Origin of the sequence: Candidatus Rickettsia tasmaniensis (assembly GCF_036857515.1) — a bacterium.
In the GTDB taxonomy this organism is placed as follows: domain Bacteria; phylum Pseudomonadota; class Alphaproteobacteria; order Rickettsiales; family Rickettsiaceae; genus Rickettsia; species Rickettsia rickettsii.
This window is the reverse complement of the sequence record NZ_JAQCNX010000006.1, coordinates 1-57,671: the sequence shown is the minus strand read 5'-3', so window position 1 is coordinate 57,671 and position 57,671 is coordinate 1. Positions and strand designations below refer to the sequence as shown.

Sequence of the window (57,671 nt, the reverse complement as noted above, 5' to 3'; positions counted from 1 at the left end):
TATCATTAAATGATTCATATATAGGCAAACTATAATTAGGTAACATTTTTACTTTATTAAGATAAGCAATAAAATCTGATGCTGATTCTATAAAAATCTCAAGATTAACCGAAGAACCGTAAAGTTTATTTATTAAATTTATAGCTTTTTCCGTCTCTCTGTGGATAATACATTCGACAAATTCTATTATAATCGAACTATCGACAAGCCCAAGCATTTGATTAATTACTTGAGGACTAATTATATTGTCAGATTTCGCCGACATACTAGCTGCTTGATCTAAAATAGAGACTGCATCACGTGCCGACCCTTCCGATTTGTAAGCTATAATTCTTAGTGCTTCTATATCGGTTTTTAAATTTTCTTGCTTAGTTATATATTCAAGTAGCTTAAAAATCTCTTCAAAACTCAACCGCCTTAAATCATAACGTTGACATCTTGAGATAATAGTTGCAGGTATCTTTTGTACTTCTGTCGTTGCAAAGATAAATATTATATGAGGTGGCGGTTCTTCCAGTGTCTTAAGAAGTGCATTAAATGCCCCTTTAGAGAGCATATGCACCTCATCAATAATGAAGATTTTATGCTTACCTTGTAGGGGCTTATACTCGGCGGATTCTATAATTCTACGTATGTCATCTACGCTAGTTTTACTTGCCGCATCAATTTCGATTATATCAGGGTGATTATGATTATTAAAGCTGATGCAATTCGTGCATTCCTCGCATGTTTTAATAGTCGTATTTTCGGTAATTAAAGCAGAACAGTTTACGGCTTTAGCAATAATTCGGGCGGAAGTAGTTTTACCGACTCCTCTAATACCTGTTAAAAGATAGCCTCCGGCAAGCCTATCGTTTAAAATAGTATAGCTTAAAACTTTGACTAATACCTCTTGCCCCTGAAGCTCGGCAAAGTTACTAGGACGATATTTCCTTGCAAAAGGAATATATTGATTTGATGAATTTATATCTAGCACGATAGTTATAAGACTTTTTATGTCATTTTAGCAGAAAACTGGCTTTATTGCATGGTTCTCTATGTCATTCCCGCGAAAGCAGGAATCTAGAGAAAATAACCTTAATATTGCTACAAAATACGTATTTTATATGTTTTACTGAATTCCTGCTTTCGCGGGAATGACATAAAACGAGCCGCCTTGCTGTAGAAATGATATCAAAATTAGAATAATGCTAGTAATGACCCATCGCATCCCACTCTGGCTGCTTCCTTTCAGACCTGACCGACTAAACAGGTACAATGCCCACTACTAGCGTAATTAACATAACCTGTTTATTTTCAAGAAACAATATATTTTTTTTCTATTTCTGATTTTGTTAATCTTTCAGGAGGACCGAATATTTCAGGGTTTTTTAATTTAAACAAATCATCGGAAAATTTTTGTACTTTAGCTATTTTATCAAAAGTAATAGTGACTATATTATTATCTTCAAATATTTTTAATGCTTCAATTTGTTGAGTAGCTTTATTAAAAGTAATTTCGCTACGTTTTTCCGTTAGAGTATGATAGATAGTAATTTTAGAAATATTTCTTTCGTTAATTGCCGATTCAAAAACAAAATCCTTGTAAAAATGCTCATTATCTTCTAATAAAAAATTAAATGTATTTTCGCTTCTATTAATACGGCTTACTTGCTCCATATCATAATCATACATCGATACGAAATTTTTAGTACCTATTATAACTAAAGGGAAAGGAGGATAATAATTACATCTAAAATTATAAGGTTTACGGATCAGTAATTTTCCTTTGACTATTTTACCGTACGAATCTTCTTGAGTAAAATCTATCGCAACTGATTTTATCGTACGTAGATAAGTTTTTAGCTCCGAAATAGCTGTTTTATCATCTGCCCCAAATGCTAAGCTTGAATTCACAAAAAGATAAATAATGATTAGAAAAAATATTTTTTTCATTTTCGTTGTTTTATATTTTAAATTATGTTTAAAATACCTTATATATTCAGTTAATGCAAAATATAATTAGTATTTATGAAAATCGTTGCTTTAAAAGAAAAAGCCAAGCATGAAACACGAGCCGTTATAACGCCTGAAGTAGCAGGATTGCTAGTCAAAAAAGGCTATGCGGTTATGGTAGAAAAAGATATAGGGCTTCATGCCGGTTTTCTTGATGAAGAATATGTTGCTCTAGGTGCTAAAATATCTTCGGTACCACTCGAAATTATTTCTGATGCTGATATTATATTAAAGGTGCAGGTGCAACCTTCATCTGTTACGGATAAATATAGTGAGCTTGAATTTGCAAAAAAAGGAGCAATTATTGTAGGATTATTATCGCCTTATTTAAATCATGAATATATAAAAGCGGCAGCTAAAAAAAAACTTACGACTTTTGCTATGGAGTTTGTGCCGAGAATTACTAAAGCTCAAAATATGGACGCTTTATCTTCTCAAAGTAACTTAGTAGGCTATAGAGCGGTAATTGAAGCAAGCTATCATTATACAAGGGCTTTTCCTATGATGATGACGGCAGCAGGGACGATTTCACCGTGTAAAACTTTAGTGCTTGGTATCGGTGTTGCCGGTCTTCAAGCTATTGCAACGGCAAAAAGGCTTGGTAGCATTGTTGCAGGATATGATGTAAGAGCTGCTACCAAAGAGCAGGTAGAAAGCTTAGGAGCTAAGTTTGTTTCACCGGAATTACAGGAGGATTTACAAGATAAATCAGGCTATGCTCACGAGAGTTCAGAAGATTATAAAGCTAAACAAGAAGAGTTTTTAGCAAAAATTATTAAAGGATATGATATAGTTATTACTACTGCACAAATTCCGGGAAAAAAAGCACCTCTGCTTGTTACGGAAAAAATGCTAGAATCTATGAAGCGCGGCTCAGTGATTGTTGATATAGCGACTAGTACAGGCGGGAACGTGGAAGGTTCAGAACCGGATAAGATTGTTACTAAGCACGGAGTTACCATAATAGGTTTATCAAACCTTGCTACTAAAATTGCTACCGACAGCTCAAAATTATATGCTAAGAATTTGTATAATTTTCTAACCTATGCATTGCAAGACGGTAAGTTTAATATGGATGATGCGTTAGTACGTGAGATGTTGATTACTAAAGACGGAAAAATTGTGAGTGAGAAATTAAATATATGAATCAATTACCGACGATGGCTAAACAGGCTGCTGAAATTGCCCATAATACCCAAGAATTATCAGATAAATTAAAAGATTTGGTAATAGATACTAGTTGGCAAACAAACACAAGTACTATAGACCCGCTAGTATTTGCTATAACTATTTTTGCATTAGCTTCTTTTGTGGGCTATTATGTTGTGTGGAAAGTAACGCCTGCACTCCATACTCCGCTTATGTCTATTACTAACGCTATTTCAGGTATTATAGTTCTTAGTTCTATGATTGCTGCAAGTAGCTCTGCTTTTGGGTTTCCCAGTCTACTAGGGTATTTTGCAACGCTGCTTGCTTCTATAAATATCTTCGGTGGATTTATAGTAACAAAAAGAATGCTCGAGATGTTTAAGAAGAAGTAATTAATAATGTCATACCTGCGTTGTCGATACCCAAATCGTCATTGCGAGGAGCAGGGGTTGTTGCATGGATCGAAAAACCTACTCGATGTCGTTCCCGCGTAGGCGGGAATGACATAACAAGCCATACGGTTAACGTTTATAGTGACAAAAAAATCAAGTTAAAGTTCTAGTTCTTTATATTCAACGGTAACTACTTCGTATGATTTAGATCCTTTCGGTGTTGTAACTTCTACAAAATCACCTACCGATTTCCCAATCAAAGCTTTTGCTATAGGAGAAGCGATTGAAACTCTTTTTCTAGTTATATCGGCTTCATATTCTCCTACAATAATATATGTTACTTCTTCTTCAGTATCGTCGTCGATCAAAGTAACCGTAGCCCCGAATTTTATGTTATCTCCCGATAATTTACCAATATCAATAATTTCCGCTCTTGCCGTCATATCTTCAAGCTCTTTAATACGCCCTTCTATAAATGCTTGTTTCTCACGTGCCGCTTCATATTCCGCATTCTCGGATAAATCGCCGTGTTCTCGTGCTTCGGCTATATCTTCACTAATTTTTTTACGTTCTACATGTTTTAAATGTTTAAGCTCGTGTTCTAATTTTTCAAAACCTTTAGCGGTGATAGGAAATTTTGTATTCATAATTATATTGTATAGATTTAGTAATTTTAGTATACTATTTTCAATAATATAGATTTCAGCAAGTATATTTGTAATAGTGAAATTTGTCAAATAAGCCTTTTTAATTATTTGGCATTGCCTAAATATCGTCATTGCAAGTGGTCCTAATCTAAGCGGATTCTGTTATGTCATTCCTGCGAAAGCAGGAATGACATCGAATACTGCTCGCAATGATGTTGGCATTATTTCTCATATAACAATAGCAACAAATTAGTAATCTTATGGAAATTAAAGATTTTGACTTTGAGACAAAGCGTAAAATTTTCCACCTATCGGCTATAATATTTCCGCTGCTTTATTTATTTATTCCAAGAACCGCTATTATGTTATTATTATTTATAATAACGGCCGTTACATTATATTTAGATGTATCACGTCATAATAATGCAAAAATTAGCGAATTTGTAACTAGATTTTTTTCAAAAGTTATAAGGCTTGAAGAAAATAGCGGTTCTTTTGCTTTAAGCGGCCTTAGCTTTATGATGCTCGGTTTTTTCTTAACTGCTCTTCTTTTTCCTAAAAATTTAGTGATTTGTTCGTGGTTGATTTTAATTATTTCAGATTGTTTAGCGGCTCTTGTCGGCGTTAAAATAGGAAATAGCTTAGGTAACGGTAAATCTATAGCCGGTTCTATTACCTTTTTAGCTTCTGCAATTTTTATAAGTATATTAGTGTATTTCTATTTAGGATATAATACAAGTTTTATTATTATTATTATAAGCTGCATAGGGGCTACAGTAGCTGAATTTTATTCAAAAGATTTAAGAATTAACGATAATTTGTCTATACCGTTTTCTTATTGTCTTTCTACAGCTATTCTTTCTTACATATTGTAATATTAATGAGAGTTGCACCGGAATTTTATGAGTTCTTAAGAAACCGTATTAACATATCGGATGTAGTGCGGCAAAAAGTAGCTTTAACTAGAAAATCCGGTAACTATGTAGGTTTATGTCCCTTCCATCAAGAAAAGACCCCATCTTTTACGGTTAGTGATAGTAAGAGATTTTTCTATTGTTTTGGTTGTAAAGCAGCCGGTGACGTTATAAAATTTACTTCTAATATTAGCGGTTTATCTTATAATGAATCTGCTATAAAGCTTGCAACCGATTACGGTATAGAGATACCGAAATTAACTGTGAAACAGAAAGAATTTTATGAAGAATCCGATGAAATTCTAAATATTTTAGAACTCGCCAATAAGTTTTTCAGGACACAATTAACACCTGAAATATTACATTATCTACACGAAAGGGGTATTACCGAAGAAACAGTAAAAGAGTTTTCAATAGGCTTTGCCCCGAAGAATAATAAATTTGAAAAATTTTTTCACGATAAAAATATAGATATTATAAAGCTTGGTAAAGCAGGACTAATTGGCAAGCGAGAAAACGGTGAAATATATAATTTATTTTCTAACCGTATTACTATTCCAATTAGAAATATTTACAATAAAATTGTAGGCTTTGGCGGTAGAGTACTAGGGGAGGGGCTGCCTAAATACTTAAATTCACCTGAAACTACAGTATTTCAAAAAAGTGAAACTCTATACGGTGAGCATAAAGCGATAAGCAGTAGCTATAAAAAAAATCATTCGATTTTAGTAGAAGGTTATTTTGATGTTATAGCACTACATCAAGCAGGTTTTAGTGAAACGGTTGCGAGTCTCGGTACTAGCGTTACCGAGAATCACTTACATAAATTATGGCGTGCTGGCGATGAAATTATATTATGTCTTGACGGAGATAATGCAGGCATAAAAGCTAGCATAAGAACTATTAACTTAGCATTACCGCTTATTAATAGTGAAAAGAAAATTTCTTTTATTAGGTTACCAAGCGGACTTGATCCCGACGATGCAGTAAATAAAAACGGTGCTGATTTTTTTGCAAAGCTTATAGATAAAAGAATAAGCTTATCAGAAATGATTTGGCATATTGAGTATAGCGGCAAGAGTTTTAAAACTGCGGAAGAAAAAGCTAATTTAGAAAAAAATTTAAAAAATTATTGCAGCAAAATATCGGATAGTGCTTTAAAAGCAAGTTATTACAGGTTTTTTAAAGATCAAATATGGCAAAATTTAGTCACAAGGCAGAAGAAAGCTACAACTAAAAACTCAAATTTGGCTCCTATAATTTCAAGTCACGGCTATTCGGAGCTTGAAATACTAGAACACGCTTTTTGTGCTTTGTTGGTTAAATTTCCTATAATTCTTGAAGAAAAAGATATTAGAGATTTCATCTTAAATTTAAATTTTAATAATAAATCGCTTGAAGAATTCCGTAATTGGTATTTAAACGAGATTATAGATAATAACGTAGAAGCAAGTGAAATTACTGCAATTGTGGAAAAAACTAGCTTTTTTGATATTTTTTTATTATTATCAAAAACGGATAATTTGTTTTTAGATATCTCATTTAATAAAAATAATATCAGACTGGATTTATTATGGCAGTGGCTACATAAGAAATATTATCTAATAAATTTACAACAAGAATACGCTATTACCATAAACAGTACTGACAATTACGACTTTGAAAAAGTTTTACTATATAAAAAAGAAATTCTGAAGATTGCAAATGAACTTCAAGTTTTAAACGAATCTTTTATTAATCACACGATAACTTAATTATTTCAAACTTCTTTTAAAAGAAAAAGCATATAGGTATTTAATGAGCAATAGCAATATAGACAATGATCTAGATAAAATAGATAGTTTACTTAAAAAAGCTAAATCTAAAAAGATACCGGTCACTTATGATGATATAAACAACGCTCTTCCTCTTAATAAAAATCCTTCAATAAGACAATTAGAGGAAGCTATATTAAAATTTTCCGATGCGGGAGTAGATATTTTAGAATCTAATGAAGATGATGAAATTAAGCTTGATATCGGAATGGATGAAGAATTTAAGCTATCTACCAATGTTGATAATGAACCTGAGGATGAGGTAGAAGAAGAAAATATAGGTACTACCGATGATCCTGTAAGATTATATCTTAAGGATATGGGGGGAGTCGATCTTTTAACTCGTGAAAATGAAGTAGAAATAGCAAAAAGGATTGAGGAAGGACATAAAACAATGACTGCTTCCTTATGCAGAAGCCCTATTGCTATGCGTTGTTTTATAGTATGGTATGAAGATTTAGTTAATGAAAAAATGTTACTACGTGATCTGATAGATTTAGAAGCTAACATGTTACATGACGAAACACCCGAAAATGATGAAGAACATAGTAGTGAGACCGAAGGAGAAGAGCATGAGGATAATCACTTATCTATGTCTAAAGTAGAAACGCAGATATTACCTAATATTATAGAGCGTATGAAAAAGATTTCTTTTATCTGCGAAGAGCTACTCATTGAAGCTAAAAAATGTTATGAGAAATCTTTTGAGCCGAAGGTTTTACAAAATAGCAAAAAATATAATAATTTGGAATTATTAATAAATGAAGTTTCGGAAATACATTTTAATTCTAAAAGAACAGAAGAAATTTTAGGTAAGATGTATGGAATAAATCGTGATTTAATTAATAAAGAAACAGCTTTTTTAAAACTTGCTGAAAAATATGGAGTAACTCGCCAAAATTTCCTTGATGAATATATAGGATCGGTTATCAATGCAGCATGGAAAGAAAAAATGCTGAAAAATAAAAAAGTCGCTTGGAAAGAGTTAATGACTAAAGAATCGGATTATATAGATCAAATGATTGCTGAATTATTGGTTATAGAATCTAAAACCGGTCTTTTAGTTAATGATTTTAAAAAACTAGTGAATACTATACAAAAAAGTGAGAGGCAAACGCTACAAGCAAAAAAAGATATGATAGAAGCGAATTTACGTTTAGTTATATCTATCGCTAAAAAATACGCTAATAGAGGATTGCAGTTTTTAGATTTAATTCAAGAAGGTAATATAGGACTTATGAAAGCGGTGGATAAATTTGAATATCGCCGTGGTTATAAATTCTCTACCTATGCTACGTGGTGGATTAGACAAGCTATAACAAGAGCTATTGCCGATCAAGCAAGGACTATACGTATTCCTGTGCATATGATTGAAACAATTAATAAGATACTACGTACTTCAAGACAAATGCTTAATGAACTCGGATACGAACCAACAGCAATGGAAATCGCTAACCGTCTTTCAATGCCGCTTGATAAAGTGCGTAAAGTCATGAAAATAGCTAAAGAACCTATAAGTCTTGAGAATCCCGTAGGGGATGATAGTGACGGCGGTCAATTAGGCGATTTTATCGAAGATAAGAATGCAGTAGCACCGATTGATGCGGCAATTCAGTCAAATTTACGAGAAGTTACCACTAGAGTACTTGCAACCCTTACGCCTCGTGAAGAAAGAGTGCTTAGAATGCGTTTCGGTATAGGTATGAATACTGACCATACATTAGAAGAAGTAGGGCAGCAATTTAAAGTAACTAGAGAACGTATAAGACAAATCGAGTCAAAAGCTTTAAGAAAGTTACAACATCCTATTAGATCCAAAAAACTTAATAGCTTTAGAAGCGGAGGAAAGCGTGGTGACGGTAATCCATCGGATTTACTAGAAGCATGATAATACTTATACTGTCATCCCGTGATTCGGGATCTCAGGATACAAGGCTGTGATACAAGATCCCGTGGTCAAGCCACGGGATGACAGTGGGCTATTATGTATCGATATAAAATTACCATTGAATATTTAGGCACGGATCTTGCAGGTTGGCAAAGACAAGCAGGAGTAATGTCGGTACAGCAGATATTAGAAGAAGCGATTTATAAATTTTCCGGTGAACAGGTGATATTGTTTGGGTCAGGAAGGACAGATGTCGGTGTTCATGCTATAGGTCAAGTAGCACATTTTGATCTTTCAAAATATTTAGAACCTCACAAAATTATTACGGCTATCAACTATTTTGCAAGACCGTATGCCGTAGGAGTATGGAATTGTGAATTAGCCCCCAATAATTTTCATGCTAGGTTTTCAGCTACCTCTCGTTATTATATATATAGAATTATTAATAGACCTTATCCATCGGTAATTGATTTAAATAGAGCATGGTGGATTAGTTCACCTTTAGATGTTCCGGCTATGCAACAAGCTGCCGCTTATCTATTAGGCAAACATGATTTTACTTCATTTAGGGCTAGCTCATGTCAATCAAAATCACCGATTAAAACTTTAACTGAACTTAATATTATTAAAGAAGACGAAGAAATAAAATTATATCTTTCAGCCCCGTCATTTTTGCATCATATGGTACGTAATATTGTCGGCAGTTTAGTACTTGTTGGTAAAAATATTTGGCAGGCAGAACAAATTAAAGATGTTCTAGAAGCCAAAGATAGAAAAGCCGCCGGTCCTACTGCTCCCGCCTCCGGTCTTTATTTTGTGAAAGCAGCGTATTAACAACCATAAATTTTGTCATTACAATGCCTCCCTGCATAGGCATTGTTACGTGGATACCACCTTGTCATTGCGAGGAAATTACGAAGTAATTGACGAAGCAATCTCAGGATATTTGACGAGATTGCCACGCAAGTACTACGGTTGCTCACAATGACAACCGGGTATCCATCTACAAAGCACACTCGTAATGACGTCCTAAATTAGTACACTACGACACTGTCAATAAACTGTATAATTTTTCATGGATGTTAGTTAGCTTACCTATATCATTTCCACCGGCTTGAGCAAGGCTTGCTTGTCCACCTCCGCCGCTGCCACCTAAGAATAAAGAAAGTTTTTTTGCAATTATATCTGCATTGTATTTGTCTGTTATAGCTTTACTCACCGCAACCGTAATAGATAATTTACCAATTCCCTCGGCAATATATACCATTATCAAATCTTCTACTTTTTTTGTTAAATTTTCGGCAGCTTGACGTAATATTTTATTGTCTATATTTCTTACTTTTTTGTATAATAGTTTTATTCCTGTTATTTGTGTAGCTTGCTTTTCAATTTGCTCTATACTTAAATCTAAACTAGCTAAATGAGTTTTTTCTAACTCTTTCTCAACTTCCTTGTTACGCTCTAAGATATTATTAACCTTAGTAATCAGTTCATTTTTATTAGTTTTTAAACTGCTTTCTATCGATTTAAGTAAACTATCCTTTTCTCTCATTAATTTAATTACGAATTCACCGCAAACTGCTTCAATTCTACGAACACCTGCTGCTATAGTACTTTCGCTTGTGATTTTAAAGCAACCGATGTCACCGGTACGTCTGACATGCGTACCGCTGCATAATTCTAAAGAAGTCTCACCCATCTTAACTACTCTTACTTCAGAGTCGTATTTCTCGCCAAACAGTGCCATAGCTCCTTGTTTAACTGCATCTTCAGTTGCCATTAATGTAGTAGTTACTTCATGATTATCTCTAATAATCTCATTTACCTTATCTTCGATTAAAGTGATTTCTTCATTAGTCACAGCTTTAGAATGGCTAATATCAAAGCGTAAATAAGTCGGAGCGACTAACGAACCTTTTTGAGTAACTTGTTTACCAAGTACCTCATGCAGTACTGCATGTAATATATGCGTTGCCGAGTGATGAATTCTTAAATTTTGCCTATATCTTATGTCTATACTAAAATTAGCATTCTCGCCTACGTTAATCTGCCCCTTTTTCAAAATACATTTGTGGACTATAATAGAGCCTAAATATTTTAAAGTATCTATTACTTCTACTTCAGAATCTTTTGCAAATATCGTTCCGATGTCACCTATTTGACCGCCTGATTCACCGTAGAAAGGAGTTTGGTTGCTGATTAGCAGGAATTGTGTATCTATCTCTTTTATATCATTAACTAAATTATTATTTTTGATTAATGCAATTATTTTACATTTTGCTTCATTAAGTATATATCCTAAAAACTCCGTGCTACCATGTTGCTCTTTGATATCAAACCACAACTGATCGGTTTTTGATTCACCGGAGCCAAACCAAGATTTTCTAGCACGTTCTTTTTGCATAAGCATTTGCTCTTCAAACCCTTTGTGATCAACGGAAATATCACGGTTTTTTAGAATATCTTCGGTTAAATCAAGCGGAAATCCGTACGTATCGTATAGTTTAAATGCTACTTCTCCTGATAATTCATTCCCTTTTGTTAGCGTTTTTGTTTCTTCAGTAAGAAGTTTGAGACCACGTTCTAATGTGGCTTTAAATCTAATTTCTTCTTGTTCTAAGATACTGCTTATAAAGCTTTCTGCTCTTTTAAGTTCAGGATAAACATTCCCCATTAAATCAACAAGTTTTGGCAGTAATTTATACATTAACGGCTCTTTTGACCCAAGCATATGAGCATGCCTCATGGATCTTCGCATAATGCGGCGAAGTACGTAACCACGCCCCTCATTTGAAGGAATAACGCCGTCAGCTATTAAAAAGCTACTTGCTCGTAAGTGGTCGGCAATAACTCGGTAAGAAAATTTAGCTTCTCCCTCTACTTTCACTTTTACTATATTTTCGGTAAAATTAATTATTTCCTGAAATAAATCTATATCATAATTGTTGTTAACATGCTGTAATACTGCCGTCATACGCTCAAGACCCATACCGGTATCGATAGATTTTTGCGATAATTCTATGCTAGTATCTTTATCGATTTGTTCATATTGCATAAATACCATATTCCAAATCTCGATAAATCTATCACCGTCTTCATCTTTAGTACCGGGAAGTCCGCCATATATTTGTTCACCGTGGTCGTAAAAAATTTCGGAACAAGGACCGCAAGGGCCAGTATCACCCATTGACCAAAAATTATCGTTTGTTTTGATCTTTATGATGCGATCATCCCCAAAACCTGCTATTTTGTTCCAATAAGAAGCTGCTTCGTCATCAGTATGATAAATTGTTGCATAAAGCTTGTCTTTTGGGAGTGCAAATTCTTTAGTCAATAAATTCCAAGCGTAATATATGGCTTGTTCTTTAAAATAGTCACCGAATGAAAAATTACCTAGCATTTCAAAAAAGGTATGATGTCTTGCCGTATAACCGACATTCTCAAGATCGTTATGCTTGCCGCCGGCTCTAAGAGACTTTTGACTAGTTACCGCTTTGTTATAAGGTCTTTTTCCTTGTCCGGTAAAAACATTTTTAAATTGTACCATTCCGGAATTAACAAACATTAAGCTAGGGTCATTGTGTGGAATTAACGAGCTGGCCGGTACATGTGTATGATTATTTGCTTTAAAGTAAGTTATAAATTTACTTCTAACTTCTTCGGTGGTAAATTTAGTCATGGTAAGATATATTATTTAATGTTATGTCATTCCGGAGAGGATCATTTTTTGTCATTGCGAGGAAAATTACGTAGTAATTGTACGTACGCAATCTCGTGCCAAAGTCCTGAGATTGCCACGCTCCTTATCAGTTGTTCGCAATGACGGTTCGGGTATCCACGCAGAAATGACGTCCAGTATAGTAAAATACACTGCATTATGATTAAAATAAATTTATTTATGAAAAATATTTTTGATTCGATCAAATTACATTTTGTTCAATTTGCTACAAAATTAAAAATATTTTCTTTCAAAAGAAAAAAGATTGTGGTGTTACTAGGTAATAAAGGTGTATTTCTTAGTACTTTTCTCGATAATAAATTATTAGATAAATTATTTATCCCTACTCGGGAACAGATAGACTTAAATCCTTATAAAAACTTTTTTAGTAAATTTCCAAAAAGCGATATTTATTTTTTACTTGACGGCAGTGGATGTAAAACACGGCACGATCAAATACCTATATTACGGTCAATAGTTAAACTTGATCCTATTGAACAATTTATTGAAGGTTATTTTAATAAAGAAGACATTATAGCACATTGTGTTTACGAAATTACTACTACCCCAAGTGAAATTTGGTCGACTTTAATTATGTCGTGTCCATTTGAAACACCTTTAAGTGATATAATTTCATGCATTATAGATAAAAGATCTCTTGATTTAAAAGGAATTTACTTTTTAACGTTAGAGCTAAAAGTTATTATAAATAAAATAGTGCAGAATATAGAAAATGATAAATATAACGATTATTTTCAAATTTGTGTATATGCATCACAAGCTAGCGGTGTAAAATTTATTATCAAACATAAAAATAATATAATAACAATTAGAAATCTTGAGTATCCATTTGATAAAACAACCGGCTATGTTCAAGGTATTATAGAACAAGAAATTAATGATTGTTTGATATTATTTAAAAACTATATAAGTAATCTTGACCAAAGAGCCTGTATAATTCTTATAGTAGATGAAGAGTTAAAATCTTTATTAGAATCAACAAATTTTGAAGAACGCCCTGTAATCTTTATATCGGTTGATAATATACTAAATAAGCAAACTCTAGAAAAAGAAAGATTTATAGATACGAATATTAGTAGACTGTTTCTAGAACATAAGAGTTTTCCCGCTTATAATAATAATTTAAAATCAATAAAAAAACTAGTTACTATAAAGGATCTGACATTTAAATTATATAGTGCATTACTTATAATATTAATATTAGTGGTCGGTATTATCAAATATAATACAAAACAAAATTACAAAGACATAAACTCTATTAATGAAAAATATTATGCAACAAATCAAGAATATGATGGTATCAAATATAAATATCCTTATATTAAAAATACTACTAGCCTAGCTGATTTATATGTAATAGAAAAATTACTAGAAGCACCGGTACCACTGCCGTTTGATTTACTTAAAAGGCTAATAATTACTTTAAATCCGGCTTTTAAATTAGAAGAAATTAAATGGGAATTAACAAATATAGATAATATTTTGTTAGTTTCTAAGAGACAATTAATAATCAAATTAATACTTAAATATCATACTAATAATCTATCGGTAGATGAATCTCTAAAGATGCTAGATGATCATATGACAAACGTAAAAAATAAATTATCTAATTTGCAGATAGATTATGTTATATATAAGGATAAAATACTTGATATATTCGGTAAGGTAGTAATTCCTTTATCGGTTAATATAGTTGATAATAAAACGTAATATTCCATGTCATTCCCGCGTAAGCGGGAATGACATAAACCATGCAACGGCACTAATAACCCAAGGTAAAAATAATGTTTGAAAAATATATTATGTATTTAAAGAACCTTATATTTTTTCAATTTATTATATATTTCTTCTTTATTTCCTTAACTATTTGGATAATAAAAAATTTCCAGCAAGAATACAGTAAATCTATTCTTGATAAACAAGTTTTACAAGACAATCTAACAGAGGAAGTTTTAAAGCTTTATTCTGTCATTAACTCTAAAGAAGAAATATTAGAATCGTACAAAAAATATGTAGATTTAAGTGTGCCAAGTAGTGTGAGTTGCTTAAATTATCAAGAACTAATTCCTAAAATAAAAAGCTTAAGCAATAAATATGATTTAGTAGAACCTATAGATGTATTTATAAATTCAGTATTTTTTAAAAATAATGTTCAGGCGATTGAAGGAGAAGGTGAATCGATTCATGTAAATAATTATAGCATAAATATAAAATATGCATGTGCAGATTTTTTAACTTTTCTAAAAATATTCTCTGAAATTTATTCTTATATGCCTCCTAATACTCTTATATCTTTTATACGAGTACGTAATGAAGAAGTGTTAACACCTAAGAATATATATAAGCTTTCAGTAAATCATGCTCCTAATCTTATTTATGCTAAATTGATATTATATATCAGAGAATTAGCCTCAAAATAAATTACCAAAATGAATAATGCAATAGTACTTAATAACGTAAATACTAATTTATTTAAAAAAGATATTGTTAATAATTTTGTCAATAATCTTATGAAATCTACTTGCTCTACTATTGCAAATATGCTTGCTATAGATTATACGCTAAGGCTTAATTCTAAACCAGAAGCTGAAAAATATATTAATAAATGTATTTCTAGACTCAAAAATTATTTAGGTATGCGGGTTATTAACGATGATAATTTTTCCGTAGCATTAGAGTTATTTGCAATAATGATTACTTCTGGAGACAAAAATGAGCAAAATAAGAATAATATTTTAGAGCAATCACAAGATATAATAGCAGAAAATCTTGTAGAAGTTTATTTTGGAGATGAAATAAATAGTACCGAAAAAGAAAAAATTAAAAATATATTTAAAACTCTTTTAAAAGAGAAGAATTTTGACAAAATAATAAATTATGCGGAGTCTCACAAAAAATTATTTAAGGCTTCTATAATGTATGCCATGAAGAAATATAATAATATTGATGAAGTAACTATTTGTATAAAGAAAGAATTTAATAAAATATTAGAGATGTCTTTAGTATTTACACAAAAAAGTAATATATTTAAACAAGCAACCGGAAAAATCGCCGGTGCTGTTTGTGCTTTATTAGTCGGAGCAATCAGTGTTGCGACTGCGGGAGCGGTTTTTTCTATCATAGTTGTACCGGCATCAATTTTTGCTGTCAGATATGCACCTGAATTTGGTGAAAAAATTGGAGGATTAATTTTGAATAATGATAATGCAATAAAACTAGAACAAAGCAATATAGATAAGTTTATGAAAACATTACAAAATGATAAAGAAAGTCTTCTATCTCAAGAAAAAACGAAAAACATCAAACAAAATATTAAAGTTTCTCCTTCTCAAATCAATGCTAAATTAACTAAGAAAGTGGTTAATGAAAAACATAGATAGGGGATAGTCATTGCGAGAAGAATTACGCAGTAATTCGACGAAGCAATCCAGTAAAAATTCTGTAAATCAGAATGTTTTTAATTATTTTTCTAGATTGCCACATTGCTACGCTCCTCGCAATGACGACTACGGTATCAACGCAAGCAAAGCTATTCTCATGAAATAAAGCTATTTTTACTTGAGAATATAAAATATTACTCTTATTATCTTTTTTTAAATCAATAAAATAACTTAATGAGAAAAGTAGTAATATCCGGCATGATCGGCAACGCTTTAGAATGGTATGATTATGCATTATATGCGCAATTTGCTTATATTATAGGGCAACATTTTTTTCCGGATCCAGAAATGCGAGAGACGTTAACTTTTGCGGTATTTGCTGCAGGCTTTGTAGTACGACCGCTCGGCGGTATTATTTTCGGTAATATAGGTGATAGATTTGGTAGACGTACTGCTTTGGTGATGGGTATTATAGCTATGGCAATACCGACTGCCGGGATAGGGCTCTTACCAAGTTATAAAACTATTGGAATTGCCGCTCCTATTATTTTAACTATTATCAGACTTATACAAGGTTTTTCTTTAGGAGGGGAATTTAGCGGTTGTATTTCGTATATTGTAGAACATGCTTCGTTCGAGCAGCGAGGACTTGTGGGGAGTAGCTCATTTGTTAGTATGTGCGGCGGTATGCTGCTTGGACTTGGTACAGCAGCCGGTTTTTCTTATTTTATGCCGGCCGATATGCTATTTGAATGGGGTTGGAGGATACCTTTTATTGCCGGTTTATTTATTAGCTCCGTAGGTTTATATATTAGAAAAAACCTAGCAGAAAGTCCTATTTATAAAAAAGCTAAGGGAACAGGGCGTTTAGCACGTTTTCCTTTACGAGAAACATTAACAAAATACCCAAAAGAACTAATTATCGCACTTGGTCTGTATATTACCGTAACTGCTCCTTTTTATACTTCTACGGTTTTTATTGGTAATTTTATGCAAACACTCGGTTATACTAATCAGCAAAGCACAATTGTTAGTAGTATAATATTAATCGTAATGATGATAGTATTTCCTATATCTGCGTATGTTTCGGATAAGGTGGGGCGACGTCCTGTACTAATATGGGGGATTATCTTGTTAATTTTATCAGTCTATCCTATTTTTGTAGCCTTAGGGTCGATGAATTTTACTTTAGCTATAATATCTCAAGTAATATTTGCTGGAGTTATTAGCATTTATATGGGGCCTATTCCAACGGTTTTAGTAGAGATATTTCCAACTAGCATAAGATTTACCGGTGTTGCACTTTCATACAACCTTGCAGCTGCTATATTTGGCGGTACTGCTCCAATGTTAGCAATGATATTAACGAAAGCTACCGGAGATAATTATGCTATTGCATATTATTTAATTGCACTTGCCTTGTTATCTTCTATAATTCTAAAATTCTATAAAGAAACCTATAAAAAGAATCTAGTAAATTAATATGAGCGAAGTTTTTGAAATACCAAACGGTGAAAGCAAGGTTTTACTCCATTGTTGTTGTGCTCCTTGTGTTGGCCCTTTAATGGAAAAAATGATCGATACCGGCATTAAGTTTATGCTTTTTTTCTATAATCCTAATATTCATCCTAAAAAAGAATATGAGCTTCGTAAAAACGAAAATATTAAATTTGCTGAGAAACATAATATAGAATTTATCAATGCAGATTATGATCCGCAAAATTGGTTTAGGCGTGCTAAAGGGATGGAGTTTGAGCCTGAAAGAGGTATACGCTGTACAATGTGTTTTGATATGCGTTTCGAGCGTACAGCTTTATATGCTTATGAAAACGGCTTTAAAGTTATAACTAGCTCGCTTGGTATTTCTAGATGGAAAGATATGAACCAAATTAATGAATCAGGAACTAGGGCGGCATCTCATTATGCGGGGGTGACCTATTGGACTTATAATTGGCGTAAAGACGGCGGTGCTAGCAGAATGTACGAAATTGCCAAAGAAGAGAACTTTTATAAACAAGAATTTTGCGGCTGTGTTTATTCTTTCCGTGATACTAACGATTGGCGGGTAGCAAACAATCGCCCTAAAATCGAGATCGGCAAGGAGTATTATTAAGACCTCAAATTAATAAAAAAATATTTTATTTTTTTGAATCTTTATATTCTAATAATCTAGACAATCTAGCTATATGAGGATTTTATATGAATAAATGACAGTTACACGAAGCAAAGAATAAGTTAAGTAATATTATTGATATTGCAATGCATGGTACCCCTCAATGTATTACAAAAAGGGGTGAAGAAGCAGTTGTAATTATTAGTATAAACAACTTACTAAACAAAAACCTGATTTCAAAGAATATTTATTGAGCATAGCTAAGACAGATAATTTGGATATTCAGAGAGCAAAAGGGTATGCTAGAGATTTTGAATTATGAAATATTTATTAGATACTAATGTTGTATCTGAAATTCAAAAGAAAAAATCCACTTTTCAAGTAGCAGCATGGTTTTCAATTGTTCATTCTAGCCAGTTACACTTAAGTTGTATTACTATCGGCGAAATAAGAAAGGGAATATCAAAATTAGCAAAGAGAGATAAAATAGCAAGTTTGAAATTAGAAAAATGATTAGAAAGAATAATAATAGATTATAATGAAAGAATTCTTAATATTGACAAAGAGATATGTGAGGAGTGGGGTGCATTAATGAGTATTGATAGTACGAATGCAATCGATGCTTTAATAGCTGTACAGGCAAAACAAAGCAATATGATACTAGTTACTAGAAATATCAAACATTATAATATGTTTAATATAAAAATATTCGATCCTTTTAACTGATCAAAATTTTCTTTCCCAATAATAATACCCTATGAAAAAACTATCATTTCAGCAAATTATTCTGACATTACAAAATTATTGGCAGGATTATGGCTGTGCAATATTGCAGCCTTACGATGCCCATGTTGGAGCCGGTACATTTCACCCTGCAACTGTGCTTCGCTGCCTTGGTACTAAACCTTGGTCTGTTGCATATGTTCAGCCATCAAGAAGACCAGGGGATAGCAGGTATGGCATGCATCCTAATAGAATGCAGCATTATTATCAGTTTCAAGTTATCTTAAAGCCGTCGCCGGATAATATTCAAGAGTTATATCTTAAAAGCTTAGAATGTTTAGGCATAGATTTAAAAATTCATGATATCAGATTTGTTGAAGATGATTGGGAGTCGCCAACCTTAGGTGCTGCCGGGCTTGGCTGGGAAGTATGGTGTAACGGTATGGAAGTATCGCAATTTACTTATATGCAGCAAATCGGCGGTATTGAATGCCGTCCCGTTGCCGGTGAAATCACTTATGGACTCGAGAGGTTTGCTTTATATATTCAAGGTGTTGATGAAGTAAGAGAGCTTGATTGGAACGGGCAAGTAGGCGAAAAAGCTTTAAAATACGGTGAAGTGGATTTCGAAGCTGAACGGCAATTTTCAAAATATAATTTAGAGCTTGCCGATAGTGAAATGTTACTGCGACATTTCAAGGATAGCGAAGACCAGTGTGAGAGATTAATCAAAGCTAATTTACCTATGCCGGCTTATGATGAATGCCTTAAGGCAAGTCATGCATTTAATCAACTAAATGCACTTGGAGTAATTAGCGTCACTGAGCGTGCTTCTTATGTTTTAAGAGTGCGTCATTTAGCTAGCATTTGTTGTACAAAATGGTTGGAGATGAACAAGTGAGTGAGTTATTATTAGAGCTATTTAGCGAAGAAATTCCGGCTTTTATGCAAAAAAATGCTGAAGAGGGTTATTTAAATATATTCACGAAAATTTTTGAAGAAAACGAAATATTTGCAAAAGTACAAGTATTTGCGGGACCTCGCAGGATAACGCTGCATGCTACCCATTTGCCAAAGATAACTTTGCCAAAAGAGGAAGAAATTAAAGGACCAAGCATAGAAGCTCCGGAAGCCGCTATTAACGGCTTTTGTAAAGCTCATAATGTTAGTAAATTAGAGCTTTCTACTAAATTAATTAGTAATCAGCTATATTATTTCTTTGTCAAAAAAACAGAAGAAAGAGAAATAAAAGAGATTTTGCCGGAGATTATTATAGAGGCTATTAATAAATATAGCTGGGCAAAATCGATGTTTTGGGGTGATTACAAAATAAAATGGATTAGACCTCTGCGAAATATTTTATGCATATTTGACGGCGAAATATTACCGATGCAATTTGGGCATTTAACCGCTAATAATATTACGTATGGGCATCGTCTTACTGATAATAAAAAATTAGAAGTAACAGATTTTGAAGATTATAGAAATAAGCTTTTAGAAAATCATGTTATTGTAGAAAGAGCAAAGAGAGAGGCAATAATTAAAACCAGTTTACTGGAACTAGCAAATTCTCATGATTTAATTATAAAAGAAGATAATCGTTTAGTAGAAGAAGTAGCAGGGCTTAGCGAATTTCCTGTTGTACTACTTGGAAAAATCCCGCAAAAATTTTTAGAGTTACCTAAAGAAGTACTTATTTCTTCGATGCGTACGCATCAGAAATATTTTTGTTTATTTGATAAAACAGGAAATTTCACACCGTATTTTCTCTTTGTCAGTAATGGCAGATTTACAAATGCTGAACTAGTTATTCAAGGTAACGAGAAAGTTCTATCGGCACGTCTTTCGGATGCTTTATATTTTTGTAAGCAGGATATAGCTAAAACTTTAGAATCAAGATTAGGCCAATTAGAAGCTGTAACATTTCATGCAAAGCTTGGTAATTTAAGAGAAAAAATTGAACGCATAACCGATATTTGTAATTATATAGCTCCAAATAATAAGGATTTGATTACAGCAGCTAGACTTTGCAAAAGTGATCTTGTTTCTGAGATGGTCGGGGAATTTCCTGATTTACAGGGGATTATGGGTTATTATTATGCAAAACATGAAGGGCTAAATACAGAAATAGCCGCTGCAATTAGAGCCCATTATAAACCGCAAGGTTTGAGCGAAAATGTACCAAGCGGAAATGCAGCTTTACTTGCTTTAGCCGATAAGCTAGATAGTTTAGTAGGTTTGATGATAGCAGGGGAAGCACCAACAGGCTCAGGTGATCCATATGCCTTAAGACGTCAAGCTCTTGGTATAATAAGAATAACACTTGAAAATAAATTAGAGCTAAATTTTAATGATTTAATTAATTTTTCTATAAACTTATATAAAGATTCATCTGATGAAAATAAGAATTTAATAATATCTTTTTTTGAAGAAAGAGCAAAATTTTACTTTAAAAATGACTATGATATTGCATTAATTAATGCAGTTCTTGACTTAAATTTAATAGATACAAACTTTAAGCTTGATGCGTTAAAAGAATTTTTAATAGAAGACGCAGGCAAGCAATTATTAAATGCTTACAAACGAGCTAGCAATATAATTGGTGATCAGAAAATTCCCGGCTTAGTTGATGCGAGTCTCTTGAGTACACAACCTGAAAAAGAATTATTTGAAGTAATCCAAAAAATTTCTCCGCAAATTATAGATAGTATAGCTGATAAAGATTATAAGAAAGCCTTAAATTTATTATCGTCTCTATTAACTCCCATTACTAGCTTTTTTGATAATGTACTCGTTAATGACTCTGATCCAAAGATCGCTCAAAATCGTTTGTCGTTATTACAGAATATTTGCGAATTATTTGATAAAGTAGCTAAGTTTAACCGCTTATGATAAACAAAGCAGTTCAATTTATAAAATCAGGTAAAGTGGTTGTTTTCCCGACTGAAACAGTCTATGGGATTGGTGCGGATGCCACAAATAATGAGGCGTGTTTAAAGATTTTTCAGTTCAAAGAGCGCCCTGCTATCAATCCGCTTATCGTGCATGTCTCCTCCATAGAGCAAGCAAAGGAAATAGGAGAGTTTAACGATTTAGCTACAAAAATAGCAGAAAAATTTTGGTCTGGACCATTATCTATAGTTGTCCCTTTAAAAGAGAATGCAAATATTGCCCCTAGCGTAACAGCAGGACTAAATACCATAGCACTTCGGATACCGTCTTATCCTGTAGCGTTAGAGCTTATCAGACAATCAGGCATACCTATAGCTGCCCCAAGTGCTAACCCTTCAAACTATATTAGTCCGACTAACGCTGAGCATGTCACAAAACATTTTAAGGATAATCAGGAAATTTTTATTTTAGCACCTGAAATCTATCAATCTAAATATGGGCTAGAGTCAACTATAATCGATACAACAACTGTTACTCCTACTATTCTTAGAGAAGGGTTTATAACTGCTGAAATTTTAGGAGAAATACTAGGGATAGAAGTTTTAAAAGCATCAGAGACAAGTACTATAAAAGCTCCGGGAATGCTTGCAAAACACTATTCACCAAAAGTACCGGTTAGGCTATATGCTATAAATTTAGAGGATAAAGAAATCGGATTAAATTTTGGCAATAGCAATCTTACAGGAAGATTTTCATTAAACTTAAGTGTAAAAGGTGACTTTATAGAAGCCGCTGCAAATCTTTATGCTTATTTAAGAATACTTGACGATTATGCTGCATCTCATGATGTAAGAGGTATAGCAGTTAGCCCTATACCTCAAGTGAATATAGGGGCTGCAATTAATGATCGCCTAAAACGTGCCGCAAAATCATAAATTTCGGCGTTCTATTCGCCTTAATAGCTTTTTGATGATATTTGGTAATTACATAGTTATCGTGCGGTTTTAAATAATCATTTTTATTTATAATTTCAAAATTACCGTTCTGCTGTATTAACTCTATTGCTTCATAAAAATAATTTTCGATATCGGAAGCAAATACTAAATTACCATTGTTTTTTAGCTTATCTTGTAAAATCTTAAGTCGTTCTTTATTGAAAATACGTTTCTTTTTTTGCTTATTTTTTATCCATGGATCGGGAAATAAAATATAAATTCCATCAAGGCTATTACTTGGTATCTCATTTAATATTAAATCCAAATTATTAGGGAATAATAAAAAATTCGTAATATTTTGTTCGCCTGCAAGCTTTAAAACATTTGCAACTCCGTTTAAATATACCTCTACCCCAATAAAAAGTGCATTAGGATTCATTTTAGCTTGATTAATGAAATGCTCACCCATACCAAAGTCTATCTCAAGCAATACTTTACGTTTTTCATTTACAAGCTTTTCTTTAGAAAATAAATATTTTGGTAGTTTGTTATCTAATAAATTCTGTTGCACTCCTGATAAGCTTTTACCGATACATCTTGCATATGACCGATTGAGATTAATAGGAGTAAATAATATTACCCTACTGTGACCTTGTAGATCCTTATAAACGCTTTCAATATTATAACCATGATCTAAGAAAATTTGGGTTACCGCTTCTTCCTGTTTAAACCCTATTTCTAATATAATCTTACCGTTTGGTTTTAAGAATTGTTTGGCATTTTTGGCGATGAGACAGTAAGCTTGCAGTCCATCTTTTTCAGCAAATAAAGCAATAGACGGTTCATAATTGATTGTTTCAATTGCCATCTCTGATTTTTCGCTGTGAGCTATATATGGCGGGTTGCTAACGATAAAATCAAATTTCTGAGTTTCAATATTCTCAAACCAATTACTGTGAATAATCTGAATGCGATCCGTTACCTCATATTTTGCTGCATTACTTTTGATAATTTCTATAGCATCAAGACTTATATCGGTTGCAATTACATTAGCATTCGGTAACTCACATAATAGACTGATAGCAATGCAGCCGCTACCTGTGCCAAGTTCTAGGATATTTAAGAATTTGTCATTGCCGTTTTCGCTTATGTCATCCCCGCTTTCGCGGGAATGACATTGAAATACAACATCTACCAAAACTTCAGTATCGCTTCTTGGAATTAATACATGTTTATTAACAATAAATTCACGTGAGTAAAATTCTTTAACACCTGTAATATATACTATCGGTTCATGCTTTAATCTTCTCTCTAACAGTTTTTCAAAAGCTTCTATCTCGGCTTCATTTAACTGCTCATCAAGATTAATAAGTAAATACTCAATAGGTTTATTTATAACATGCTGTAGTAAAATTCGTGCTTCTAATTGCGGTGAACTAACACCTATTTTATTTAATTTATCTGTAGCGTCACTAAGAATTTGCTTTATAGAACATTGCATGGAAAGTTTTATTTTCTGCCAAAATTTTTCATTTCTAAAATCTCATCTACGCTACCTAGCGGTGCTCGTTTTTTAAGTTCAGTAAATTCACGAAATATATTATTACCAAATTTATTCTTATAATATTCGGGTTCTAGAGTTATAATATCTATTTTAAGATATTTTTTGGTTTTAGGTATTTTAATTATTTTCATTAACCGTTTTATGTTATTATATCACCAATTATTTCTGAATAATATTCATGTTCTATATAGCTATTTTTAAAGCTAAGATTTGCTAATGTTTCTAAATCACAAGTGATTAAAGGTTCTTGTTCGTGTTGATTTTTTAATAAATAAGGACTAGTACAAAACCAAGCGAACTCTCCTTTTATCTGGTCAGCAGTTAGTTTATTTAGTACTTCACCATTTTTCCCATACAAAATCAAGTCAGAAAAAGCACCATATCCTGCTTCGGTAAATTTTATGGGAGCTTTCTTCTTACCTAAAATTTCTTGTTGATTATTTAAAATATATTCTAAATAAGCTTTAAAATAATGCTTATACTCTTGTCTCTCATATCGTGTACACTTAGTATTTTGATATTTAGATTTTAATTCCTCTAAAGATTCTTGCGGTATTTTTGTGTCTTGATGTCCTATATATATTTTATCTAAAATTTGTTTTTTCTCATATTCTTTAATAATAATATGAGTCATATTTTTTGTTGGAACAGTAATCATATATTCTTTTTTGTTAGGATAAATAATCTCTGCACATTTAGCAATAAAACTATGAAGTTTAAGCAAAAGACTTGAATGTTTTTTAGTATTATTATAGTCATATATTGGAGCTTTTGTTATTCCTATATGTGAAATAAAATTTGCGTTTTAGAAGTTGCCATAGTTATAATCATTTCTACCGGCGGTATATCAATACTACTTTTCTGTTCCCATGCTTTATTATAGGTAAAAACTACATATACATCTGTTAAATCTTGGTCATGATATTCTATGCTAGAGTCAAAAGCATCTAGTTCCATAAAAGCTTTTCTATATTCTTTTTTCCCGGACTGGTTTATAAACTCCCCCTGTTTCTTTGAGAAATTTTGCCAAGTAGTTACATTTACTCCATTAACTTTTACCATATAAAAATGTAAATCATCTTCTACTTCATAATGATAAATTTCTGATTTTACTTCTTGTGCTTTATATAGCTTTGTAAAAAGATGTTGTAAATTAGAATATTTTTCATCTATTTTACTGAAATCAAATTCAGAGAAAATCCGCAGAGCTTGCATATATTGCATGTCTATATTGTCAGGTGCTTTTGCTTCTTTGCATGCAACTTTTATAAATTTATTTAATTGTTCTTTTTGCTCATTAAAATCATTTTTTTTAAATTCTTCTAAAAATTTTTTTAATAAAATTTCTTTCCTATAATTTGCATCATCAATATACGTACTATTATTAATATCTATGCCTGTTTTTAATCTTAGAGAAAGAATTTCATTGACGAATTCAGAAATTTTAATTTCATGTTCTGTACTATATTGGGAAGAGCTAGCTATTTTTATAGATTGCGGTTTAAAAGATAAATTATTACCTAATTTTAAAATAAAATCTTTTACTTCTGGCCAATCTCTATAATTTGATATATCTAAGGAAATAATTTTGTCTGTGGCGGTACTTAAATCTTGCAGAAAAGTAAAAATCTCTTCTAAGCTCGCTTTTTGTTTTCTAAGGTTTAAAATACCCTCTTCCATAGAATATAAGGCTTCTTCTAATTTAGCATTAGCTTTTTTCATTTTATAAATCTTTTAAATATTAATCCTTAATATTATATTAAAAAATTAATATTTTGTCAATTATAAACTAATTATCTCTTCCATATCCCTTGGCAACTCACAAGAAAATTCCATAATCTCATTACTGGTTGGATGAGTAAAACTTAAATACCAAGAATGCAGGGCTTGACGTTTAAAATCAATTAATTTTGCTTTTAGTTCAGGGGGAGAATGAGCAATTTTTCGGTCGTTATTGCCGTAAGTTTGGTCGCCGACTACTGAATGCTTTAAATGGCTTAGCTGTACTCTAATTTGGTGAGTTCTACCCGTACTAAGCTTGCACGCCACCATACTAATACTACCTTTATAAAATAATTCTAGAGTCTTATAATGTGTAACGGCTTCTTTGCCGCCATATTTTAATATGGTCATTTTTTGGCGATCGCTTCGGCTGCGACCTATATTATTCTTAATGACTCCTTCTAGCGGATTTATTACTCCCCACACTAACACTTTATATTTCCGTATTACCTGCCTTTGTTCTATCTGATTTGCAAGTAGCATATGTGCTTTATTATTTTTAGCAACTACCATCAAGCCCGTAGTGTCTTTATCTAAACGATGTACTATCCCGGGTCTTTCTGATGAGCCGATATCCGATAAGTTTTTTGTATGATGTAATAAAGCATTAACAAGCGTATCGTCATGATGCCCTGCTCCCGGGTGTACCGTCATACCTGCAGCTTTGTTAATTACTATCAAATCATCATCTTCATATATTATATCAAGTGCTACATTTGCTGCTGCAATTTTTAGCTCTTCAGGTTCTTTAAAAGAAAATAATATAATATCATTCTCCTTGACCAAAACATCAGGATCAGAAATAATTACATCATTAACTAGTACTTGCGAATCTTTAATAGCTTTTTGGATTTGATTCCTTGAAACATTTTCAAGAAGCGATGATAGAGCTTTATCAAGCCTTATGCCATTTAGTTCGTGTGGTACGGAATATTTTAACATATTTTATTTTAAGATAATGAATAATACGCTTAAATGGTTAAGTGCAATCGGTGTTGAATATTATTGCCATGAACATCCACCGCAATTAAAGGTACGTAATAATACTGAACTAACTGAAAAGCCACAAGTAAAACTTATGTCTACAAAAGAAACTGCATTCAATATGAATGATAAAGTTCATGATAATATAACCCTAGCAAGATCTCTTGCCGATAAAGCTAATAATATCGAAGAACTAAAAGAATCTCTACTAAATTTTAATGGTTGTGAACTTAAGAAATTTGCTACTAATACGGTTTTCGGTGACGGTAATTTGGAAGCTAAAATTATGTTAATAGGCGAAGCCCCGGGAAGTACCGAAGATTTGAAAGGAATACCTTTTTACGGCGAAAGTGGCAATTTACTTGATAATATGCTACACGCTATCGGAATTTCACGAAAAAATAACGCTTATATTACTAATACGGTATTTTGGCGTCCTCCTGCTAATAGACAGCCGACGTTCGAAGAAGTCGATATTTGTAGACCTTTTGTCGAGAAGCATATTGCTCTTATTAACCCGCAGCTAATTATTCTAGTCGGTAGCACGGCTGCAACTAGCTTACTTGGAAAAAATTCGGGTATTACTAAAATTAGACAAGAATATTATTTTTATACCAATAAATATCTATCCGCTCCTATTCAAACTACGGCAATCTTCCACCCTGCCTATTTACTCCGCCAACCTATGCAAAAACGCACCTCTTGGTATGATTTACTCAAGATTAAGGAGTATTTAGTCAATAATAGACTTCTTGCATAACTTGTACATTAATCTAGTACTCACAGCTTCACGTACTTTTCAAAATAATTTTCTACTGAACAATTAGTCGTATATATGCGACAGTGTAATCATCTCTAGTTAAGCTTAATATGCAAAACACTAGGTAAAGATATTAAAAAAGCCTTAGAAATAATAGAAGAAGTTTATAAACGAAATTGAGGGTGTTATATGGAAAGTTTACAGATTATTTAAAAGAAAAATTACAAAATGAGGAAATATTAGTAGGGTATATTAATGAAGCGTTGGAGCAATATTTCGTGGCTCATAATAATGAGCTATAATGGCTACTTTAAAAAAAGCCATTATAGCAAGAGGAGGTATAGCAAAAATCTCTAAGAAGCTCATATAAATAGACAACATATATATAGAATGTTATCCTAGCAAAGGTAGGTAATCCAAGTGTCGACAATATAGGATCTTTATTAAACGCTTTAGGCTTGCAGTTGAAAGTAGAAGCATGTGCGTTTTAAATTTTCATTAACCTTGCAAGTTGAGCAAGATATCAAAGAAAATTTTTAAATCCTAATAAATCATAATTCATTTCTAATTTCATTAAATTAGGGTTATACTTGCTGATGTATAAAAATAAGGTATATCCATATGACCAATGAAAATAATAATGATTCAGAATTTGCTGAATTAAAAATCAGAGGAAAAATATTTAAATTACCTATACTTAAAGCAAGTATCGGTGAGGATGTAATCGATATAAGTAGGGTATCTGCGGAAGCTGATTGCTTTACTTACGACCCGGGTTTTATGTCTACTGCTTCTTGTCAGTCTACTATCACCTATATAGACGGTGATAAAGGAATCTTGCGGCATCGAGGATATGATATTCAAGACTTAGCTGAGAAAAGTGATTTTTTAGAAGTGGCATATTTACTGATTTATGGGGAACTACCAAGTGGCGAGCAGTATAATAATTTCACTAAACAGGTTGCTCATCATTCATTAGTGAATGAAAGATTACACTATTTATTTCAAACCTTTTGTAGCTCTTCTCATCCTATGGCTATTATGCTTGCGGCTGTCGGTTCTCTTTCGGCATTTTATCCTGATTTATTGAATTTTAAGGAAGCAGATTACGAACTTACCGCTATTAGAATGATTGCTAAGATACCCACCATCGCCGCAATGTCTTATAAATATTCTATAGGACAACCGTTTATTTATCCTGATAATTCGTTAGATTTTACCGAAAATTTTCTGCATATGATGTTTGCAACGCCTTGTACGAAATATAAAGTAAATCCAATAATAAAAAATGCTCTTAATAAGATATTTATCCTACATGCCGATCATGAGCAGAATGCTTCTACTTCAACAGTCCGAATTGCCGGCTCATCCGGAGCTAACCCTTTTGCTTGTATTAGCACGGGTATTGCCTCACTTTGGGGACCTGCTCACGGCGGGGCTAATGAAGCGGTAATAAATATGCTTAAAGAAATCGGTAGTTCTGAGTATATTCCTAAATATATAGCTAAAGCTAAGGATAAAAATGATCCATTTAGGTTAATGGGTTTTGGTCATCGTGTATATAAAAACTATGACCCGCGTGCCGCAGTACTTAAAGAAACGTGCAAAGAAGTATTAAAGGAACTCGGGCAGCTAGACAACAATCCGCTCTTACAAATAGCAATAGAACTTGAAGCTATCGCTCTTAAAGATGAATATTTTATTGAGAGAAAATTATATCCAAATGTTGATTTTTATTCGGGTATTAGCTATAAAGCTATGGGTATACCGTCGCAAATGTTCACGGTACTTTTTGTAATAGCAAGAACCGTAGGCTGGATGGCACAATGGAAAGAAATGCACGAAGACCCTGAACAAAAAATCAGCAGACCTAGACAGCTTTACACCGGTTATGTACATAGAGAGTATAAGGGTATTCGGGAGAGGTAAACATTGTCGTCATTGCAAGCAACTGTAAGGAGCGTAGCAATCTCAAGAGATTTGATGAGATTGCCACGTCGCTTCGCTCCTCGCAATGACGTTGAAAATATAAATCATATGCATTTTATTGATGAAGTTAAAATATATATAAAAGGTGGGAACGGCGGCAATGGTTGTGTTAGTTTCCATCGTGAGAAATTTATTGACAGAGGCGGACCGGACGGTGGTGATGGTGGACGTGGCGGTAGTGTTATTTTCAGGAGTAATCACCATCTTAATACGCTAGTAAATTATCGATATAAACAGCATTTTACCGCAGAAAACGGCGAAAACGGTAAAGATTCAAATAGAAGCGGTAAATCAGGAAAATCATTAGTTCTTGATGTTCCGATCGGTACTCAAATCTTTTCCGAGGACGGCAATATATTATTGCATGATTTCACTGTGGATGATCAAAGCTTTGAAATAATTAAAGGAGGAAGTGGCGGTCTTGGTAACAGCCATTTCAAATCGTCGGTTAATCAAGCTCCAAGAAAGCGTACGGAAGGAAAAATTGCCGAAGAAATGTGGATTCATTTAAGTTTAAAACTTCTCTCTGATGTTGGGTTTGTGGGGCTTCCAAATGCCGGTAAATCTACTTTTTTATCCGTTGTAACGGCAGCCAAGCCTAAAATTGCCGATTATCCCTTTACTACTTTAGTGCCGAATCTTGGAGTGGTATATGTTGATGACGAAGAGTTTGTCATAGCCGATATTCCTGGCTTAATTGAGGGGGCTCATCAAGGTCACGGACTTGGCGATAAATTCTTAAAGCATATAGAAAGATGTAATGTATTAATACATTTAATAGACGGCTCTAGTAATGATGTAGTTGCAGATTATAATACGGTACGTCTTGAGCTTGAATCATATTCCGATTATCTAAAAAATAAAATCGAAATCATATGTCTTAATAAATGCGATGTTCTCACAGATGAGGAAATACAGGAAAAAATAAATAAGTTGCAGAAAGTTACTAATAAAGAAGTTTTCCCTATCTCTACCTACACTAATGCTGGAGTAAATAAAATAGTTAAACTTGCTTTAGAGACTATAAAAAATCAGGAGTAATACTACTAGGTATTGCCTGCGTGGATACTGAGGATTGTCATTGCGAGGATTCCTGAGATTGCCACGCTCACTAACGTTCGCTTGCAATGACGCTTGTGATATCCACGCAATAATATCCCCTCGCAATGACAATTAATAAACTTTAAATTAAAGTAATACGTTGCTCTTCTGCTTCTAGATATTTCTCTAGCTCTTCCTTAGTATATTTCTTTTCTTTAAGCTTTATTTCGTGATTAAATATATATTGTACAGCTTTATCTTCTAAGGCAGGACCTTTAAGTCCTTCAATTGCTCTAGGATTTTTTTTATAAAAATTAAATATCATATTTTCCTGTCCAGGAAAATTACGTGCTTGTTGCATAATAACTTTTCTTAAATCATCAGGCTCTAATTGCAAATTTTTAGATTTTGCATATTCAGCAAGTAATAAGCCTATTCGCACACGGCGTAGGGCTAATTTATTATAATATGCTGTTATTTCTTTAGAGGATTTATCTTTCAATAATGATTCATCTTGTTCATTTTTATCGGTTTCAGACTTTAGAATATTTTTTTCTTGCTCTAATAAAGATTCCGGTACATCAAAATCTAACAATTTTTCTAACTTATCAAATAAGTTCATTTTCATTATAGTATTAATAGCTTCTTCCGACTCATTTTCTATTTGTTTAGTAAAATGTGTACGCAATTCTTCAAGGCTATTACTTTGGAATTTTTTAGCAAATTCGTCATCGATAACGGTAGGTTCTGCAGTATGTACTGCTTTAATTTGTACTACAAAACGAGCATCCTTACCTGCTAAATCTTTAGCATGGTAATTTTCAGGAAAAGTAACATTAACATCTACGTTACTACCTGTTTTAGAACCTATTAATTGTTTCTCAAAACCGGGAATAAGTGCATTACTACCTATTATTACCTTAAAATCATTTAATTTACCGTCCTCAAAAGCTTTCTCCTTGATGTACCCAATTGCATCAATAGTAACCTGATCTCCGTCTTTTATTTTTGCTTTACTTTCTTTAGTATAATTTTTTGTTAATGCGGCAAGTTTTTCTAGTTGTTCTTCAACATCTTTAGAGTTTACTTCTAATTTTGGACGATCTAGTGAGATTTTTTTTAAATCCGGAATAGTAATTTTAGGTAATAGCTCTATTTTTACAGTAAATTCTAAAGCTTTATCGGATTCGTTTTGTAATTCTTCAATTTTGGGTCTACCGATTATATTTAGATTATGCTCTTTAATAACATGATTTACTGAATGGTTAATTCTTCTTCCTATTATATCATTCCTGACGGAAGTACCGTATTTTTTCTTAACAATTGAAACTGGTACTTTACCGGCTCTAAAACCTGCTATTTTAACTTTTTTGGTTAAATCAAGTAATTCTTTTTGAATATCGTCATCTATTTCACTTAAAGGAGTAGAAATTCTTGCATAAAAATCCAATCCTTCGTTTTTTAATACGGTAATTCCCATTTTAATAATCCATTAATTCTGTATTATAGTTTGCTAATCAAAATAAACTAAAGAGCTGAAATATGCAATAGTTTTTGTAAAATCCCATTAGGATTAGGCACTGCTAACTGTGAGTTTCGCAGAACTCACCTTTGCTGGCATATAGTCGTCTATTTTTGCAATCACTAACTATTTCGCGTTAGCACTTAACAGCAATTAAGCCATTTCCATAGCAGTAAGCTCCTGCTTCTTATAATTTTCAAGGGCTTTAATAATTTTGGATATATCAAATATCTTATCGGTATTATTAATATAACAATATTTAGCCCGATTTCCCTTTTTTATTGTATTAATGTTCGGTTCGATGTTTGATATAGTACGTAATAACCTGTTTAATTCGTGTCTATAAATCATTATGATAATTTTTTTTCTGCTACTTTATTCTTAGTGCTAAGTAATCGTTTGTCGTTGCTTGTTTGTACTTTTCGTTTTGTTTTGTCAGGTTAAGTATTAACAAATCCATGTGGCTATTTGAGCATTACTAAATTCTTTCCCTGGATGAGCTTTAAGGAACTCAATAACTGCATTTTTACGGTCAAATTTTTTATTATAATATACCTCATTATAATTAACCGCTCTATTAGTATTATTAACATAACAATATTTAGTCAAAAGCCCTTTTTTATTATCTTAATGTTCGGTTCTATTTTTTGTATAGTATTCAATAGCTTATTCAATTCATTTCTATAAATCATGATAATAATTTTTCTCTTTCTTACTTTGCTTTTAGCATTAAGTAATCGTTTATCATTGCTTGCTTCCTCTTTTTTCTTTGCTTCTTCAGGATAAGTATCAACTAGCCAGGTTGCTATTTTAGAAGCAGTAAACTCTTCGCCGGCATGAGTTTTAAGAGTTTAATAATTGCAGTTTTGCGGTCAAAAAAAGACATATTCGGTAATTATATTAAGTTAAAATTCATATTACTTTATTTTTTAGACATTGCTAAATTAAAGATGGATATTGTCATGAGCTAAGCAACTAACCGTAGTTGATTTTGTAGAAGTACTTTTTTCTTTTTTGTTATTGCTCGTTTGTTCTTTATCTGAGTTAACTTTAAAAGCTCAATAATTACAGCTTTGTATTAAAATTTTGCAGAAAAAATAAATTATAAATTCTTCAAAGTAAACAAATTAATTATATAGAAATAAAAAATTAATATTATAGTGGTATAAAAATACAACTATTTTTTAAAAAGAATTTAAAGGGTTATATCTTACTTTTTTTAGAGTATATTTCAATAAACTAGATGATTTAGAAGCAAAAGCAAGTAAATAAATTGGGTATAAGATTTGTGGTATTGTTAACCCAGAGATAGATATCATTATGGGCTAAACAACTGAAAGTATTGTTGTGTGAAGGCCAAATCGTCATTGCAAGGCGCGAAGCAACGTGGCAATCCAAAAAAATAATTAAAAAAATTCTGATTTACAGAATTTTTTACTGGATTGCTTCGTCGCATTACTACGTAATTCTTCTCGCAATGACGGAAAACCGATCCACGCAACAATGCCACGCAGGAATGACATTAAGAGCATTTTTTATTAGACTGCTTCGTCAATTACTGTGTAATTTTCCTCACAATGGCGTTAAGCGATAAGATTTAAGCGTACTTCTTCGTTAAGTTCTTTAGCAGAAGATAATTCTATATCAAGTTCGGCAAATATCTGCACTAAAGCTACAGATAAATCATTAATCATTTTGTCGGTATGGGCAGGGGTTGGGATGATTCGGAGGCGTTCCGTACCTCTCGGTACGGTTGGAAAATTGATATGTTGAACGTAAATACCGTATTCATTAAGGAGCATATTTGAGGCTTTCGCCGTTTTAATCGGATCACCAATAATTATCGGCACTATATGACTTTCATTTTTCAAATAAGGTATATTAAAGCGTTCAAAAGAATTTTTAAGTTTTGTAACTACTTCTTGATGTTTTATTCGTTCTTCATTCGATTCTTTAAGATGTCTAATACTATGCGTTGCAGCGGTAGAAATTACCGGCGGCAATGAAGTAGTGAAAATAAACCCTGGAGCGGTTAGTCTTATAGCGTCGACTAAATTATGGTTGCTAGTGATATAACCGCCGATAGTACCATATGCTTTGGCAAGTGTCCCTTGAATAATATCGATTTGATCACTACAATTAAGAAGCTCGGCAATACCGCCACCCTGTTTACCGTATAAACCGACCGTATGAACTTCATCGATAAAGGTTAAAGCATTATATTTTTTGGCTAAGTTGATTATATCTTTGATAGGTGAGAAAAAACCGTCCATAGAGTAAGCCGATTCAAAAACAATAATTTTCGGTCTATTAATATCGACTGATTGTAAAAGCTCTTCTAGATGCTTAACGTCTAAATGTCTATATATATATTTCTCGGCTCTTGAACTTGTAATCCCTGCAATTATTGATGCATGATTTAGCTCATCGGAGAAAAATACTATATCCGGCATGATTTTAGCAAGACTTGCAAGCGTTGTATCATTTGCAACAAAACCGGATGTAAAAACTAAAGCTGCTTGCTTTTTATGTAAATTTGCAAGTTCTTTTTCAAGCTCAAGAATGGCGATATTATTACCGCCGATATTGCGCGTTCCACCTGATCCAACACCATATTTTAGCAAGGTATCTATAGAAGCGTGCATTACTTTTGCATGTTTACTCATACCCAAATAGTCATTAATGCACCACATAACTATTTGTTTATTAGCGTGTTCTGCAAAAGGAAAATTATCGGCTTGTCTTTTTAAGGCCTTAAATTCTCGATATCTTCCTTCGCTTTTGATCTTATCTATATGTTTGCTAAATATAATATCGTAATAAGACATTTTCTCGATGTCATTCCCGCGTAGGCGGGAATCCATTTTATTAATTATAAAATTCTATAATCAGATGTTTTGAATGTTCTTTCTAGATTCCCGCCTACGCGGGAATGACATCGAACAGAACAACACTTCCAAACTCACGTTTGCAACTATTCTACATTAAAATTAAAAAAGTTTAAAGTTATAATATGGCTTTTTGTACAATATCGTTTAATCTCTTTGAAAATGCACCTGTATCAGCAACCGGTTCACCCTCTAAAATACAGGCTTGATCAAATATTAGATTAACCAATGCTTCATTATTTTTATTATTTGTTTTTAAGTCGTTAAAGATTTTCCCTATGATTTTATTTTTAGGGTTTAACTCTAGATTTTTAGCTGAGGCATTAGCTATTTGTTTCTGCTCAATCAAAAATCTCTCCATACGAATATCCATAGCAGCGTCGCTAACGGCAAGACAAGCAGGACTTGAAGTAAGTTTTTTAGAGATCTTAACTTCTTTTACCAACTCCCCTAGTGTCTCTTTAAAATAATCTGTTAGCAATTTATATTCATCATCGGATTTTTTACTATCTGTATTTTTCTCCTCAGATTGTGAAGTAGTTTGTTCTACATCGATATCGCATCTTGTCGCTGATTTAATAACATATTCTTTATATTTGCTATTAACATTTACCCAAAAATCATCCACTGTATCGGTAAAAAGTAATACATCGATTTTTTTACTTAACAACCCTTCGATTTGTGGGCTTGAAAGTAATTTATCGGGGTTATCACCGCTTAAATAATATATAGTACTCTGCCCTTCTTTAAAATTCACTATATATTCGTCAAGGCTGATCATTTTATTATGCAAGGCACTTCTGAATATGCATACCTCTAATAATTTTTCATGGTCGGTAGTAGCCTCACATAAACCCTCTTTTAAAGCACCGCTGAAATTAGCCCAAAACTTATTATATTCTTCAGGTGATTCCTCTTTCTTTTTTCTAAGCTCGCCAAGCACTCTTTTTGTAATAGCATTTTTGATTTTCTCAAGTACGCTATTATGCTGCAGTGATTCACGGCTAATATTTAGTGGTAAATCTTCTGAATCAACCACGCCTCGTAAAAATCTTAAATATGACGGGATTAAATCTATATTCTCATCAGATATAAATACTCTTTTTATATATAATTTTACTCGCCTTTTGCGATCAGGGTGGAATAAATCAAATGTTTTGCTTGATGGAATAAAAAGTAGGTTAGTAAATTCTATAGCTCCCTCGTTTTTATTATGCATAGTTATCCAAGGGTCATCAACGGCATAAGATAGGCTTTTGTAGAATTCTTTATATTGTTCTTCCGTAATTTCCGATTTCGGTCTTGTCCATAATGCAGAAGCTGAATTAAGCTGGATTTCATTATTACCAGCTTCATCAAAGAAATATATCGGTACTGCTATGTGATCAGAATAGCTTTTAACGATGTGTTTTAATCTAAAATGATCAAGGAATGTATCTTCTTCCTTTTTGATATGTAAAACGATTTCCGTGCCTCTTGTGAACTCTTTATCTGAATCTGAGACAGTATATTCACCAAGTCCGTCTGATTCCCAAATATGGACTTTATCTTCCCCAGCTTTTCTTGAGGTTACAGTCACTTTATCGGCTACCATAAAGCTTGAATAAAATCCAACACCAAATTGACCGATTAGCATATTGTCTTTTTTAGAATCACCGGATAGGCTTTTAAGAAAATTTGCCGTACCCGATCTTGCAATAGTACCGAGATTTTCAATTAAATCGTCTTTATTCATGCCGATGCCGTTATCACTGATAATGATTTGTCCGTTATCTTTATCGACTTTAACCGTAATTTTAAAATTGCTATCGCCAGCTACTAATTCACTATTACTTTGAGATAAATAACGTAATTTATCACAAGCATCCGAAGCATTGGAAATTAACTCCCTCATAAAAATCTCTTTATTACTATAAAGAGAGTGAATCATTAAATTTAAAATCTTGCCAACCTCAGCATCAAATTTCTTTTTTTCTTGTGTCATAATTATTCCAGTTAATAAATTATTTTTTCGTCATATGACTGCTTATGTCATTCCTGTGGAAGCAGGAATCTAGAATAATAAATATAAACTGGATTCCCGCTTATGCAGGAATGACATTGGAAGTCTAGCAACAACTGCGCCTTATTTAATATAGGAATTAATAATCAAATTTAAATAGTCTTCATTAATATTTTTTATCAATATCGTTTTTAAGCTATGAGTATGACCTTTAATAATTGCGATATTACTACGTGATAATTTCCATTCTTTTGCTAAATAATTTATGATTTCTTCATTCGCTTTACCTTGTTCCGGTATTGCTTTTATAGATAATTTTAGATATGGGATATTATTAATAATTACAAAATTGCTAATTAGATTTTGTTTAGAATTAGGCTTTACTTTAAAACTAAGTAAAGCCTGATGTGAAGAAGAATTGTAATTGTAGAATTTATCCATTAATATTTTTTATCATATTTGCTTATTATTTTTAATAAAAAAAGAATCCTTGAAAAACTTTGCTTAAACTGATATAACGTTTACCATAAATGTTTAGCACCCTTAGCTCAGCTGGATAGAGCAACAGATTTCTAATCTGTGGGTCAGAGGTTCGAATCCTTTAGGGTGCGCCATTCTTCATTTTTCGGTATTTCTACAAACGTATCAAACCGCAGATGCAGCATAAAATCAAGCTTTTGACTGTTTAACTGAATATTAATTGTCTTTCACCAAGTCTCTAAACTAAGCAGCTTTTCTCTTTCTTCTAAATAGAAAATTTATCACCTTATAAAACGAAATATTAAAAATATTTCTCAAGTTTATTAATTAAAGCTTTAATTTCTTTTGTGTTAACTAATATTTAATAATCATGATATCACAAGTATAGCTCCATATGTAGACATAAATATGAAAATTTGCTTAATGGAGCTAATAATGGATTAAAAGAAGAAATGATTATTAATACCCTCAAAGAACTATCATCAGATCATTCTGGTGTAATGCTTAATTTAAAACCGAGTAATAACGAAAAAGAGTTTAAAGAAAAATTAGAAAAGATTATTAATACTTATGAAAAAGGGAAGGAAAATCCTGAAAACAAAAAAGCAATTTCTCAAGAAATCAAAAAAGAATTAGAGAATCTAGATATATGGTGCAAAGAAACAGCTAAAAAAGATAATTCGCATGTTTTTAAAAATATTGGACAAGTTATAAAACATAGTTTTAAAGCTTTGGCTAACATAGGAAATAAAGAAGCTTTCAAAAAAGAACAGAAAGAAGTAGGTATTTTTATATGGATGCTATAACACATGCTAATAAAAATACTAAACAAACACTAGAACGCATAAGGGCTACTATTAACAAACATAAATCTCCCCTTCCTCATTCTATTACTACTCCCACTACTCCCAAGAATATATCGCAAAAAAGCAAGCGAGGATCTGTAGAAAGATAAATAATAATTACTCGAAGCTGGTAAATGTATCGATAATCGTCCACTAGGGTGTGCCATTAACCGAAAACCAACAAGCCGCCTTAATCTCGTTTATTTTCAACTGTGGGGCTGGGGCATTTCAAGCATCAACATTGCGGCAAAAGCTAAACCGAGGTGAATATGCAAACGCTGCTAACGAGTTACTGCGATGGATGTGTGCTAAAGGCGGTCTTAAGCTGCAAGGCTTAGTGAAACGTCGGCAATATTATAGATTATAATTATTAAAACTTCTGATTGTTTTCTTTAATTCTCTAATAATACGCAATTTTATAATTTTTGCTGAGTGTCTTAAACTAAGAGATATTACAGGAAACCTGCTATAAATATTTATCAATTAAGCAGACATCACCGGAGAAGGAGCAAAAGATTTTGTCGGATAATTTCCACTTTCTTTCTCCAATTTTTCAAAATGAAATATACCAAATCCAATACTTGTTGGAATCATAATAATTAATACTCCCTAGTTTCCAAAGGTTTTTATTAAATGAGGAAAACCAAAAGAGCTAATAACATACATACAAGCAGCTGATACAGCATATGTAAATGTTACGGAAATAAAGCGTTTAAAGATTGGAAATGTCTAAAACAATTTGATACAGCCGGCATAACATTAAGGGCAAAAGCCATGATAAGTGCTTGAATATAAATTAATAATATTTCCTAATGCCTAATTACAAATCAGAGGAATATCTAATATATTAGACCAAACTTTATCCCAACCTTTTGCATGAGAAATATTAGGAAAAGTTTGCTTTTTTACACACGGTGAGTTACTTGTTTTTACGTAAAGTGCTGCTATGAAAGGCGGGACTCTTTTGTCATCCATACAGGAGAGATGTAATTGAGGGATATTATTAACCTGTCTTGCATAATTTATCGGGTTTAAGGATTTAACTAAGTAACCACGATAATTATGATATTTATCAAACTTTTTAGTATCTAAATTACCAGCAATCGTTATAACATCTTTAACATTATTATTTTGAGCGGCAATTAATATTGTAAGCCCGCCGCCACCGGAGAAGCCGACTAAGCTAAATTTTTGTCCGTTATTGATAATATTTATGACATTGTTAATTGAATCTACGACTTCCTGCCCCATTCTTTTATCTAACCAATAATCGCTAATGCATTTTGAGTTCATTTCTAAAGGAGTATATTGGCAAGGTCTTGCTATATAAACAATATTCGGTCTTTTATCCATTGTAGCAAGCTTTAAGAGCATCGGATTAACGGGAGTAGGGTTGTCGGAATTAGCAGATCCATCCGCAAGATGTCCATCTCCCTCAATATAGAATACAAAAGGTAGATTACGGTCGGTAATACGCTGATAAGTCGTAAGAGTAAAATCACCACCGTTTACTAGCCTCATCTGAAAGTTATTTTGAGTTGCTATATCTTGCGAATGCTTTACCCTGCTAGCTACATCATGAGTAGTAGAACACCCTGAAAGAAATATTGGTATTAAAAATATTATTGCCCAAATAAAATTTTTCATAACAATTTTGATTAAAACGGTATTTCGTCGTCTAAGTCGCTATGGTCAAAGGAATGATTTTTAGTTTCAGGATGTTTATATTCGCTATGCCCTGAATCTTGAGTATGATTATTAGAGTTTTTACTATCTAATAATATTAATTGTGAATTAAAGTTTTGTAACACAACTTCCGTGGTATATTTTTCTTGACCTGAATTATCATTCCACTTACGGGTTTGCAATGAACCTTCAATATATAATTTGCTACCTTTTGTGACATAGCGTTCTACAACAGATACTAACCCTTCACTAAATATCACTACTCTATGCCATTCAGTTCGTTCTTTTCGTTCGCTGGTAATGCGATCTTTCCAAGTTTCGGTTGTTGCTAAGGAAAGATTAATGATTTTTTTCCCTTCGCCCGTAGTTCTCATTTCCGGATCACGCCCTACATTACCTATTAATATTACTTTATTTAAACTACCTGCCATAGATTACTACCTACTTTAAAATATTAGTATTGCAATAATAAAATAAAAGAGCCTATAATACTACAGGTTTTTTAAAAAATATCTCAAAAATTTTGTAGTGAAGTGATTATGAACCAAGAATATATTAAGGTATGCGGTGCTAAAGAGCATAATCTAAAAAATATAAATGTTAATATTCCAAGGAATAAATTTGTTGTTATCACCGGTCTTAGCGGTTCAGGCAAGTCTTCTTTAGCGTTTGATACTATTTATGCAGAAGGTCAAAGGCGATATGTTGAAAGTTTATCTTCATATGCAAGGCAATTCTTACATTTACAAAATAAACCTAATGTAGAATCTATTTCCGGATTATCGCCTGCTATTGCAATTGACCAAAAAACTACTTCCAAAAATCCACGTTCTACGGTTGGAACTATAACGGAAATTTACGATTATCTTAGGTTATTATATGCAAGGGTGGGTATTCCTTACTCTCCGGCAACCGGTCTTCCGATACATAGCCAAACAGTTTCCGAGATGGTAGATATAATTAACGAACTACCTAAGGGTACGAAAATATATTTACTCGCTCCTATTGTTAGAGGACATAAGGGTGAGTTCAAGCGTGAAATTATGAATCTGAAAAAGCAAGGCTTTCAGAAATTAATAGTTAACGGGGAAGTTTGCGAAATTGATGATTTACCGAAACTTGATAAAAATAAGAAGCATAATATAGAAGTGATCGTTGATAGAATAGTTCTAGACGAAAGTTTAGGTAATAGACTTGCAGATAGCTTAGAGAGTTCGTTAAATCTTGCCGAGGGTATTACTTATTTGGAAATTGTAGAATTACCGCCGGCTGTTAAGAGCGAGTTTGAAAAAAATCAGCGTGTTACTTTTTCCGAGCAATATTCTTGTCCGGTATCGGGTTTTCAGCTTACTGAGATAGAGCCTCGAATCTTTTCTTTTAATAGCCCTTTTGGAGCATGTCCTAAATGTGAAGGGATAGGTAAGGAGTTTTTCTTTGATAGAGATTTAATAGTTCCGGATCAAAGAATTTCTATTAAAGACGGTGCAATAGTGCCTTGGGGTAGTACAGCTTCTAAATTTATCCTAGAGACATTAAAGGCTCTTGCCGATCATTATAAATTTTCTATTGAAGTACCTTTTGTAAGTTTATCACAAAATGTTAAGGATATTTTATTTGAAGGTTCAGGAGAAGAGGCAATAAAGTTTGAATTTCACGATGGTTCTAAAACGCAAATAATAAAACAACCTTTTGCCGGTATAATACCAAGTTTGCAAGAAAAGGACCGTACTATAGAATCGGTTTTAATTAAAGAAGAACTAGCTAAATTTAAGTCAGAGCATAAATGTACTGCTTGTTCAGGGTTTAGATTAAAAGACGAAGCATTATGCGTTAAAATAGCAAATTTTCATATAGGCGAAGTAGCAGGTATGAGTATTGCAGCCTTGCAAAAATGGTTTAGTCACTTAGAAGAAAAATTAAATAAAAAGCAATTATTTATTGCTGAGCGTATACTCAAAGAAATTACCGAGAGATTAAAATTTCTTATGAATGTCGGGCTTGATTATCTAACGTTATCACGAGAAGCAGGTACTTTATCGGGGGGAGAAAGTCAGCGTATTCGTCTTGCATCTCAAATAGGTTCAGGACTGAGCGGTGTTTTATATGTACTTGATGAGCCGTCTATTGGTCTTCATCAACGAGATAATACAAGATTAATTGAGACACTAAAAAGGCTTAGAGATTTGGGTAATACCGTTTTGGTAGTCGAGCATGATGAAGAAACAATATATGAAGCAGACCATATTATTGATATAGGACCGGGAGCCGGTATTTACGGCGGTCGTGTTATTGCGGAAGGAAATGCTGAAGAAATAAAGAATTTTGAAGAAAGTATCACAGGTAGGTATCTAAGCGGTCGTCAAACAATCAAAGTGCCGTCTGAAACAAGAGTAGGGCATGATAATAGGGCAATTGAATTACTTGGGGCGATTTCCAACAATTTAGATAATGTTGATATCAAAATTCCGCTTGGTACTTTTACCGCTATAACGGGAGTATCTGGAAGCGGTAAATCAAGCTTGATGATTCATACTCTATATAAAGCGGCTCTAAAGCATTTAGAGCCAACTAGCAAAGTATTTCCCGGCAAATATAGAGAGTTAAAAGGACTTGAATATATTGATAAAATTATCGATATTAATCAATCCCCGATAGGTAGAACTCCTCGTTCAAACCCTGCGACTTATACAGGTGCCTTTACCCATATTAGGGATTGGTTTGTAGAATTACCTGAATCAAAAGCTAGAGGGTATAAAGTAGGCAGATTTTCGTTTAATGTTAAAGGCGGTAGATGTGAAGCATGCCAAGGTGACGGGCTAATAAAAATAGAGATGCATTTCCTACCTGACGTATATGTAAAGTGTGATATTTGTAACGGTCACAGATATAATAGAGAAACGCTTGAAATAAAATATAAAGGTAAATCTATTGCCGATATTTTGATGATGACTGTAGGAGATGCAATGCAGTTTTTTGAAAAAATACCGTTAATCTATGAAAAATTAATTACCTTAAATGAAGTGGGTCTAGGCTATATTAAAATCGGTCAGTCTGCTACTACTCTTTCAGGTGGTGAAGCACAACGCGTTAAGCTTGCTAAAGAATTATCAAGACGTTCAACCGGTAAAACGCTTTATATACTTGATGAACCGACTACGGGATTACATATCGACGATATTAATAAATTGTTAAAAGTGTTACATAAACTTGTTAATATGGGCAATACCGTTTTAGTTATCGAGCATAATTTAGATGTTATAAAAACTGCAGATTATATTATTGACGTCGGTCCTGAAGGTGGCGACAAAGGTGGTAAGATAGTTGTATGTGGCACCCCTGCCGACATCGCTGCCTGTGAGGAAAGCCATACCGGTAGATATTTAAAGCAATATTTGGTGTGATCTAATATAAATAGCAAGTTACTCTATATAATTTGCTATTTGATGTATTTCTAAATTATCCTTAACACTCATCCCTTGATTTCGTTAAGAAAAATTAATCTAATCCTTGCTATTTTCTAAAAATTACCATGTTTTATGGTCTTCTGTAGAATAATTATAAAAGAAGAAATTAATGAAAGTTACATTTAATAGTATTGAAAAAATTTATAATTTATTAACTACCGAAGAATGGATAGATAAAAAAGATCCGAAGAAATGCTTAGAACAATTAAACAAAAAACTAGCGAAAGCTAGTGATACATTAAAAGAATTATTAGAAAATAATTTTGATCAATTAAATACTAATGATGTTTTTGAAAAAATACATAAGCAATATTTAAGTACACATACACGCCTTAAAAAAATCTTATTAGTAAAGAACTATGTAAGGAAGTATTGCCATATTGTCGAATAATCGCTGACTTATATACGGAGAATGGCGGTTTAGATTCTTTAGAAATGGCTAAAAAATTATCTACTTACTTTGGAAATTTAGAAGATATGAAAAGTTAGTTAAAAACTGTTAATTATGATACAAAAGAAACAATAGAATTGAGTTTTCAATTTAATTTACCACAAAAATTGTCTTCCAAAACATTTGAATTTTTTCAAATTTTAAATAAATCTGGAAGAGACTCATTATATATTTTCAGTAATGCACACTTACTGGAAAAAACTGAAAAATTTCAAAAAATTCTTAAAGAAAATACATTAAATGATTTTCAGCAGATAACTAAAAATGATTTAAAGAATTAGTAAATCAAGTAACTGAAATAGTGATTAAAGAATCTTATAAGTACAACGAAGAAGAATTATCAGAAGAAAATAAATTACATGCAAAAAATTTAGCTAATTTTTCTTTAAAAGGAAAACTAGATAATAATAGTTTTCAAAAAGCATTGAACTTTATAAAAGAAGATTATATGCCTGATATTAATTTTGATATAGAGGTAAAAGGCAAAAAGTATAATTTTTCTAAATTACCTGCCGATGATATGAAAGGTTTTATGCTTGGTAAATTTAGTAATTCTTGCCAATCTATAGGACATGATTCCGAAAGATGTGTTTTAGACGGTATGAGTAAAGCAAATGCCGGTTTTTATATAATTACGGATGATAAAGGCAATATAGGAGCTCAGTCATATGCTTGGCTTGCTGGAGAGGGAAAAAAGAATGCAAAAGCCACTTCTATGGTACTAGATTCATTTGAGTATTTAGGGAAAGAAGACAAATTATTATTTGTACCTATAATAAATAAATTGAGAGAAGCATTACAAAAACAAGCATTAAATTTATATGTAGGATGTGGTGCACAAACTCCTACACTTGATATAAACACTATACTTCATCCAAAACCAATGGAGCAAGATTTATATATGGCGATGCAACAAATGTTTATCCTATTACAAGAGAAGTACCAACAATAGAATTAAACTTAGGAAAAAATGCTAATAACCAGGTTAATCAATATTCTACTATTGAAGAGCTAAAAACTGATAGTAAATTACTACAACAAATTATAATAAGTAAGCAAATGAACCGAGATTTAACAGAAGAGGAAATATCGTTGCTTAACATAGGTTTTACTTTTGCACAAATTTCGAATATAGAAAACGATAAACAAGAATTCTTTGTTGAAAATGACTATAATATAAAAAGTTTGACTGACGCCGGTGTTAGTGTGAAAGAATTACTTGCTATGGAAGTAGGTCAGCAGAAACTCTTTATTGAAAATAGTTATAAGGTAAAAAGCTTATCTAAGGTCAGGCTCACTACGAAAGAATTGTTTAATGTGATAACAGGCCAACAAGAATCAGGTAATACAAATGAAAATGATTTAACTCAGTTCGATAATACGGATCACAATGCATTAAAAAAGTAGAGGTGATAGATGATGCTACAGAACAAGCTTAGGTGAGCGTGGAATACAATTCAAGTATAATAGAATTCTTGCATAACATAGCTAATAAGGAGAGATCCTTTTGGAGACAAATAAGTTATGTAAGAATTCTAATGCTTATGGTCATGGTGGTGGGTATAGAAGCCTAGAGCAGAAAGTGCATTTGAGAATTCAGAGTTAGGAGTTATTTCATTTGGTATTCCGCTGCAACATATGTGACCGTTTAAGCATATCACTTGATCGGAGTTTTGTATTACGGTAAATAAATCATGAGAAATCATAAAAACCGTAATATTTAGCTTTTTACGAATCAAATTAATAAGCTGATAAAATTCTTGTTGGCTTGTTACGTCTAAAGACTGTAACGGTTCATCTAAAATAATTAAGTTGGGATTATTAACTATTGAACATGCAAGAACTACCTTTTGAAACTGTCCTCCTGAGAGCTTAGAAATTTCTTGATCTTTTATATGTTCCAAATCAATAAATGAGTTAATCTCTTTAATATTGTTATTAAAATTACTCGGTGCTAACAACTCTAAAAATTTTTTTACTGTAATAGGTAAATCAGGGGTTAATCCGAACTTCTGCGGTACATATCCAATTTTTAGTTTGGGATCAATTATAATCTTGCCGTTTGTAGGTTTTTCAAGTCCAAGCATTAATCGTACTATGGTAGTTTTACCTGCACCGTTAGGTCCGATTAAAGTAGTGATATTATTTTTTTTGACAGTGAAACTAACGTTATTTATCGGCAATTTATTACCGAATTTTTTAGATACGTTACGAAACTCGATTATAGGTTTTTGCATGTGTCAGTTCACTTCTGTCATCCCGTGGCTTGACCACGAGATCCAGTAATAAATACTAAAGTTATTAATGTTTTAAGTTATTTTTCTAGATCCCGTGGTCAAGCCACGGGATGACCACAGTGGGCAATAAATAGCATTCATTAAATAGAATAAATGCCGATTAGTTCTGCCTCGGCAAGTAAATGTTTTTGCAGGGCTAATACTAAATCTTGCTTGCTAGCATTCTCATCAAGCTTAAGATAATCATTTAGAGCATATAGTTTAAAAAAATAACGATGAGGTTTGCCGGCAGGTGGACAAGGACCGCCGTATTTTTTTTCTTGCCAGCTATTATTTAAAATTTTAATACTACTATCTATTTGTCCTTCTGAAAGCTTAGTAATAGAAGCAGAAATATTATATATCACCCAATGATCCCATATACCATGTGGCGGTGCTATTTCTACCGGTGCATCCGGATCATCCATTATAAGTGCAAAAGATTTAGTATCTGAAGGAGCATGACTCCATTCTAGATGCGGTGAAACATTTTGTCCTTTACAAGTAAATTTATCAGGAATGCGAGCATTATGTTTAAATGCCGTACTTGTTATTATGAAAGTCATAGGTTGCTCCTTTTGTTATAACGTCATTGCGAGCAGCCATAAGCTGCGTGGCAATCTCATGAAATAATAAAATGCCTGAGATTGCTTCGGCAATTACTTCGTAATTTTCCTCGCAATGACGTTTTGTCTATCAATTCACAACTTGCCATTGTCCGTCGGGTTGGCGGCATGCATTACCGTATGCTTTTTGTTGTTTTCCGCCTATTACAACTGTTTGAGTGTACTCACGGCAATATTGACCAGTGCTATTTCTATAAGTTTTATTAGGTGTTACGTAACCGTAATTGCCGTTATCCGGATTACGCCATTCTACGTTACTACCACTAGGAGCTGTTTCTAAAGCTCTCTGTGAGGTAAGCTCTGCAAGTCTTCTATCCTGCTCATCCATACCTGCACCGATTTGTCCACCAAGAACTGCTCCAAGTAATGCACCTACACCTACTCCAACAAGCTGTCCTTTGCCCTTACCGAATTGAGAACCAAGTAATGCGCCGCCAGCACCGCCAAGAAGTGTTCCTGTACCCTGTTTATTCATACCGCCTGGACCGTTACAGGCTTGTAACATAGAAGCTGCAAGAGCTATAATCATAATTTTAGATAATAGTTTCATATAATTCTCTCTAAATTAATATATAATTAACAAGTATATGGTTTTTAGAATTTTGTAAAGCTAAAACTAGATTCTGTAAACATAATTTAAATTATTTGTTTTTTAAAATATTATTTTTAATTTTGTTCACGGGACCTCATTATAATTGAATTTTATATTTTCTTTGTTAAACTACAAAAAATAAATTGGAAAGATTTGTCATGGATACTAATAGCCGTAATCGGTTAATAAAATCGGCATCTTATTTATCGGTTACTACGGCATTAATTATTTTAAGTATAAAATTATATGCTTGGGTTGTTACCGATTCGCAATCAATCCTTGCTTCTTTAATTGATTCAATGCTTGATATAACTTCCTCCTTTATTAATCTAATAGCTTTAAGATTTGCCCTGCAACCGCCGGATCATCATCATCGATTCGGGTATGAAAAAATGCAGGATTTAACAATTTTTTCTCAATCGATATTTTTCTTTGCTTCAGCTTTTTTTGTAGGCTTTTCTTCGGTTAAATCTTTATTTGAAAAAACAAAACCGGAGAATATTAGCGACGGTACTACTGTAATGTATGTATGTATATTCTTAACAATTATTTTAGTGCTTTACCAAACTTATGTAATTAAAAAAACAGGATCGGAAATAGTAAAAGCCGATAAGCTTCATTATTTCACGGACTTACTAACTAATGTTATAGTAATTATCTCTATAAATTTAAGTGATTATTTTTGGTTTGTTGACCCATTATTTGGTGTAGTTATTTCGTTATATATATTTCACTCTTCTTATTCTTTATTTAAAAAGGCATTTAAAAATTTAGTAGATCATGAATTACCCGAACAAGATAGACAAAAAATTATCTCGATAGTTAATAACCATTTAGGGGCAAAAGGTATGCACGAAATGAAAACTAGATATGCCGGTCAAAAAGCTTTTATCCAGTGCCATCTGGAAATGGACGGCAATATGTCGCTTTATAATGCTCATAAAATTAGCGATGAGATTGCTTTTGAAATATTGCAGGAATTTCCGGAGGCTGAAATAATTATCCACCAAGATCCTTTTGGAATCGAAGAACACGTAAATTACCGTGAATATATTGTTAGATAAAGAAGCTAATTTTAATAATTTTTTCATGGAGCAAGCTTTAAAACAAGCCAAGATTGCTTTTGATAAAAATGAAGTCCCGGTCGGAGCGGTAATTGTAGATAGGTTAAATCAGAAAATTATTGCTAGTACCCATAACAATACGGAAGAAAAAAATAACGCTCTTTATCATGCTGAAATTATTGCTATTAATGAAGCATGTAATCGTATATCTTCTAAAAATTTAAATGATTATGATATTTACGTTACTTTAGAACCTTGTGCTATGTGTGCGGCAGCTATAGCTCATAGCAGGTTAAAACGTTTATTTTACGGGGCTTCTGATTCCAAGCACGGAGCAGTCGAAAGTAATTTGCGATATTTTAACAGTAGTGCTTGTTTTCATAGACCGGAAATATATAGCGGAATTCTTGCCGAAGATTCGGGGCTATTAATGAAAGAGTTTTTTAAGAGGATAAGAACTGTTATTTTTAGCCACAGAATGACATAGAGGATTGTAAGAATGACATAAAGAAGTAAGAAAACATGCTAAAACTATTAACCCCCTATTATTTTAATAAATTATCAAAGGTTATAATACCTATATTAGCTATATCTACTTGCGTAATGATGATTATAGGTCTTTATTTAGCCCTCATAGTTTCGCCGGTAGATTATCAGCAAGGTGATTTTGTACGCATTATGTATGTTCATGTCCCTGCCTCTTGGATGGCTCTTGGTGTTTATGTTTTCATGGCAGCATGCAGCTTTAGCTATTTAGTATGGAAAACTACCATTAGTTATTTGCTAGCCGTAGCTTCTAGTTACGTTGGGGCTACTTTTACTTTGATTAGTTTAGTAACAGGTTCTTTATGGGGAAAGCCTATATGGGGGACATGGTGGGTTTGGGATGCAAGACTTACATCCATGCTCATATTATTTTTATTATATTTAAGCTATATTATTATAGTGAATAGTGCGGATAATATAAGAAAGGCACAAAATCCTTCTTCTATTATTGCTCTTATCGGACTGATTAACATACCGATAGTAAAATTCTCGGTAAATATTTGGTATAGCCTGCATCAGCCTGCTAGTGTTTTAAGGCTAGGGAGTCCAACTATTCACTCTTCAATGCTAAAGCCTTTAATTATCATGTTTATTAGTTTTATATTATATTTTTTATTAGTATTACTTTTAAGAACTTCTATATTAATCGACAAAATCAAAAACAGATAATAAAATGACTTATGTTGTAACCGATGAATGCGTAAAATGTAAATATACCGATTGTGTTGAAGTATGTCCTGTAGATTGTTTTTATGAAGGTGAAAGGGAAGATGATTTTATGTTAGTCATTAACCCCGATGAATGTATAGATTGCGGCGTTTGTGTTCTTGATTGTCCTATAGGTGCTATTAAACCCGAATCACCGGGGTTAATAGAATGGGTAGAACGTGCAAAAGATTTTATAGAAAATAAAGGATGGAAAAATATTACCAAAAAAAAACCTGCTTTGCCTGATGCCGATAAATTTAAAGATGAAAAAGATAAGTTTAATAAATACATAGGTTCTGTGAAGATTTCTAATTGATTTGTTATTTTGAGATATTTTTAAGCAAAAATTATAAGCCTTTTGAAGGAATAGTTAATCCTATTTCAAAAAAGTCTTATAATTTATAGCAAAAAATAGCCAAAATTAAATCTTTTAGAAATCTTCACAGAACCTAAAATAACATGAATTAACTATATGTGTTTATTTTGTCACAAAACTTAATAAAAGCTTTATTATATGAATCTAATTGCCGATTAAATATAGCACTAAAAAATATAACATGTTATATATGCCATTAAGATAATGTTTAATTATTTAATTTGAGGTACTAATCATGAAAAAATTACTTTTAATAGCTGCTACAAGTGCAACAATTTTATCTTCTAGCGTATCATTTGCCGAGGGCATAGATAATGAGTGGTATTTAAGAATAGATACCGGTGCAGCAATGTTTAATGCAGAAAAAGATAAGGCAGCCGGTGTTAAATTAAAATCTAATACAACTGTTCCAGTTGATTTAGGTATCGGTTATTATATTTCCGAAAACTTTAGAGCCGATTTAACTTTAGGTACTATAATCGGTGGAAAGTTAAAGAAATCCAGAGCTGCGACTAATGCACCTTTTACCGGTACTAATGTTTCAGCAAGCCATAAACCTACTATTACACGTTTACTTATTAACGGTTATGTAGATTTAACTAATTTTGATATGTTCGATGTTTTTGCTGGTGCCGGTGTTGGTCCTGCATTAGTTAAAGAAAAAATTACATATAATGGGATAACCGGTCTTTCATCTAACACTAAAAACAGAACTAATATTTCTTACAAGCTAACTTTAGGTGCTTCTGCACAAATTGTCGACGGTGTTAAAGTAGAACTAGCTTATAGCTGGATAGATGATGGTAGAACAAAAAGTAGGAATGTAATTTACCAAGGAACAAGTGTACCAACCGGTGGTATGCGTTATCAAAGCCACAACTTAACAGCCGGTATAAGATTTGATATATAATTAACAAGAATATATTAATAGTTTTAGGTAATATCATAATATCATACTGTGGCTTAACCACGGTATCTAGAAATACAAAAAAAAGACTGGATTTCGTGGTTAAGCCACGGGGTGATATTAGATGACAACTCAGAAATGTTACTTAAAACTATTTTTTATCGAATTTAGGTAAAAATTTGTAAAATTATTATCTAATATCGTTTTTACTAACAACTAATAAAATTTAAAGGAAAAATTTAACAATATGAAAAAATTACTTTTAATAGCAGCTGTAAGCACAGCACTTTTAACTTCCGGTCTTTCATTTGCTGATTACGATATGAATTCTTCTGTAGATTCATCTACTAATTCATCGATGTCATCATCTGTGGAAAATCAATGGTATTTAAAACTTAATGCCGGCGGTGTGATTTTTAACAAAACAAAACCTAAAGGAGCAGGTTTTAAGTTAAAGTCTAATACAAGATTTACAGGTGAGATCGGTGCGGGTTACTATATCATGGATAATCTAAGAACCGATTTAACAATTGGAACGGTAGCAAGTAGTCATTTAAAGAAATCAAAAACTTATCCAGACGGTGATTCTTTCTCAGTAAAAAATAAACCTACTATTGTAAGTTTATTACTTAACGGTTATGTTGATTTCATCGATTTAAGCATGTTTAAAGTATTTGCAGGTGCAGGTGTTGGTGCTGCTTTTGTAAAGGAAAAAATTAACTCTAAAGATATTAAAGATGGTGTAACTGACACTTTCAACAGTACTACTAAAAACAAAACTAACTTTGCTTATCAATTATCTTTAGGAACTTCATTTGAAGTTGCACAAGGTGTAAAAGCTGAACTAGTTTATAGCTGGAGAGACTATGGTAAAACAAAAAGTACCACCAAAACTATTGACGGGGATAAAGTTAAATTTGGCGGAACCCGTTATAAAGGTCATAACTTAATGGCAGGATTAAGATTTGATATGTAATTAGTCTTAAATCTTTTTACAAGCTTAACACGAAAAAGGAGTCTTTAATAAAGACTCCTTTTTTGTTTGTGTGCCTTGGTATTGCCTACGTGGATACTGAGACGTCATGAGCTAAGCGACTGCAAGGTATTGTCGCATGATTCAGCTTTTTTGTCATTGCAAGGAAAATTACGAAGTAATTGACGAAGCAATCCAGTAAAAAATTCTGATTTACAGCATTTTTATTATTTTTCCTAGATCCTACGGCTGCGGAGTTGTTGTATGGTTCGAAAAGCCCATACGATGTCATTCCCGCGGAAGCGGGAATCCAGTAAAATAACTTCAATATTGATATAGAAGTTACATATTTGGTAAACTAAACATATAAAAAACTTGTTTTTTTATGTTTTACTGGATTCCCGCTTCCGCGGGAATGACATAAACTGAGCCAGGCAACAACACCTACAAGCTTGCGGAGTTATAGTAGAGATAGCATTGATATTCATGCCAACAAACTCTTAATCTAAAGACTCTTTTTTCCTTTATAAAATGTTACGTTCATTTGATGTATTGCTGCAAAGCCTAAATAAATTTTAATACGTTCTAGAATAATATCTTGATAATAAGGTAATTCTGCTGCAGTAGCATTATCTTCAGCTTGTATAAACAGCGTATTAATCTTTTGTTTTTTATAAGTATAGGTGGTGATTTTTAAAGGTAATGCTTTAGTGCTGAAGTTAAACCCGACTATTTTATTCCAGTTAATCATGATTTCAGGCAGCAATGGATGTTGTTTGGCAAATATATGTCTAACTATTTTATCGATATCCTCTTTAATTAGCTTCATTTTAATAAACTCTGCACTGTTAAAGTTATGACGGCTAAAGCAAGTATTATAGATATTACGGGAAAATGTAAAGATGTAACCGATATGATCATTAAAAATATATTACAAACTGCTATAATCGATACTACTTGTTTATGAGATTTACCTTTTTGTACTGCTTTTTGAAAAAAATGCTTTAAATGAGGCTGCCAAATTTTTTCTTTATTGAGTAGCCGAATTAATATGGTTAGCACTGCATCAGTGATGTAATATAAGCTAGCAATAGCACAAGCTATAAATAAATTAGTGCTTGTAAGAGCCAGCAGGAGCAAACAAAGACCCGTTAAGAATCCAAGACTAATACTTCCCACGTCTCCTAAAAATATTTTTGCCGGATGCCAATTAAATATTAAAAAACCACAAGAACAACCAAGAATAATAATATTTACACTAGCTATAAAATATGGATTATTAATAGCCGGAAATTGTAAAAAACATAATATAAGCATAGTGCTAGATAGATGGATAGATTCCACACAACTCATACCGTCTATACCGTCCATAAAATTATATATATTAATAAAACCGCTTAAAGCTATAACTAAAATAGAATATATTAGTATATGTACAGAATTTAGCTGCGAAAAAAGAAAAATAGCAAAAGCTGCACAAATTAAGTGGACTATTAAACGAATTAGAATAGGTACGACTTTTAAGTCATCTAAAAAGGAAATCGAAGCAATTGCCAATAATAACGGTAATATTTTTATTGAATTAACAAAGTTATTGCTCGTTATATATTCAAACCCGCTCAAAGCAATCATTACAACAACTACAATAGCAAGACCGCCGCCGCGCGGTGTTATCTTATCATGAGAACGACGGTTACTTGGTATATCAACTAAACCGATAGTAGGAAGATATTTAGTTAATATATATGTTAATATAGTGGTGGATATAAAAGAAAAAATAAATAATGTATTGTAGCTATTTATATTCATAGGAACATATTAGATTTAAAACTATAATATTTGTTATTACTTATAATGACGTGATCATGTACTATAATATTTACGGTTTGGCATGTCTCTACTATCTTATTTGTCATATGAATGTCGGCTTTTGAAGGTTCAGGGCTACCGCTTGGATGATGATGCACAAGTATAAGGCTGCTTGCTTCGTTAAATAAAGCTCGTTTAATTATCTCACGTGGATATACCGCAGCTTGGTCTATAGTTCCTTGACTTAAAACCTTATCAGCAATTAAAATATTTTTCTTATTCAAAAATAATATACGAAATTGCTCGAGTCGCATATTGCCCATATTAACTTTTAAATAATCAATCCAAGAACTCCAAGAAGCACTAATATTTTTATTTGTTATTTTTTGTTTCAATACTCTAATTTATCAGCTCACGTATTAGAGCAAAATTGATATATAAATTTTCATTGGTGCCTTTAATACTAAGTAGCCTTTCCTTATCACGGTTAATTAAATCCGTAATATCAAAATGATCAAGTAATTTTTTAGCAAGAGGTTTTATGTCTTTACAAGGGATAGCCGTAAATAACATTACTTCAAGTAATTCGTACTCAGAAAAATGTTCTGCTCCAGCGGCAACGAAGCGTTCTTTTACTCTTTTACGGTGACCTATATAATGAGGCGTATCTATTTCATCATTACTAAATTCTAACAAATTATTTTCTAACATTCTTTATGTTTATTCAAATCATAAATAAGTAAAATGTTGCTGATGTCATTCCTAGCTAAAAGCGGGAATCCAGTAATCTTTAATGTCATCCTAGCTAGCTTGATCGCGGGATCTAGTCTTTTTAAATGCTTTTTGGATCCCGTGGTCAAGCCACGGGATGACACTGAGTGCGTTTTTCGATCCACGCAACAATGTCCCGCGGGAATGACATAGATAGCCATACAACAAAATCAATTTTTACCCTACAGTTTAGTATGGAGGATAATCAAGTTTTTTAGGTGATAACGTAAATATTTCAAAACCGTCTTTAGTCACGCCTATAGTATGCTCAAATTGAGCCGATAATGATTTATCACGTGTAGTAACTGTCCATCCATCTAATTTACTTAATATAGTGTCATAATTACCGGCATTTATCATAGGTTCAACGGTGAAAAACATCCCTTCTTCTAACGTTAGACCCGTGCCGCTGCGACCGTAATTTAATATTGACGGTTCGTCATGAAAAACTCTTCCGATACCGTGACCCGTATAATCTCTAACCACAGAATAATTATGTTTCTCGGCATAGCTTTGAATAGCATGTCCGATATCACCGAGTTTAGCACCGGGTCTAACTACTTCAATCCCTTTCATCATTGCATCATAAGTTACTTGAATAAGACGCTTTGGCTTAATTGCTACGTCACCGACATAATACATACGGCTAGTATCACCGTACCAACCGTCTAAAATTACCGTAACATCAATATTTACTATATCACCGTTTTTTAACGGTTTATCGTTTGGAATACCGTGACAAACCACATGATTTATAGAAGTACAAATCGATTTCGGAAAGCCTTTGTAATTTAACGGTGCAGGAACGGCATTATGATAAGTAATAAAATTATGACAAAGGCCATTTAAACTATTAGTAGTGACGTTCGGTTTTACGTGATCAGTAATAAAATCGAGCGTCTCTGCAGCTAATTTTCCTGCTGCCCGCATCTTTATGAAATCTTTTTCCGTGTGGATTTTTATGGTCATGAATTTTGGTTACCTTTCCCTCAAGTAAAAAAATATATTTTTCATAATACAAAATGGCTCTTTTAATGTAAATAACTTATCCTATTATTGAGCAGTGCTGCTATGTTACTTGATTTAGGTTTTGGATATTATATAATTGCTAATATAATTATTATTTAACATAATGGGTGTAGTTAGGTTATTATTTGCTCTTTCTGTTGTGGCTGCACATTCAACTTCTAATCCATTTCTTAAATTTATAGGTGCAACAATTGCAGTACAATCTTTTTTCATGATTTCCGGCTTTTATATGGCTATGATTCAGAGCAATTATACAAGCAAAATAAAATTTTGGAAAAGTAGATATTTAAGGCTTTATCCTACTTATATCTTTTGTATTTTAGTTACTTTCTTTTTGCAGCAAAAATTTTCTTTTTTAAGGCAATTGTGTAATCTTCCATTTCCGGCTGGTTTTTTTAATTTTTACAAACCTAACAATGTTGTTGCAAAATGTAACAATGTTTATTGGAATTCATAATAATACAGTACATTTTACAAAATATTTTATTGACTCCACGCCTCCTCTTTATCAATTTTTGTTGATACCTCCTGGTTAGTCAATTGGGTTAGAAATTTCTTTTTATTTAATGGTACCTTGGATTCTAAAAAAGAAAAATATCTATATTTTATCCATAATTTGTATATCTTTAATTACTAGAATTATTCTGCAGTTTAATGGATTTATAGGAGATTCTTGGTCTTATAGATTCTTTCCTTCTGAACTTGCAGTTTTCTTAATTGGTAGTCAAGCATTTTATATTTATACTAATCAAGAAATAAACGAAAAAAAGTCTTGGCTTAGTCAATTACTCTATTTATATATTAATAATTATTACTTTTCCGTTTATCCCAATAGAGCCTCAACTAAAAAAATTACTTTTTTATTGTTTATTTGCTCTATCTTTAGGAAAAATATTTGACTTAACCAAAGATAATAAGTTAGACAAATTAATTGCTTTACTCTCTTACCCAATATATTGTTGTCATTTAATTGTTTTGTATAATATATTACCTGCTATTTCAATTGGGCTGATAATGGGACATTTCTTAATACGTTGGTTACTTTTATAACAGTAATAATTATTTCTTTATTGCAAAGCCTATAGAGTATTATAGAAAAAGATATAAAACTCATAATTTAGCTTAATATTTAAAACTATGCTATATTACATAAATAAAATTCTTTCAAACAATAAGGTACAAGCGGTTATCTTAGGGATAATCGGGTTTGGGATTGTTACTGTTCTCACGTCCTATAATATAGACGATCCGTCTTTTAACTCGGTCACAACAGAGTACCATAGTAATTTAGTCGGAATTTTTGGCTCTTATTTATCGGATTGTTTATATCAATTTTTTGGGTTGGCTGCTTTTATCATACCGCTTGCTTGCTTTGTTTGGGGGAGAAATTGTTGGTATGGAAGATATCGTGGCTCATTTATCCGTATGTTTGTAATGTTGCTTGCTCTCGTTAGCAGTAGCACATTATTATCTAAGATTAAGCTAGAATTCATACCGGCAAATGCAGGTGGAGCTATCGGAATAATAGCTTCTAATTTTTTTGAGCGATTTACAAATCAACTATACTTATTATTAATATTTTTTACCTTTATTATATTAGTTGTTTTATTTGAAATTAAATTTACTTCTTTAAGTAATTTTATTATTAAGCTAGGTAAATTTTTAATCTATCGTATACAATCTTTTTTACATAATGTATTTTCACGATTGTCGTCGATAAGATTATTCCCTACTAAAAACAATGATAAAATAAATATAACTTCTTCTTACCAAAAGCCTGTAAGTGAAAAAGTAAAATTCCCTGAAGAAGCGAGATCCGTACCTGCAAATCTTATAAAATTCTTTAGCAAACCTGTTAGCCCTAAAATATCTCAAAGCGAAATAGCAGAATTGCCGCCTATTTCGTTATTACGTGATCCTGAAAACCATCATGTAAAAGGAGCTTCTTCCTCTGG

At 32.4% G+C, this 57,671-nt stretch carries 57 protein-coding genes, 1 tRNA gene, 1 other RNA gene and 7 pseudogenes (1 of these 66 running past the window's edge); 37 read left to right on the top strand and 29 right to left on the bottom strand.

Annotated features, from left to right (window positions below; translation table 11 throughout):
- From dnaX to O6R16_RS02055, 3 genes are all read right to left on the bottom strand, one after another.
- A protein-coding gene (gene dnaX / locus O6R16_RS02065; protein ID WP_499679798.1) for a DNA polymerase III subunit gamma/tau crosses the window boundary here: on the bottom strand, positions 1-976 show its 5' portion. Its footprint begins 554 nt before the window's first position; 976 of the gene's 1,530 nt are visible here — the first part of the coding sequence; the start codon lies at positions 974-976; its stop codon lies beyond the left edge, outside the window.
- Between the two features lie 207 nt (positions 977-1,183).
- An RNA gene (gene ffs / locus O6R16_RS02060) (signal recognition particle sRNA small type) lies at positions 1,184-1,275 on the bottom strand.
- 21 nt (positions 1,276-1,296) lie between these two features.
- Positions 1,297-1,935: an outer-membrane lipoprotein carrier protein LolA gene (locus tag O6R16_RS02055; protein WP_499679797.1), complete on the bottom strand. Its 639-nt coding sequence runs from the start codon at positions 1,933-1,935 to the stop codon at positions 1,297-1,299.
- 75 nt (positions 1,936-2,010) lie between these two features.
- On the opposite strand from O6R16_RS02055, the gene O6R16_RS02050 reads away from it, so the two are divergent.
- Together O6R16_RS02050 and O6R16_RS02045 are read left to right on the top strand one after the other, a co-directional pair.
- Complete coding sequence (locus O6R16_RS02050; RefSeq protein WP_499679796.1) at positions 2,011-3,141, top strand: NAD(P) transhydrogenase subunit alpha; 1,131 nt, start codon at positions 2,011-2,013, stop codon at positions 3,139-3,141.
- The gene (locus tag O6R16_RS02045) at positions 3,138-3,536 is read left to right on the top strand and encodes an NAD(P) transhydrogenase subunit alpha part 2 (protein ID WP_499679795.1); all 399 of its coding nucleotides are present in this window, start codon (positions 3,138-3,140) and stop codon (positions 3,534-3,536) included. Before O6R16_RS02050 ends, O6R16_RS02045 begins: the two co-directional genes overlap by 4 nt.
- Before the next feature lie 158 nt (positions 3,537-3,694).
- Here the strand turns inward: O6R16_RS02045 and greA are convergent, their stop codons facing one another.
- Positions 3,695-4,183, bottom strand: a complete 489-nt coding sequence (greA, locus tag O6R16_RS02040) for a transcription elongation factor GreA (protein WP_037213737.1) — start codon at positions 4,181-4,183, stop codon at positions 3,695-3,697.
- A gap of 260 nt (positions 4,184-4,443) precedes the next feature.
- On the opposite strand from greA, the gene O6R16_RS02035 reads away from it, so the two are divergent.
- From O6R16_RS02035 to truA, 4 genes are all read left to right on the top strand, one after another.
- The gene (locus O6R16_RS02035) at positions 4,444-5,058 is read left to right on the top strand and encodes a diacylglycerol/polyprenol kinase family protein (protein ID WP_499679794.1); all 615 of its coding nucleotides are present in this window, start codon (positions 4,444-4,446) and stop codon (positions 5,056-5,058) included.
- 5 nt (positions 5,059-5,063) lie between these two features.
- On the top strand, positions 5,064-6,851 hold the full coding sequence (gene dnaG, locus O6R16_RS02030; protein ID WP_499679793.1) for a DNA primase: 1,788 nt from the start codon (positions 5,064-5,066) through the stop codon (positions 6,849-6,851).
- A gap of 43 nt (positions 6,852-6,894) precedes the next feature.
- Positions 6,895-8,799 carry an RNA polymerase sigma factor RpoD gene (rpoD, locus tag O6R16_RS02025; protein WP_499679792.1) on the top strand — a complete coding sequence of 635 codons (1,905 nt, stop codon included), beginning with the start codon at positions 6,895-6,897 and terminating at the stop codon, positions 8,797-8,799.
- A 96-nt stretch (positions 8,800-8,895) separates the two neighbouring features.
- Positions 8,896-9,633, top strand: coding sequence for a tRNA pseudouridine(38-40) synthase TruA (gene truA / locus O6R16_RS02020; RefSeq protein ID WP_499679791.1), 738 nt, complete (start codon positions 8,896-8,898; stop codon positions 9,631-9,633).
- Positions 9,634-9,841: 208 nt separating this feature from the next.
- Here truA and alaS read toward each other — a convergent pair whose 3' ends face one another.
- Complete coding sequence (gene alaS / locus O6R16_RS02015) at positions 9,842-12,478, bottom strand: alanine--tRNA ligase (RefSeq protein WP_499679790.1); 2,637 nt, start codon at positions 12,476-12,478, stop codon at positions 9,842-9,844.
- A 198-nt stretch (positions 12,479-12,676) separates the two neighbouring features.
- Between alaS and O6R16_RS02010 the strand changes: the two genes are divergently transcribed.
- The 11 genes and pseudogenes from O6R16_RS02010 to O6R16_RS01960 all read left to right on the top strand — a co-directional run bounded on the left by O6R16_RS02010 (position 12,677) and on the right by O6R16_RS01960 (position 22,581).
- A complete protein-coding gene (locus O6R16_RS02010) occupies positions 12,677-14,248 on the top strand; it encodes a hypothetical protein (RefSeq protein ID WP_499679789.1) in 1,572 nt (523 codons plus the stop codon).
- A gap of 74 nt (positions 14,249-14,322) precedes the next feature.
- Positions 14,323-14,958, top strand: a complete 636-nt coding sequence (locus O6R16_RS02005) for a hypothetical protein (RefSeq protein WP_499679788.1) — start codon at positions 14,323-14,325, stop codon at positions 14,956-14,958.
- Positions 14,959-14,967: 9 nt separating this feature from the next.
- Entirely contained in the window at positions 14,968-15,918 is a 951-nt protein-coding gene (locus O6R16_RS02000; RefSeq protein WP_499679787.1) for an RP853 family protein, read from the top strand.
- Between the two features lie 10 nt (positions 15,919-15,928).
- Positions 15,929-16,084, top strand: a complete 156-nt coding sequence (locus tag O6R16_RS01995; RefSeq protein WP_499679786.1) for a hypothetical protein — start codon at positions 15,929-15,931, stop codon at positions 16,082-16,084.
- Between the two features lie 68 nt (positions 16,085-16,152).
- Entirely contained in the window at positions 16,153-17,400 is a 1,248-nt protein-coding gene (locus O6R16_RS01990; RefSeq protein ID WP_499679785.1) for a metabolite/H+ symporter, read from the top strand.
- A 1-nt stretch (position 17,401) separates the two neighbouring features.
- Entirely contained in the window at positions 17,402-18,031 is a 630-nt protein-coding gene (locus tag O6R16_RS01985) for an epoxyqueuosine reductase QueH (RefSeq protein ID WP_499679784.1), read from the top strand.
- Positions 18,032-18,162: 131 nt separating this feature from the next.
- A pseudogene (locus O6R16_RS01980) lies at positions 18,163-18,353 on the top strand (type II toxin-antitoxin system prevent-host-death family antitoxin).
- Positions 18,350-18,757, top strand: a pseudogene (locus O6R16_RS01975) (type II toxin-antitoxin system VapC family toxin). The pseudogenes O6R16_RS01980 and O6R16_RS01975 overlap by 4 nt, the downstream one beginning before the upstream one ends.
- Positions 18,758-18,788: 31 nt before the next feature.
- Positions 18,789-19,655: a glycine--tRNA ligase subunit alpha gene (locus O6R16_RS01970; RefSeq protein ID WP_499679783.1), complete on the top strand. Its 867-nt coding sequence runs from the start codon at positions 18,789-18,791 to the stop codon at positions 19,653-19,655.
- Positions 19,652-21,646 carry a glycine--tRNA ligase subunit beta gene (gene glyS, locus O6R16_RS01965; protein WP_499679782.1) on the top strand — a complete coding sequence of 665 codons (1,995 nt, stop codon included), beginning with the start codon at positions 19,652-19,654 and terminating at the stop codon, positions 21,644-21,646. The genes O6R16_RS01970 and glyS overlap by 4 nt, the downstream gene beginning before the upstream one ends.
- Positions 21,643-22,581 carry an L-threonylcarbamoyladenylate synthase gene (locus O6R16_RS01960; protein ID WP_499679781.1) on the top strand — a complete coding sequence of 313 codons (939 nt, stop codon included), beginning with the start codon at positions 21,643-21,645 and terminating at the stop codon, positions 22,579-22,581. Before glyS ends, O6R16_RS01960 begins: the two co-directional genes overlap by 4 nt.
- Here the strand turns inward: O6R16_RS01960 and trmB are convergent.
- From trmB to O6R16_RS01935, 5 genes are read right to left on the bottom strand one after another with little or no spacing between them, the layout of a single operon-like run.
- Positions 22,547-24,082 carry a bifunctional peptide chain release factor N(5)-glutamine methyltransferase PrmC/tRNA (guanosine(46)-N7)-methyltransferase TrmB gene (gene trmB / locus O6R16_RS01955; protein WP_499679780.1) on the bottom strand — a complete coding sequence of 512 codons (1,536 nt, stop codon included), beginning with the start codon at positions 24,080-24,082 and terminating at the stop codon, positions 22,547-22,549. The genes O6R16_RS01960 and trmB overlap by 35 nt on opposite strands.
- An 8-nt stretch (positions 24,083-24,090) precedes the next feature.
- A complete protein-coding gene (locus O6R16_RS01950; RefSeq protein WP_499679779.1) occupies positions 24,091-24,276 on the bottom strand; it encodes a hypothetical protein in 186 nt (61 codons plus the stop codon).
- Positions 24,277-24,284: 8 nt separating this feature from the next.
- Entirely contained in the window at positions 24,285-24,869 is a 585-nt protein-coding gene (locus tag O6R16_RS01945) for a hypothetical protein (protein WP_499679778.1), read from the bottom strand.
- Between the two features lie 56 nt (positions 24,870-24,925).
- Positions 24,926-25,867, bottom strand: coding sequence for a hypothetical protein (locus O6R16_RS01940; protein WP_499679777.1), 942 nt, complete (start codon positions 25,865-25,867; stop codon positions 24,926-24,928).
- Between the two features lie 60 nt (positions 25,868-25,927).
- The gene (locus O6R16_RS01935; RefSeq protein WP_499679776.1) at positions 25,928-26,869 is read right to left on the bottom strand and encodes an RluA family pseudouridine synthase; all 942 of its coding nucleotides are present in this window, start codon (positions 26,867-26,869) and stop codon (positions 25,928-25,930) included.
- Between the two features lie 16 nt (positions 26,870-26,885).
- Here O6R16_RS01935 and O6R16_RS01930 point away from each other — a divergent pair, with 16 nt between their 5' ends.
- Positions 26,886-27,671, top strand: coding sequence for a uracil-DNA glycosylase (locus tag O6R16_RS01930; protein WP_004997170.1), 786 nt, complete (start codon positions 26,886-26,888; stop codon positions 27,669-27,671).
- A 252-nt stretch (positions 27,672-27,923) separates the two neighbouring features.
- On the opposite strand, the gene O6R16_RS01925 is transcribed toward O6R16_RS01930, so the two are convergent.
- A complete protein-coding gene (locus O6R16_RS01925) occupies positions 27,924-28,052 on the bottom strand; it encodes a hypothetical protein (protein ID WP_499679806.1) in 129 nt (42 codons plus the stop codon).
- A gap of 240 nt (positions 28,053-28,292) precedes the next feature.
- On the opposite strand from O6R16_RS01925, the gene O6R16_RS01920 reads away from it, so the two are divergent.
- Both O6R16_RS01920 and obgE read left to right on the top strand, forming a co-directional pair.
- Entirely contained in the window at positions 28,293-29,600 is a 1,308-nt protein-coding gene (locus O6R16_RS01920) for a citrate synthase (RefSeq protein ID WP_499679775.1), read from the top strand.
- Positions 29,601-29,708: 108 nt separating this feature from the next.
- Positions 29,709-30,701: a GTPase ObgE gene (obgE, locus tag O6R16_RS01915; RefSeq protein WP_499679804.1), complete on the top strand. Its 993-nt coding sequence runs from the start codon at positions 29,709-29,711 to the stop codon at positions 30,699-30,701.
- Positions 30,702-30,843: 142 nt separating this feature from the next.
- On the opposite strand, the gene tig is transcribed toward obgE, so the two are convergent.
- The 7 genes and pseudogenes from tig to O6R16_RS01880 all read right to left on the bottom strand — a co-directional run bounded on the left by tig (position 30,844) and on the right by O6R16_RS01880 (position 37,554).
- Positions 30,844-32,181, bottom strand: a complete 1,338-nt coding sequence (gene tig / locus O6R16_RS01910; RefSeq protein WP_499679774.1) for a trigger factor — start codon at positions 32,179-32,181, stop codon at positions 30,844-30,846.
- Positions 32,182-32,376: 195 nt separating this feature from the next.
- Positions 32,377-32,574, bottom strand: coding sequence for a hypothetical protein (locus O6R16_RS01905; RefSeq protein ID WP_499679805.1), 198 nt, complete (start codon positions 32,572-32,574; stop codon positions 32,377-32,379).
- A gap of 19 nt (positions 32,575-32,593) precedes the next feature.
- Positions 32,594-32,915 (bottom strand): annotated as a pseudogene (locus O6R16_RS01900) (hypothetical protein).
- A gap of 714 nt (positions 32,916-33,629) precedes the next feature.
- Positions 33,630-33,755 carry a hypothetical protein gene (locus tag O6R16_RS01895; RefSeq protein ID WP_499679773.1) on the bottom strand — a complete coding sequence of 42 codons (126 nt, stop codon included), beginning with the start codon at positions 33,753-33,755 and terminating at the stop codon, positions 33,630-33,632.
- Positions 33,756-33,806: 51 nt separating this feature from the next.
- Positions 33,807-35,051 carry a 5-aminolevulinate synthase gene (hemA, locus tag O6R16_RS01890; protein ID WP_499679772.1) on the bottom strand — a complete coding sequence of 415 codons (1,245 nt, stop codon included), beginning with the start codon at positions 35,049-35,051 and terminating at the stop codon, positions 33,807-33,809.
- A gap of 178 nt (positions 35,052-35,229) precedes the next feature.
- Positions 35,230-37,095 carry a molecular chaperone HtpG gene (htpG, locus tag O6R16_RS01885; protein ID WP_499679771.1) on the bottom strand — a complete coding sequence of 622 codons (1,866 nt, stop codon included), beginning with the start codon at positions 37,093-37,095 and terminating at the stop codon, positions 35,230-35,232.
- Between the two features lie 141 nt (positions 37,096-37,236).
- Positions 37,237-37,554: an A1G_07140 family DUF167 domain protein gene (locus O6R16_RS01880; protein ID WP_499679770.1), complete on the bottom strand. Its 318-nt coding sequence runs from the start codon at positions 37,552-37,554 to the stop codon at positions 37,237-37,239.
- A 96-nt stretch (positions 37,555-37,650) separates the two neighbouring features.
- Here O6R16_RS01880 and O6R16_RS01875 point away from each other — a divergent pair.
- The 4 genes from O6R16_RS01875 (at position 37,651) to O6R16_RS01860 (ending at position 38,805) form a co-directional block, all read left to right on the top strand.
- Positions 37,651-37,727: transfer RNA gene (locus tag O6R16_RS01875), tRNA-Arg, on the top strand.
- A 282-nt stretch (positions 37,728-38,009) separates the two neighbouring features.
- On the top strand, positions 38,010-38,399 hold the full coding sequence (locus O6R16_RS01870; protein ID WP_499679769.1) for a hypothetical protein: 390 nt from the start codon (positions 38,010-38,012) through the stop codon (positions 38,397-38,399).
- Entirely contained in the window at positions 38,387-38,548 is a 162-nt protein-coding gene (locus O6R16_RS01865) for a hypothetical protein (protein ID WP_499679768.1), read from the top strand. Before O6R16_RS01870 ends, O6R16_RS01865 begins: the two co-directional genes overlap by 13 nt.
- 50 nt (positions 38,549-38,598) lie before the next feature.
- Positions 38,599-38,805: a lysozyme gene (locus O6R16_RS01860; RefSeq protein ID WP_499679767.1), complete on the top strand. Its 207-nt coding sequence runs from the start codon at positions 38,599-38,601 to the stop codon at positions 38,803-38,805.
- A gap of 116 nt (positions 38,806-38,921) precedes the next feature.
- Here the strand turns inward: O6R16_RS01860 and O6R16_RS01855 are convergent.
- The 3 genes and pseudogenes from O6R16_RS01855 to O6R16_RS01845 form a co-directional block, all read right to left on the bottom strand.
- Positions 38,922-39,214, bottom strand: a pseudogene (locus O6R16_RS01855) (hypothetical protein).
- Between the two features lie 40 nt (positions 39,215-39,254).
- A complete protein-coding gene (locus O6R16_RS01850) occupies positions 39,255-40,085 on the bottom strand; it encodes an alpha/beta hydrolase (protein WP_499679766.1) in 831 nt (276 codons plus the stop codon).
- An 11-nt stretch (positions 40,086-40,096) separates the two neighbouring features.
- The gene (locus O6R16_RS01845) at positions 40,097-40,555 is read right to left on the bottom strand and encodes a single-stranded DNA-binding protein (protein ID WP_014014871.1); all 459 of its coding nucleotides are present in this window, start codon (positions 40,553-40,555) and stop codon (positions 40,097-40,099) included.
- A 108-nt stretch (positions 40,556-40,663) separates the two neighbouring features.
- On the opposite strand from O6R16_RS01845, the gene uvrA reads away from it, so the two are divergent.
- The 5 genes and pseudogenes from uvrA to O6R16_RS01820 all read left to right on the top strand — a co-directional run bounded on the left by uvrA (position 40,664) and on the right by O6R16_RS01820 (position 45,446).
- Positions 40,664-43,525 carry an excinuclease ABC subunit UvrA gene (gene uvrA, locus O6R16_RS01840; RefSeq protein ID WP_499679765.1) on the top strand — a complete coding sequence of 954 codons (2,862 nt, stop codon included), beginning with the start codon at positions 40,664-40,666 and terminating at the stop codon, positions 43,523-43,525.
- Between the two features lie 172 nt (positions 43,526-43,697).
- Positions 43,698-43,979: a hypothetical protein gene (locus O6R16_RS01835; protein WP_499679764.1), complete on the top strand. Its 282-nt coding sequence runs from the start codon at positions 43,698-43,700 to the stop codon at positions 43,977-43,979.
- 44 nt (positions 43,980-44,023) lie between these two features.
- Positions 44,024-44,320 (top strand): annotated as a pseudogene (locus O6R16_RS01830) (hypothetical protein).
- A 167-nt stretch (positions 44,321-44,487) separates the two neighbouring features.
- Positions 44,488-44,757, top strand: a pseudogene (locus O6R16_RS01825) (hypothetical protein); the annotation flags it as partial.
- A 341-nt stretch (positions 44,758-45,098) separates the two neighbouring features.
- On the top strand, positions 45,099-45,446 hold the full coding sequence (locus O6R16_RS01820; protein WP_499679763.1) for a hypothetical protein: 348 nt from the start codon (positions 45,099-45,101) through the stop codon (positions 45,444-45,446).
- 128 nt (positions 45,447-45,574) lie between these two features.
- Here the strand turns inward: O6R16_RS01820 and O6R16_RS01815 are convergent, their stop codons facing one another.
- The 3 genes from O6R16_RS01815 to O6R16_RS01805 all read right to left on the bottom strand — a co-directional run bounded on the left by O6R16_RS01815 (position 45,575) and on the right by O6R16_RS01805 (position 47,491).
- Complete coding sequence (locus tag O6R16_RS01815; protein WP_499679762.1) at positions 45,575-46,276, bottom strand: ATP-binding cassette domain-containing protein; 702 nt, start codon at positions 46,274-46,276, stop codon at positions 45,575-45,577.
- A 140-nt stretch (positions 46,277-46,416) separates the two neighbouring features.
- The gene (locus O6R16_RS01810) at positions 46,417-46,881 is read right to left on the bottom strand and encodes a YbhB/YbcL family Raf kinase inhibitor-like protein (protein WP_499679761.1); all 465 of its coding nucleotides are present in this window, start codon (positions 46,879-46,881) and stop codon (positions 46,417-46,419) included.
- 130 nt (positions 46,882-47,011) lie between these two features.
- Complete coding sequence (locus tag O6R16_RS01805) at positions 47,012-47,491, bottom strand: RT0821/Lpp0805 family surface protein (protein WP_064464507.1); 480 nt, start codon at positions 47,489-47,491, stop codon at positions 47,012-47,014.
- A gap of 200 nt (positions 47,492-47,691) precedes the next feature.
- Between O6R16_RS01805 and O6R16_RS01800 the strand changes: the two genes are divergently transcribed.
- From O6R16_RS01800 to adr (O6R16_RS01775), 6 genes are all read left to right on the top strand, one after another.
- Positions 47,692-48,597, top strand: a complete 906-nt coding sequence (locus tag O6R16_RS01800) for a cation diffusion facilitator family transporter (RefSeq protein ID WP_014014861.1) — start codon at positions 47,692-47,694, stop codon at positions 48,595-48,597.
- Positions 48,578-49,084 carry a nucleoside deaminase gene (locus O6R16_RS01795; protein WP_499679760.1) on the top strand — a complete coding sequence of 169 codons (507 nt, stop codon included), beginning with the start codon at positions 48,578-48,580 and terminating at the stop codon, positions 49,082-49,084. The genes O6R16_RS01800 and O6R16_RS01795 overlap by 20 nt, the downstream gene beginning before the upstream one ends.
- Before the next feature lie 35 nt (positions 49,085-49,119).
- Positions 49,120-49,812, top strand: coding sequence for a heme ABC transporter permease (locus O6R16_RS01790; RefSeq protein ID WP_410956425.1), 693 nt, complete (start codon positions 49,120-49,122; stop codon positions 49,810-49,812).
- 4 nt (positions 49,813-49,816) lie between these two features.
- Complete coding sequence (locus tag O6R16_RS01785; protein WP_499679759.1) at positions 49,817-50,167, top strand: ferredoxin family protein; 351 nt, start codon at positions 49,817-49,819, stop codon at positions 50,165-50,167.
- 295 nt (positions 50,168-50,462) lie between these two features.
- Entirely contained in the window at positions 50,463-51,137 is a 675-nt protein-coding gene (gene adr, locus O6R16_RS01780) for an adhesin Adr (protein ID WP_499679758.1), read from the top strand.
- A gap of 244 nt (positions 51,138-51,381) precedes the next feature.
- Positions 51,382-52,110, top strand: a complete 729-nt coding sequence (gene adr, locus O6R16_RS01775; protein ID WP_499679757.1) for an adhesin Adr — start codon at positions 51,382-51,384, stop codon at positions 52,108-52,110.
- A gap of 502 nt (positions 52,111-52,612) precedes the next feature.
- Here adr (O6R16_RS01775) and O6R16_RS01770 read toward each other — a convergent pair.
- From O6R16_RS01770 to map, 5 genes and pseudogenes are all read right to left on the bottom strand, one after another.
- The gene (locus tag O6R16_RS01770) at positions 52,613-52,936 is read right to left on the bottom strand and encodes a DciA family protein (protein ID WP_010977842.1); all 324 of its coding nucleotides are present in this window, start codon (positions 52,934-52,936) and stop codon (positions 52,613-52,615) included.
- Positions 52,933-53,916, bottom strand: coding sequence for an MraY family glycosyltransferase (locus tag O6R16_RS01765; protein WP_499679756.1), 984 nt, complete (start codon positions 53,914-53,916; stop codon positions 52,933-52,935). Before O6R16_RS01765 ends, O6R16_RS01770 begins: the two co-directional genes overlap by 4 nt.
- A pseudogene (locus O6R16_RS01760) lies at positions 53,903-54,311 on the bottom strand (JAB domain-containing protein). Before O6R16_RS01760 ends, O6R16_RS01765 begins: the two are co-directional and overlap by 14 nt.
- Positions 54,312-54,315: 4 nt before the next feature.
- Positions 54,316-54,627: a UPF0758 domain-containing protein gene (locus O6R16_RS01755; RefSeq protein WP_499679755.1), complete on the bottom strand. Its 312-nt coding sequence runs from the start codon at positions 54,625-54,627 to the stop codon at positions 54,316-54,318.
- Between the two features lie 249 nt (positions 54,628-54,876).
- Positions 54,877-55,656: a type I methionyl aminopeptidase gene (gene map / locus O6R16_RS01750; protein ID WP_499679754.1), complete on the bottom strand. Its 780-nt coding sequence runs from the start codon at positions 55,654-55,656 to the stop codon at positions 54,877-54,879.
- Positions 55,657-55,819: 163 nt separating this feature from the next.
- On the opposite strand from map, the gene O6R16_RS01745 reads away from it, so the two are divergent.
- Both O6R16_RS01745 and O6R16_RS01740 read left to right on the top strand, forming a co-directional pair.
- On the top strand, positions 55,820-56,173 hold the full coding sequence (locus O6R16_RS01745) for an acyltransferase family protein (RefSeq protein WP_499679753.1): 354 nt from the start codon (positions 55,820-55,822) through the stop codon (positions 56,171-56,173).
- 680 nt (positions 56,174-56,853) lie between these two features.
- Positions 56,854-57,671: DNA translocase FtsK 4TM domain-containing protein (locus O6R16_RS01740; RefSeq protein ID WP_499679752.1), on the top strand; the 818-nt coding region annotated here is incomplete at its 3' end.

Coding starts and splice junctions, on each gene's coding strand:
- O6R16_RS02000 (WP_499679787.1), top strand. CDS start 14,968: ATGAATAATGCAATAGTACTTAATAACGTAAATACTAATTTATTTAAA.
- O6R16_RS01865 (WP_499679768.1), top strand. CDS start 38,387: ATGGATGCTATAACACATGCTAATAAAAATACTAAACAAACACTAGAA.
- O6R16_RS02005 (WP_499679788.1), top strand. CDS start 14,323: ATGTTTGAAAAATATATTATGTATTTAAAGAACCTTATATTTTTTCAA.
- O6R16_RS01985 (WP_499679784.1), top strand. CDS start 17,402: ATGAGCGAAGTTTTTGAAATACCAAACGGTGAAAGCAAGGTTTTACTC.
- O6R16_RS02045 (WP_499679795.1), top strand. CDS start 3,138: ATGAATCAATTACCGACGATGGCTAAACAGGCTGCTGAAATTGCCCAT.
- hemA (WP_499679772.1), bottom strand. CDS start 35,051: ATGTCTTATTACGATATTATATTTAGCAAACATATAGATAAGATCAAA.
- O6R16_RS01800 (WP_014014861.1), top strand. CDS start 47,692: ATGGATACTAATAGCCGTAATCGGTTAATAAAATCGGCATCTTATTTA.
- tig (WP_499679774.1), bottom strand. CDS start 32,181: ATGGGAATTACCGTATTAAAAAACGAAGGATTGGATTTTTATGCAAGA.
- O6R16_RS01845 (WP_014014871.1), bottom strand. CDS start 40,555: ATGGCAGGTAGTTTAAATAAAGTAATATTAATAGGTAATGTAGGGCGT.
- O6R16_RS01755 (WP_499679755.1), bottom strand. CDS start 54,627: ATGTTAGAAAATAATTTGTTAGAATTTAGTAATGATGAAATAGATACG.
- obgE (WP_499679804.1), top strand. CDS start 29,709: ATGCATTTTATTGATGAAGTTAAAATATATATAAAAGGTGGGAACGGC.
- O6R16_RS01790 (WP_410956425.1), top strand. CDS start 49,120: ATGCTAAAACTATTAACCCCCTATTATTTTAATAAATTATCAAAGGTT.
- O6R16_RS01905 (WP_499679805.1), bottom strand. CDS start 32,574: ATGATTTATAGACACGAATTAAACAGGTTATTACGTACTATATCAAAC.
- O6R16_RS01960 (WP_499679781.1), top strand. CDS start 21,643: ATGATAAACAAAGCAGTTCAATTTATAAAATCAGGTAAAGTGGTTGTT.
- adr (WP_499679757.1), top strand. CDS start 51,382: ATGAAAAAATTACTTTTAATAGCAGCTGTAAGCACAGCACTTTTAACT.
- trmB (WP_499679780.1), bottom strand. CDS start 24,082: ATGCAATGTTCTATAAAGCAAATTCTTAGTGACGCTACAGATAAATTA.
- O6R16_RS01925 (WP_499679806.1), bottom strand. CDS start 28,052: ATGTTGTCTATTTATATGAGCTTCTTAGAGATTTTTGCTATACCTCCT.
- O6R16_RS01880 (WP_499679770.1), bottom strand. CDS start 37,554: ATGGATAAATTCTACAATTACAATTCTTCTTCACATCAGGCTTTACTT.
- O6R16_RS01815 (WP_499679762.1), bottom strand. CDS start 46,276: ATGCAAAAACCTATAATCGAGTTTCGTAACGTATCTAAAAAATTCGGT.
- alaS (WP_499679790.1), bottom strand. CDS start 12,478: ATGACTAAATTTACCACCGAAGAAGTTAGAAGTAAATTTATAACTTAC.
- O6R16_RS01930 (WP_004997170.1), top strand. CDS start 26,886: ATGAATAATACGCTTAAATGGTTAAGTGCAATCGGTGTTGAATATTAT.
- O6R16_RS01745 (WP_499679753.1), top strand. CDS start 55,820: ATGGGTGTAGTTAGGTTATTATTTGCTCTTTCTGTTGTGGCTGCACAT.
- O6R16_RS02010 (WP_499679789.1), top strand. CDS start 12,677: ATGATTAAAATAAATTTATTTATGAAAAATATTTTTGATTCGATCAAA.
- O6R16_RS01990 (WP_499679785.1), top strand. CDS start 16,153: ATGAGAAAAGTAGTAATATCCGGCATGATCGGCAACGCTTTAGAATGG.
- rpoD (WP_499679792.1), top strand. CDS start 6,895: ATGAGCAATAGCAATATAGACAATGATCTAGATAAAATAGATAGTTTA.
- uvrA (WP_499679765.1), top strand. CDS start 40,664: ATGAACCAAGAATATATTAAGGTATGCGGTGCTAAAGAGCATAATCTA.
- dnaG (WP_499679793.1), top strand. CDS start 5,064: ATGAGAGTTGCACCGGAATTTTATGAGTTCTTAAGAAACCGTATTAAC.
- O6R16_RS01935 (WP_499679776.1), bottom strand. CDS start 26,869: ATGTTAAAATATTCCGTACCACACGAACTAAATGGCATAAGGCTTGAT.
- O6R16_RS01805 (WP_064464507.1), bottom strand. CDS start 47,491: ATGAAACTATTATCTAAAATTATGATTATAGCTCTTGCAGCTTCTATG.
- adr (WP_499679758.1), top strand. CDS start 50,463: ATGAAAAAATTACTTTTAATAGCTGCTACAAGTGCAACAATTTTATCT.
- O6R16_RS01785 (WP_499679759.1), top strand. CDS start 49,817: ATGACTTATGTTGTAACCGATGAATGCGTAAAATGTAAATATACCGAT.
- O6R16_RS01850 (WP_499679766.1), bottom strand. CDS start 40,085: ATGAAAAATTTTATTTGGGCAATAATATTTTTAATACCAATATTTCTT.
- O6R16_RS01765 (WP_499679756.1), bottom strand. CDS start 53,916: ATGAATATAAATAGCTACAATACATTATTTATTTTTTCTTTTATATCC.
- greA (WP_037213737.1), bottom strand. CDS start 4,183: ATGAATACAAAATTTCCTATCACCGCTAAAGGTTTTGAAAAATTAGAA.
- map (WP_499679754.1), bottom strand. CDS start 55,656: ATGACCATAAAAATCCACACGGAAAAAGATTTCATAAAGATGCGGGCA.
- truA (WP_499679791.1), top strand. CDS start 8,896: ATGTATCGATATAAAATTACCATTGAATATTTAGGCACGGATCTTGCA.
- O6R16_RS01950 (WP_499679779.1), bottom strand. CDS start 24,276: ATGAAAATAATTAAAATACCTAAAACCAAAAAATATCTTAAAATAGAT.
- O6R16_RS01940 (WP_499679777.1), bottom strand. CDS start 25,867: ATGAAAAAAGCTAATGCTAAATTAGAAGAAGCCTTATATTCTATGGAA.
- O6R16_RS01835 (WP_499679764.1), top strand. CDS start 43,698: ATGAAAGTTACATTTAATAGTATTGAAAAAATTTATAATTTATTAACT.
- O6R16_RS02035 (WP_499679794.1), top strand. CDS start 4,444: ATGGAAATTAAAGATTTTGACTTTGAGACAAAGCGTAAAATTTTCCAC.
- htpG (WP_499679771.1), bottom strand. CDS start 37,095: ATGACACAAGAAAAAAAGAAATTTGATGCTGAGGTTGGCAAGATTTTA.
- O6R16_RS01820 (WP_499679763.1), top strand. CDS start 45,099: ATGAACCGAGATTTAACAGAAGAGGAAATATCGTTGCTTAACATAGGT.
- O6R16_RS01810 (WP_499679761.1), bottom strand. CDS start 46,881: ATGACTTTCATAATAACAAGTACGGCATTTAAACATAATGCTCGCATT.
- O6R16_RS01920 (WP_499679775.1), top strand. CDS start 28,293: ATGACCAATGAAAATAATAATGATTCAGAATTTGCTGAATTAAAAATC.
- O6R16_RS01895 (WP_499679773.1), bottom strand. CDS start 33,755: ATGCTCTTAATGTCATTCCTGCGTGGCATTGTTGCGTGGATCGGTTTT.
- O6R16_RS02055 (WP_499679797.1), bottom strand. CDS start 1,935: ATGAAAAAAATATTTTTTCTAATCATTATTTATCTTTTTGTGAATTCA.
- O6R16_RS01970 (WP_499679783.1), top strand. CDS start 18,789: ATGAAAAAACTATCATTTCAGCAAATTATTCTGACATTACAAAATTAT.
- O6R16_RS01770 (WP_010977842.1), bottom strand. CDS start 52,936: ATGAAGCTAATTAAAGAGGATATCGATAAAATAGTTAGACATATATTT.
- O6R16_RS02050 (WP_499679796.1), top strand. CDS start 2,011: ATGAAAATCGTTGCTTTAAAAGAAAAAGCCAAGCATGAAACACGAGCC.